Source organism: Flagellimonas pelagia (genome assembly GCF_003584135.1).
Classification (GTDB): Bacteria; Bacteroidota; Bacteroidia; order Flavobacteriales; family Flavobacteriaceae; genus Flagellimonas; species Flagellimonas pelagia.
On record NZ_QXFI01000013.1, the window covers coordinates 56,502 to 114,172 of the forward strand.

General features: G+C 42.2%; 60 protein-coding genes (2 of these 60 cut by a window edge). 42 read left to right on the plus strand and 18 right to left on the minus strand.

Features of this window, described 5'->3' with window-relative positions; all coding sequences use genetic code 11:
• From serC to D2V05_RS04740, 8 genes are all read left to right on the plus strand, one after another.
• Positions 1 to 19 carry the 3' portion of a 3-phosphoserine/phosphohydroxythreonine transaminase gene (gene serC, locus D2V05_RS04705; protein ID WP_119646373.1) on the plus strand. Its footprint begins 1,046 nt before the window's first position, so the window shows 19 of its 1,065 coding nt (coding positions 1,047-1,065); its start codon lies beyond the left edge, outside the window; the stop codon is at positions 17 to 19.
• 31 nt (positions 20 to 50) lie between these two features.
• Positions 51 to 389 carry a four helix bundle protein gene (locus tag D2V05_RS04710; protein ID WP_119646374.1) on the plus strand — a complete coding sequence of 113 codons (339 nt, stop codon included), beginning with the start codon at positions 51 to 53 and terminating at the stop codon, positions 387 to 389.
• A gap of 27 nt (positions 390 to 416) precedes the next feature.
• The gene (locus tag D2V05_RS04715; RefSeq protein ID WP_119646375.1) at positions 417 to 1,370 is read left to right on the plus strand and encodes a D-2-hydroxyacid dehydrogenase; all 954 of its coding nucleotides are present in this window, start codon (positions 417 to 419) and stop codon (positions 1,368 to 1,370) included.
• 77 nt (positions 1,371 to 1,447) lie between these two features.
• Positions 1,448 to 2,089 carry a DUF937 domain-containing protein gene (locus D2V05_RS04720; protein ID WP_119641668.1) on the plus strand — a complete coding sequence of 214 codons (642 nt, stop codon included), beginning with the start codon at positions 1,448 to 1,450 and terminating at the stop codon, positions 2,087 to 2,089.
• 100 nt (positions 2,090 to 2,189) lie between these two features.
• Positions 2,190 to 2,615 (plus strand): DUF6146 family protein, encoded by a 426-nt coding sequence (locus D2V05_RS04725; RefSeq protein ID WP_235855389.1) that lies wholly within the window; start codon positions 2,190 to 2,192, stop codon positions 2,613 to 2,615.
• Positions 2,616 to 2,645: 30 nt separating this feature from the next.
• Positions 2,646 to 3,161 carry a DUF6787 family protein gene (locus D2V05_RS04730; protein WP_119646377.1) on the plus strand — a complete coding sequence of 172 codons (516 nt, stop codon included), beginning with the start codon at positions 2,646 to 2,648 and terminating at the stop codon, positions 3,159 to 3,161.
• 54 nt (positions 3,162 to 3,215) lie between these two features.
• A complete protein-coding gene (locus D2V05_RS04735) occupies positions 3,216 to 3,569 on the plus strand; it encodes a hypothetical protein (RefSeq protein ID WP_119646378.1) in 354 nt (117 codons plus the stop codon).
• A gap of 26 nt (positions 3,570 to 3,595) precedes the next feature.
• The gene (locus D2V05_RS04740; RefSeq protein WP_183114784.1) at positions 3,596 to 5,842 is read left to right on the plus strand and encodes a TonB-dependent receptor; all 2,247 of its coding nucleotides are present in this window, start codon (positions 3,596 to 3,598) and stop codon (positions 5,840 to 5,842) included.
• 43 nt (positions 5,843 to 5,885) lie between these two features.
• Here the strand turns inward: D2V05_RS04740 and D2V05_RS04745 are convergent, their stop codons facing one another.
• The 3 genes from D2V05_RS04745 to msrA are packed head-to-tail and all read right to left on the minus strand — an operon-like array spanning position 5,886 to position 7,339.
• Positions 5,886 to 6,173: a hypothetical protein gene (locus D2V05_RS04745; protein WP_119646379.1), complete on the minus strand. Its 288-nt coding sequence runs from the start codon at positions 6,171 to 6,173 to the stop codon at positions 5,886 to 5,888.
• A 40-nt stretch (positions 6,174 to 6,213) separates the two neighbouring features.
• The gene (folE, locus tag D2V05_RS04750) at positions 6,214 to 6,813 is read right to left on the minus strand and encodes a GTP cyclohydrolase I FolE (RefSeq protein WP_119646380.1); all 600 of its coding nucleotides are present in this window, start codon (positions 6,811 to 6,813) and stop codon (positions 6,214 to 6,216) included.
• A complete protein-coding gene (msrA, locus tag D2V05_RS04755) occupies positions 6,800 to 7,339 on the minus strand; it encodes a peptide-methionine (S)-S-oxide reductase MsrA (RefSeq protein ID WP_235855390.1) in 540 nt (179 codons plus the stop codon). The genes folE and msrA overlap by 14 nt, the downstream gene beginning before the upstream one ends.
• Positions 7,340 to 7,520: 181 nt before the next feature.
• Here msrA and D2V05_RS04760 point away from each other — a divergent pair, with 181 nt between their 5' ends.
• The 4 genes from D2V05_RS04760 to D2V05_RS04775 all read left to right on the plus strand — a co-directional run bounded on the left by D2V05_RS04760 (position 7,521) and on the right by D2V05_RS04775 (position 9,875).
• Complete coding sequence (locus D2V05_RS04760) at positions 7,521 to 8,189, plus strand: ABC transporter ATP-binding protein (RefSeq protein WP_119646382.1); 669 nt, start codon at positions 7,521 to 7,523, stop codon at positions 8,187 to 8,189.
• A gap of 1 nt (position 8,190) precedes the next feature.
• Positions 8,191 to 8,955 (plus strand): TIGR02757 family protein, encoded by a 765-nt coding sequence (locus D2V05_RS04765; RefSeq protein WP_119646383.1) that lies wholly within the window; start codon positions 8,191 to 8,193, stop codon positions 8,953 to 8,955.
• 108 nt (positions 8,956 to 9,063) lie between these two features.
• The gene (locus D2V05_RS04770) at positions 9,064 to 9,384 is read left to right on the plus strand and encodes an ArsR/SmtB family transcription factor (RefSeq protein ID WP_119646384.1); all 321 of its coding nucleotides are present in this window, start codon (positions 9,064 to 9,066) and stop codon (positions 9,382 to 9,384) included.
• Positions 9,381 to 9,875, plus strand: coding sequence for an SRPBCC family protein (locus tag D2V05_RS04775; RefSeq protein WP_119646385.1), 495 nt, complete (start codon positions 9,381 to 9,383; stop codon positions 9,873 to 9,875). Before D2V05_RS04770 ends, D2V05_RS04775 begins: the two co-directional genes overlap by 4 nt.
• 20 nt (positions 9,876 to 9,895) lie before the next feature.
• On the opposite strand, the gene D2V05_RS04780 is transcribed toward D2V05_RS04775, so the two are convergent.
• Complete coding sequence (locus D2V05_RS04780; protein WP_119646386.1) at positions 9,896 to 11,038, minus strand: Gfo/Idh/MocA family protein; 1,143 nt, start codon at positions 11,036 to 11,038, stop codon at positions 9,896 to 9,898.
• A gap of 142 nt (positions 11,039 to 11,180) precedes the next feature.
• Here D2V05_RS04780 and D2V05_RS04785 point away from each other — a divergent pair, with 142 nt between their 5' ends.
• From D2V05_RS04785 to D2V05_RS04830, 10 genes are all read left to right on the plus strand, one after another.
• Positions 11,181 to 12,671 (plus strand): S10 family peptidase, encoded by a 1,491-nt coding sequence (locus D2V05_RS04785; RefSeq protein WP_119646387.1) that lies wholly within the window; start codon positions 11,181 to 11,183, stop codon positions 12,669 to 12,671.
• Between the two features lie 138 nt (positions 12,672 to 12,809).
• Positions 12,810 to 13,499: an SGNH/GDSL hydrolase family protein gene (locus tag D2V05_RS04790; protein WP_235855391.1), complete on the plus strand. Its 690-nt coding sequence runs from the start codon at positions 12,810 to 12,812 to the stop codon at positions 13,497 to 13,499.
• A gap of 144 nt (positions 13,500 to 13,643) precedes the next feature.
• Positions 13,644 to 15,428 carry a tetratricopeptide repeat protein gene (locus D2V05_RS04795; RefSeq protein ID WP_119646389.1) on the plus strand — a complete coding sequence of 595 codons (1,785 nt, stop codon included), beginning with the start codon at positions 13,644 to 13,646 and terminating at the stop codon, positions 15,426 to 15,428.
• 77 nt (positions 15,429 to 15,505) lie between these two features.
• Entirely contained in the window at positions 15,506 to 16,276 is a 771-nt protein-coding gene (locus D2V05_RS04800; protein WP_235855392.1) for a sterol desaturase family protein, read from the plus strand.
• A gap of 30 nt (positions 16,277 to 16,306) precedes the next feature.
• A complete protein-coding gene (locus D2V05_RS04805; RefSeq protein WP_119646651.1) occupies positions 16,307 to 16,729 on the plus strand; it encodes a hypothetical protein in 423 nt (140 codons plus the stop codon).
• Between the two features lie 33 nt (positions 16,730 to 16,762).
• Positions 16,763 to 17,770 carry a glycosyltransferase gene (locus tag D2V05_RS04810; RefSeq protein WP_119646390.1) on the plus strand — a complete coding sequence of 336 codons (1,008 nt, stop codon included), beginning with the start codon at positions 16,763 to 16,765 and terminating at the stop codon, positions 17,768 to 17,770.
• A 117-nt stretch (positions 17,771 to 17,887) separates the two neighbouring features.
• Positions 17,888 to 19,810, plus strand: a complete 1,923-nt coding sequence (locus D2V05_RS04815; protein ID WP_235855393.1) for a BatA domain-containing protein — start codon at positions 17,888 to 17,890, stop codon at positions 19,808 to 19,810.
• Positions 19,807 to 21,063, plus strand: a complete 1,257-nt coding sequence (locus tag D2V05_RS04820) for a dihydroorotase (RefSeq protein WP_119646392.1) — start codon at positions 19,807 to 19,809, stop codon at positions 21,061 to 21,063. The genes D2V05_RS04815 and D2V05_RS04820 overlap by 4 nt, the downstream gene beginning before the upstream one ends.
• On the plus strand, positions 21,060 to 21,383 hold the full coding sequence (locus D2V05_RS04825) for a hypothetical protein (RefSeq protein WP_119646393.1): 324 nt from the start codon (positions 21,060 to 21,062) through the stop codon (positions 21,381 to 21,383). Before D2V05_RS04820 ends, D2V05_RS04825 begins: the two co-directional genes overlap by 4 nt.
• Positions 21,384 to 21,392: 9 nt before the next feature.
• The gene (locus tag D2V05_RS04830) at positions 21,393 to 22,052 is read left to right on the plus strand and encodes an alpha/beta hydrolase (RefSeq protein WP_119646394.1); all 660 of its coding nucleotides are present in this window, start codon (positions 21,393 to 21,395) and stop codon (positions 22,050 to 22,052) included.
• 274 nt (positions 22,053 to 22,326) lie between these two features.
• Here the strand turns inward: D2V05_RS04830 and D2V05_RS04835 are convergent, their stop codons facing one another.
• Together D2V05_RS04835 and D2V05_RS04840 are read right to left on the minus strand one after the other, a co-directional pair.
• Positions 22,327 to 22,821 (minus strand): hydrolase, encoded by a 495-nt coding sequence (locus D2V05_RS04835; protein WP_119646395.1) that lies wholly within the window; start codon positions 22,819 to 22,821, stop codon positions 22,327 to 22,329.
• Between the two features lie 4 nt (positions 22,822 to 22,825).
• Positions 22,826 to 23,602: an MBL fold metallo-hydrolase gene (locus tag D2V05_RS04840; RefSeq protein WP_235855394.1), complete on the minus strand. Its 777-nt coding sequence runs from the start codon at positions 23,600 to 23,602 to the stop codon at positions 22,826 to 22,828.
• A 77-nt stretch (positions 23,603 to 23,679) separates the two neighbouring features.
• On the opposite strand from D2V05_RS04840, the gene D2V05_RS04845 reads away from it, so the two are divergent.
• On the plus strand, positions 23,680 to 25,131 hold the full coding sequence (locus D2V05_RS04845) for a TonB-dependent receptor (RefSeq protein WP_119646656.1): 1,452 nt from the start codon (positions 23,680 to 23,682) through the stop codon (positions 25,129 to 25,131).
• Between the two features lie 30 nt (positions 25,132 to 25,161).
• On the opposite strand, the gene bcp is transcribed toward D2V05_RS04845, so the two are convergent.
• Complete coding sequence (gene bcp / locus D2V05_RS04850) at positions 25,162 to 25,617, minus strand: thioredoxin-dependent thiol peroxidase (protein ID WP_119646396.1); 456 nt, start codon at positions 25,615 to 25,617, stop codon at positions 25,162 to 25,164.
• Positions 25,618 to 25,670: 53 nt separating this feature from the next.
• Between bcp and D2V05_RS04855 the strand changes: the two genes are divergently transcribed.
• Entirely contained in the window at positions 25,671 to 26,333 is a 663-nt protein-coding gene (locus tag D2V05_RS04855) for an endonuclease III domain-containing protein (protein WP_119646397.1), read from the plus strand.
• A 248-nt stretch (positions 26,334 to 26,581) separates the two neighbouring features.
• Here the strand turns inward: D2V05_RS04855 and D2V05_RS04860 are convergent, their stop codons facing one another.
• Complete coding sequence (locus D2V05_RS04860; RefSeq protein WP_119641691.1) at positions 26,582 to 27,163, minus strand: RNA polymerase sigma factor; 582 nt, start codon at positions 27,161 to 27,163, stop codon at positions 26,582 to 26,584.
• A 250-nt stretch (positions 27,164 to 27,413) separates the two neighbouring features.
• Between D2V05_RS04860 and uvrA the strand changes: the two genes are divergently transcribed.
• Together uvrA and D2V05_RS04870 are read left to right on the plus strand one after the other, a co-directional pair.
• Entirely contained in the window at positions 27,414 to 30,191 is a 2,778-nt protein-coding gene (gene uvrA, locus D2V05_RS04865) for an excinuclease ABC subunit UvrA (RefSeq protein WP_119646398.1), read from the plus strand.
• Between the two features lie 104 nt (positions 30,192 to 30,295).
• On the plus strand, positions 30,296 to 31,465 hold the full coding sequence (locus tag D2V05_RS04870; RefSeq protein ID WP_119646399.1) for a hypothetical protein: 1,170 nt from the start codon (positions 30,296 to 30,298) through the stop codon (positions 31,463 to 31,465).
• Positions 31,466 to 31,516: 51 nt separating this feature from the next.
• Here D2V05_RS04870 and D2V05_RS04875 read toward each other — a convergent pair whose 3' ends face one another.
• From D2V05_RS04875 to D2V05_RS04890, 4 genes are read right to left on the minus strand one after another with little or no spacing between them, the layout of a single operon-like run.
• Positions 31,517 to 32,977, minus strand: coding sequence for a lipopolysaccharide biosynthesis protein (locus D2V05_RS04875; protein ID WP_119646400.1), 1,461 nt, complete (start codon positions 32,975 to 32,977; stop codon positions 31,517 to 31,519).
• On the minus strand, positions 32,977 to 34,245 hold the full coding sequence (locus tag D2V05_RS04880; RefSeq protein WP_119646401.1) for a glycosyltransferase: 1,269 nt from the start codon (positions 34,243 to 34,245) through the stop codon (positions 32,977 to 32,979). Before D2V05_RS04880 ends, D2V05_RS04875 begins: the two co-directional genes overlap by 1 nt.
• Positions 34,245 to 36,677, minus strand: coding sequence for a glycosyltransferase family protein (locus D2V05_RS04885; protein WP_119646402.1), 2,433 nt, complete (start codon positions 36,675 to 36,677; stop codon positions 34,245 to 34,247). The genes D2V05_RS04880 and D2V05_RS04885 overlap by 1 nt, the downstream gene beginning before the upstream one ends.
• 24 nt (positions 36,678 to 36,701) lie before the next feature.
• A complete protein-coding gene (locus tag D2V05_RS04890) occupies positions 36,702 to 36,962 on the minus strand; it encodes a DUF4834 family protein (protein ID WP_119646403.1) in 261 nt (86 codons plus the stop codon).
• A gap of 86 nt (positions 36,963 to 37,048) precedes the next feature.
• Between D2V05_RS04890 and D2V05_RS04895 the strand changes: the two genes are divergently transcribed.
• The 8 genes from D2V05_RS04895 (at position 37,049) to D2V05_RS04930 (ending at position 42,460) form a co-directional block, all read left to right on the plus strand.
• Positions 37,049 to 38,032 (plus strand): transporter, encoded by a 984-nt coding sequence (locus D2V05_RS04895; protein ID WP_119646404.1) that lies wholly within the window; start codon positions 37,049 to 37,051, stop codon positions 38,030 to 38,032.
• Between the two features lie 65 nt (positions 38,033 to 38,097).
• On the plus strand, positions 38,098 to 39,216 hold the full coding sequence (locus tag D2V05_RS04900) for a GTP cyclohydrolase (RefSeq protein WP_119646405.1): 1,119 nt from the start codon (positions 38,098 to 38,100) through the stop codon (positions 39,214 to 39,216).
• Between the two features lie 61 nt (positions 39,217 to 39,277).
• The gene (locus D2V05_RS04905; RefSeq protein WP_119646406.1) at positions 39,278 to 40,093 is read left to right on the plus strand and encodes a DUF2490 domain-containing protein; all 816 of its coding nucleotides are present in this window, start codon (positions 39,278 to 39,280) and stop codon (positions 40,091 to 40,093) included.
• A gap of 31 nt (positions 40,094 to 40,124) precedes the next feature.
• Entirely contained in the window at positions 40,125 to 40,556 is a 432-nt protein-coding gene (locus D2V05_RS04910; protein ID WP_119646407.1) for a DoxX family membrane protein, read from the plus strand.
• Positions 40,557 to 40,699: 143 nt separating this feature from the next.
• The gene (locus D2V05_RS04915) at positions 40,700 to 41,269 is read left to right on the plus strand and encodes a hypothetical protein (RefSeq protein ID WP_119646408.1); all 570 of its coding nucleotides are present in this window, start codon (positions 40,700 to 40,702) and stop codon (positions 41,267 to 41,269) included.
• Between the two features lie 4 nt (positions 41,270 to 41,273).
• Complete coding sequence (locus D2V05_RS04920; protein WP_119646409.1) at positions 41,274 to 41,666, plus strand: VOC family protein; 393 nt, start codon at positions 41,274 to 41,276, stop codon at positions 41,664 to 41,666.
• A 15-nt stretch (positions 41,667 to 41,681) separates the two neighbouring features.
• Entirely contained in the window at positions 41,682 to 42,065 is a 384-nt protein-coding gene (locus tag D2V05_RS04925; protein ID WP_119646410.1) for a DUF1801 domain-containing protein, read from the plus strand.
• A 53-nt stretch (positions 42,066 to 42,118) separates the two neighbouring features.
• Positions 42,119 to 42,460, plus strand: coding sequence for an MmcQ/YjbR family DNA-binding protein (locus D2V05_RS04930; protein WP_119646411.1), 342 nt, complete (start codon positions 42,119 to 42,121; stop codon positions 42,458 to 42,460).
• A 62-nt stretch (positions 42,461 to 42,522) separates the two neighbouring features.
• Here the strand turns inward: D2V05_RS04930 and D2V05_RS04935 are convergent, their stop codons facing one another.
• From D2V05_RS04935 to D2V05_RS04945, 3 genes are all read right to left on the minus strand, one after another.
• Positions 42,523 to 43,782 (minus strand): cysteate-C-fatty acyltransferase, encoded by a 1,260-nt coding sequence (locus D2V05_RS04935; protein ID WP_119646412.1) that lies wholly within the window; start codon positions 43,780 to 43,782, stop codon positions 42,523 to 42,525.
• A 124-nt stretch (positions 43,783 to 43,906) separates the two neighbouring features.
• Positions 43,907 to 44,947: a cysteate synthase gene (locus tag D2V05_RS04940; protein ID WP_119641707.1), complete on the minus strand. Its 1,041-nt coding sequence runs from the start codon at positions 44,945 to 44,947 to the stop codon at positions 43,907 to 43,909.
• 71 nt (positions 44,948 to 45,018) lie between these two features.
• A complete protein-coding gene (locus tag D2V05_RS04945) occupies positions 45,019 to 47,157 on the minus strand; it encodes a S9 family peptidase (RefSeq protein WP_119646413.1) in 2,139 nt (712 codons plus the stop codon).
• Between the two features lie 60 nt (positions 47,158 to 47,217).
• Between D2V05_RS04945 and D2V05_RS04950 the strand changes: the two genes are divergently transcribed.
• Positions 47,218 to 47,544 (plus strand): YbaB/EbfC family nucleoid-associated protein, encoded by a 327-nt coding sequence (locus D2V05_RS04950; RefSeq protein WP_119646414.1) that lies wholly within the window; start codon positions 47,218 to 47,220, stop codon positions 47,542 to 47,544.
• 218 nt (positions 47,545 to 47,762) lie between these two features.
• Here D2V05_RS04950 and D2V05_RS04955 read toward each other — a convergent pair whose 3' ends face one another.
• From D2V05_RS04955 to D2V05_RS04965, 3 genes are read right to left on the minus strand one after another with little or no spacing between them, the layout of a single operon-like run.
• On the minus strand, positions 47,763 to 48,788 hold the full coding sequence (locus tag D2V05_RS04955) for a threonine aldolase family protein (protein ID WP_119646415.1): 1,026 nt from the start codon (positions 48,786 to 48,788) through the stop codon (positions 47,763 to 47,765).
• 6 nt (positions 48,789 to 48,794) lie between these two features.
• Positions 48,795 to 49,121 (minus strand): EF-Tu C-terminal domain-related protein, encoded by a 327-nt coding sequence (locus tag D2V05_RS04960; protein WP_119646416.1) that lies wholly within the window; start codon positions 49,119 to 49,121, stop codon positions 48,795 to 48,797.
• 29 nt (positions 49,122 to 49,150) lie between these two features.
• Positions 49,151 to 51,550 (minus strand): zinc-dependent metalloprotease, encoded by a 2,400-nt coding sequence (locus D2V05_RS04965; protein ID WP_119646417.1) that lies wholly within the window; start codon positions 51,548 to 51,550, stop codon positions 49,151 to 49,153.
• A 194-nt stretch (positions 51,551 to 51,744) separates the two neighbouring features.
• Between D2V05_RS04965 and D2V05_RS04970 the strand changes: the two genes are divergently transcribed.
• The 7 genes from D2V05_RS04970 to D2V05_RS05000 all read left to right on the plus strand — a co-directional run.
• Complete coding sequence (locus D2V05_RS04970; protein ID WP_119646418.1) at positions 51,745 to 53,211, plus strand: circularly permuted type 2 ATP-grasp protein; 1,467 nt, start codon at positions 51,745 to 51,747, stop codon at positions 53,209 to 53,211.
• 7 nt (positions 53,212 to 53,218) lie between these two features.
• Complete coding sequence (locus D2V05_RS04975; RefSeq protein ID WP_119646419.1) at positions 53,219 to 54,166, plus strand: alpha-E domain-containing protein; 948 nt, start codon at positions 53,219 to 53,221, stop codon at positions 54,164 to 54,166.
• 29 nt (positions 54,167 to 54,195) lie between these two features.
• Positions 54,196 to 55,062: a transglutaminase-like domain-containing protein gene (locus D2V05_RS04980; RefSeq protein WP_119646420.1), complete on the plus strand. Its 867-nt coding sequence runs from the start codon at positions 54,196 to 54,198 to the stop codon at positions 55,060 to 55,062.
• A gap of 49 nt (positions 55,063 to 55,111) precedes the next feature.
• A protein-coding gene (gene prfB / locus D2V05_RS04985) for a peptide chain release factor 2 (protein ID WP_119646421.1) occupies positions 55,112 to 56,210 on the plus strand; the annotation gives its coding sequence in 2 pieces (ribosomal slippage) (positions 55,112 to 55,174 and positions 55,176 to 56,210; 1,098 coding nt in all).
• Positions 56,211 to 56,250: 40 nt separating this feature from the next.
• Positions 56,251 to 56,592 (plus strand): arsenate reductase (glutaredoxin), encoded by a 342-nt coding sequence (arsC, locus tag D2V05_RS04990; protein WP_119646422.1) that lies wholly within the window; start codon positions 56,251 to 56,253, stop codon positions 56,590 to 56,592.
• Positions 56,593 to 56,660: 68 nt separating this feature from the next.
• Positions 56,661 to 57,146, plus strand: a complete 486-nt coding sequence (locus D2V05_RS04995; protein ID WP_119646423.1) for a hypothetical protein — start codon at positions 56,661 to 56,663, stop codon at positions 57,144 to 57,146.
• A gap of 101 nt (positions 57,147 to 57,247) precedes the next feature.
• Positions 57,248 to 57,671 carry the start of a TonB-dependent receptor gene (locus tag D2V05_RS05000; protein WP_119646424.1) on the plus strand. Its footprint extends 2,060 nt past the window's final position, so the window shows 424 of its 2,484 coding nt (coding positions 1-424); it begins with the start codon at positions 57,248 to 57,250; its stop codon lies beyond the right edge, outside the window.

Genomic DNA, 57,671 nt, shown 5'->3' on the forward strand with positions numbered 1-57,671 from the left:
ATTGGAAAAGAAAGGATAAGTTTTTTTAAATGTTCAATTCTAAGTTTTAAGTGTTGATTGAGGACAAGACCTTTAAATTTTCTCTTAGTATCATCAAATTGGTCAAAGATTTGAAGGCAAATAAAGAATTTGTCTTTGCTGATCAACTGCTTCGTTCATCAACCAGCATTGGAGCCAATGTTGTTGAAGCTGGTGCAGGTCAATCCAAAAGGGATTTTATCACAAAAATGGCGATTGCTTCCAAAGAGGCAAGGGAAACGCGTTATTGGCTCAGATTGATCAAAGAAAGTAAATTGACAAAGATTGGGACAGAATCTTATTTGGATGAAATCGACCAGATCATTAAAATATTGACCAAAATAGTGAAGACCAGTCAAGAAACGATTTAGCATTCAAAATTTAAAATTTATTACTTAATGAAGGTTATATTAGCCAACGAGGGGTTGGCAAATGAAGGAATCGCTTTGCTTGAAAAAGCTGGATTTGAGGTCAACCTCACGCATGTTGCCCAAGAACAGTTGGCAAACTTTATCAACAAAAATGAAATCAACGGACTTTTGGTGCGCAGTGCCACCAAGGTCAACAAGGAAATCATTGATGCTTGCCCCTCCCTTAAATTAATCGGTCGCGGTGGCGTGGGTATGGACAATATCGATGTGAAACATGCCGAGTCCAAAGGAATCCATGTCATCAACACCCCGGAGGCATCCTCCGAATCTGTTGCAGAATTGGTCTTTGCCCATTTGTTTGGCGCGGTACGTTTCCTCCCAGACTCCAATAGGAATATGCCATTGGAAGGCGAGAGTCATTTCAAATCACTGAAGAAAAGTTATGCCGGCGGGGTGGAACTACGTGGAAAAACATTGGGTATTGTCGGTTTTGGAAGAATTGGACAGGCAACTGCCAAGATGGCCTTGGCACTGGGCATGAGAGTAATCTACACGGATCATCATGTCACTAAAGCAAGTTTGGACATTTCTTTTTTTGATGGTCAATCCGTGAATTTTACTTTGGAGGCCCAGGAATTGGAAAGTGTGTTGAAACAATCCGATTTCGTTAGCCTGCATGTTCCGGCACAAGAGGATTATGTCATCGGCAAAAAAGAATTGGAAATGATGAAGCCGGGTTCTGGAATCATCAATACCTCCCGTGGCGGCATCTTGGACGAAGTGGCTTTGGTGGAAGCCTTGGACAATGACCACCTCGCCTTTGCAGGATTGGATGTGTACGAATCGGAACCGCACCCAGAAATCCAAATTTTGATGAACCCCAAAATATCCCTTACGCCACACATCGGGGCATCTACTATTGAGGCACAGCAACGTATTGGAATGGAATTGGCCCAACAGGTTATCAATTTGCTAAATTGATTTATTTTTGTAGGGCAAAACAGCATAGCAAAGACTACTTTTTTGTACATTGTCCTTCTAACCTTAACAATAAACACATGTCAGGATTATTGGATTTACTGAATAGCCCCATGGGCAAACAATTGGTCAGCGGGGTAGCAGGACAGACGGGCCAATCTGAAAGCAAAACTGCCGATGTTTTGAGCATGGCCATGCCACTTTTGATGGGAGCTATGAAAAAGAATACTTCTACACCGGGTGGTGCCCAAGGATTGATGAACGCGCTCAGTTCCAAACATGATGGTAGCATTTTGGATAATCTAGGAGGTTTCTTTGGTGGTGGTGTAGACCAAAGCGCCATGGATGACGGAGCCGGAATTTTAGGCCACATTTTAGGATCAAAACAGCCACAGGTCGAGAATGCCCTAAGTAGTAAATCGGGGATGGATGCAGGTACCATTGCCCAGATTTTACAGATAGCCGCCCCTATCCTATTGGGATATCTCGGCAAGCAGACACGACAACAAAATGTGAGCAGCCCTGATGGACTCAACGGACTTTTAGGTGGATTGATGGGCGGTAACAAAACTGCGGCCAAACAGCAATCCCTCATTGAAACCTTTTTGGATTCCGATGGTGATGGCAGTATCATGGACGATCTTGCCGGAATGGTATTGAACGGAGGTGGTCAAAAGAAAAGTGGCTTGGGAGGAATCCTCGGCGGATTGTTTGGCAAATAGAAACACCGACTTAACGTTATTTAACAAGGCCGTTTGAAATTTCAAATGGCTTTTTTTGTACCTTAAGATTATGAAAAAGAAAAAGATACACCATTCAATAATGACAATAGCTTTGCTATTGTTTGTCTCCTGCACTACCCAAAAACAAGCGTTGGATATTTCCAGCGAGGAACAGGCCGTTTTTGATTCCAAAGAAGAAGAACCCGTAGAAATCAAGGATGAAAAAACAGAGTATGAGATCGTCATTATTGAACCGGGGTTCAACACATGGTTGTTGAGCATTGCCAGGCCTGAAGGTTATTATTCTCAAAGTTTTCTTGAAAACCGCAACGCCATTTTGGTCATGAATTGGAACCAACGGGTGATGCAACCCAACTTATATAATCCAAACCTATATGAAATGCAGATCAACTACGATCCCAACATAGATTATGGGTACGAGGTCAACTACAAGCTCTACAATTATTTCATTTACTTCCAAAGAAAGTATCACCAACGCCTGGGCCCCTTTATTCCAAGGATTTAATGTCGTATTTTTGCATGACAACCATAGGCAATGCAAAGAATAAGACAGCGTTGGGAAATCCAGAAGAATTGGCAATTAATTTTTCCTGTTCTTGGCGTAACGCTTACCATGCTTGCCGCCTATATGATCGCTAGAAGGTTGTTACACCTTTTTGGACTCAATAACACCTATTTTGAATGGATTTTCACCATTGGCGTTACGCTGTTGCTTTATTTTCTATTGATTCGGTTCTTTTTGTGGTGTTTTAAAAAGTTGGAAAATAAATGGAAGGTGACCTTCAAATGGGAAATGATCACCATTTTTATTGTTTTTGCCATAACAGGTAGTTTGGCCGGTAAAATGGCAGGCCCCTTGGTGGAATGGATCGGGCTGGGCAAGGGCGCCGTACATCATGTTCTTTATTGGATCATCAGGATTCTTATCATTTTCCCCTTATATCAAGTCTTATTGATTTCCATAGGATGGCTTTTTGGGCAGTTCCAATTCTTCTGGAATTTTGAAAAAAAAATGCTCAAACGCATGGGATTGGGCTTTCTTGCTCCATAGTTTAAGGTTTTATTAACACAGAAAGAGCAAAGGTCTTCTTTAAATTTGTTGGAAATGGCCTTCAAACTCCACAAACGCGCGATTTCATATCTGTCCCTTGTTCTTGCATTGGGGATTCTTACGCCGTCTGTTGTCAAGTTAGCACATGCCATATATGGGCATTCCCAAGAGCAAAAATGCCTCGCACAGGGAACCAATCATATCCACAGTGCAAACTTTCATTGTGACTTTCATGATTTTACCCTGGCCTCCAAGGTGTTTTTCAATTCTTCTTTTACCTATTTGCCGGTAGAGGTACCGGAAATTGTGCACAATGAAACGGCCTATCATTTTGTCTTTAAACCCTTCAAGGCACAATACCATGCCTTACGAGGTCCTCCGAGGGTTGTAACATCTACTGCCGTTTAGATTTTACAAACCTTTTAATTTTTACAATGAAACAACTTTATATTGCAATGCTCCTGGCATTGTCCCCTCTTTATATATTTTCTCAAAATACCCTAACTGGAACCATTACAGATTCTGAAAACGGAGCTCCACTGGAACAAGTATCCATATACTTTCCACAATTGCAGAATGGTACCATTACGGATGAGAATGGAAATTACACCCTAAAAAACCTTCCGGAAGGCAATTACAAATTGGTGGTTTCTTACTTGGGATATGAAACCTATTCCATTTCTTTTGAAATCGGGACAGGAAATAATGTGTTCGATTATCAAATGGTTCCCTCGGCCATAGAAATGGATGAAGTAGTCCTCTCCACACCCTTCCATAAACTGGAAAGGGAAAACGTAATGAAAGTGGAGCAAAAGTCAATCGCCGAGCTAAAAAGTGAAGGAGCCATGACGTTGGCAGATGGTATCACCCGTATACCCGGAGTCTCATCAGTGTCCACAGGTGTGGGTATCGGCAAACCTGTGATTCGTGGATTAAGTTTCAACAGAGTTTTGGTATACACACAAGGTGTCCGCTTGGAAAACCAGCAATTTGGTGGCGAACATGGTCTTGGATTGAATGATGCCGGGATTTCCAGTATCGAGGTCATCAAGGGTCCCGCGTCATTGCTATATGGCTCCGATGCCTTAGGAGGTGTACTCTATTTGAATCCGGAAAATTTTGAACTGGCAGGTAAGACTTCCGGGGATATAAACCTGAACTATTTTACCAATACGTTGGGTTATGGAACCAACGCTGGTTTCAAGACGTCAGGCGAGAAATTCAAGTTTTTGGTAAGGGGAGCCATTGCTTCCAATGCGGATTACGAAACCGGGGACGGCACCAGTGTCACCAATTCAAGGTTCAAGGAATCGGATATCAAGACAGGGTTTGCCTATCAAGCCGCCAAATTCAAAACGGAGCTACGATATAATTACAATCTCTCCAAGCTTGGTATTCCAGAAGAGATCGGGGTACAAAACAATGATCGTGATCCCTTACTGCCCTATCAGGAAATTTTTACCCATATCCTGAGTTCCAAGAACAATTTCTTTTTCAAGAAATCAAGCCTTGAAGCTACTTTTGGCTACATTTTTAACGACAGAAAAGAGTTCGAGGAAGAGCATGATCATGAAGAAGAAGGTGAGGAAGAGGAACATGGAGAGGGACCTTCCTTGCATATGGAGTTGAGTACTTTTAATTACAACATTCACTACAACCCGCAATGGGGCAAGACAACCACTATTTTCGGGATTCAGGGGATGAGCCAAAAGAATGAAAACTTTGGGGAAGAAGTGTTGATTCCAAACGCTACCACCAATGATTTTGGGATTTTGGCCACATCTCACATCCATTTCACTAAAAGTGATTTTCAATGGGGACTCCGGTATGATGTCCGTGCCATAAAGGGTGATGAAAGCGGTACAGTAGGTGAGGAAACCTATATCGCTGCCATTGACCGTAATTTCAACAGCTTTAATGCTGCTGTGGGGTACCGTGTAGATGTTACCGATAACATTTTGGCCCGTTTGAACCTCGCATCTGGGTTTAGAGCACCCAATTTGGCGGAATTGACCTCCAATGGACTACATAGCGGGGCCAACCGCGTAGAAATAGGAAATCCCGATCTTAAGAGTGAGCGGAATTTTCAGATAGACCTCGCCCTTGAATACGGGAACAAACATGTGGAGGCCTACATCAATGGGTTCTACAATGGCGTGAGCGATTACATCTATCTTCAGCCTACGGGCGAGTTCAGGGATACGGACCCCATCTATATCTTTCAGCAACAGAATGCTACTTTGTATGGTGGTGAATTTGGGTTCCACATCCATCCACACCCCATAGATTGGTTGCATTTGGAAAGTAGTTATGATATTGTGTATGGCCAATTGGAAGACGATACCAACCTACCCTTGATGCCGGCTAATAAATGGACCAATACCTTCAGGGTAGAATGGAACAAAAAGGACACCCAATATCGATGCTATGCATTCGTGACGCTTCAAACCTTTTTTGACCAGAATAAAGTGGCCGTATTCGAGACCAAGACCCCTCGTTACAATCTGTTCAATGTGGGTGTTGGGGGAGATATCAAGATCTTTGACCACAAAATCGGGTATAAAATCAGTGGCAACAACCTGTTCGACAAAAACTATATCTCGCACCTATCTCGGTTGAAAACGGATGGAATTGCCAACATTGGGCGCAACGTAGCTTTCAATTTGAGCATTCCGCTTTAAAAGAGAATTAAGAATTTAGAAGAAGGGCAACGATTGATAAATATCAATCGTTGTTCTTTTTTTTGGTCAAAAGATAGGTGTAGATCCACGTCAAGGTAAACGTAGGGATAATATCAAGACCAGGAATCAACTCTTCGGTGAAGGTGATCAAACCAGCGGCCTGCCCTACCCTGCCCTTGTACATACGGGTCATGAGCCAACCGGCAATGGGAGCCCAGATTACGTCGGAAAACTCGCCCACACCAGGAATGATAAAGGATAACATCCCAATGCCATCAAACACCAATCCCAAAATGAGATTGCGGTACTTCTTGTCTTTTTCTTCTCCCATAAAGGAAAAATAGGAATTCCCCCCGAATTGTGGAAATCGACTATGACAAATCTGAACTAATAAGCTTCAGGAACTCGTTACGGGTCTCTATTTTTTCAAATTGTCCCCTAAAACCTGATGTGGTGGTCACAGAGTTTTGTTTCTGTACCCCGCGCATCATCATGCACATATGGGCTGCTTCGATCACCACAGCAACCCCTTTCGGTTTCAAGGTATTATTGATGCATTCCAAAATATCGTGCGTCAACCGTTCCTGCACCTGCAACCTGCGGGCAAAAACATCCACAATGCGTGGAATCTTGCTCAACCCCACAATATGTCCGTTGGGAATGTAGGCGATGTGGGCCTTGCCAAAAAAAGGTAACATATGATGCTCGCAAAGCGAATACATTTCTATATCCTTGATGATGACCATATCATCGTAGCTCTCGGCGAACATTGCGCTCCTCAAAATCTCTTCGGCGTCCTGTTGATAACCTTGGGTAAGGAACAACATGGCTTTGGCGGCACGCTCTGGTGTCTTGACCAATCCTTCACGGGTTACATCTTCCCCAATATCGCCCACGATCTTGGTAAAATGATCCTTGACCTCGTTAGTGATTTCGATATTGTATTCCTCAAGGTTTCTATAAGGTGCCATACTGTAGTTTTTTTGAAAAATAGGTGTTAAGCTTTTTGATTTTTGGATTGATGATGACCTGACAATACGGTTGTTGCTGATGGTCGTTGTAATAATTGTGATGCTCCTCCTCTGCTAAATAAAAGGGCTTTTCTTCGGAAATAGCCGTAACAATAGGGGATGCAAAGATGCCTTGTTTTTCCAACAGGGCAATGAACTGTTCTGCTAATTCCTTTTGTTTGTCATTAGTATAGAAAATCTCACTGCGGTATTGAGTCCCCACATCGTTCCCCTGTCGGTTGAGGGTCGTAGGGTCATGCGTGGCAAAAAATACTTCAAGCAATTCGGTATAAGAGACTTGGGAAGGATCAAAAGTGATCTTGATGGCTTCCGCATGCCCGGTCCTACCCGTACAGATTTCACGATAAGCAGGATTTTTTATGGTGCCGCCCGTATACCCAGGAACCGCTGATTCCACACCTTTCAAACGTTGAAAAACCGCTTCGGTACACCAAAAACAACCGCCAGCAAATATGGCGGTTTCCATTGCAATGTTATTTTGTTTATCCATTATTGTTCAAAGTTAAACAAAGTTTGGGATTTCACATTCTAAATCCCAAACTTATTCCATTCGGTATTAGTCGTACAAATGACCGAAACTTAATTTAAAAACCCGCATCTTTGTGGCTTCGACAGTAATCATTACTTTCATTCCAGGAAGACATTTTATGATAAAGGCCACGAACATTCAAAAAAGTTACGGAGACCTTAAGGTCTTGAAAGGGGTTGATCTCGAAATTCAAAAAGGGGAAGTTGTTTCCATTGTAGGTGCTTCCGGCGCAGGGAAAACCACCTTGTTGCAGATTCTTGGGACCCTCGATACCCCATCCAATAAAGGGGAAAGTACCTTGTTCATCAATGATACGGATATTAACCAATTGAATGATAAAAACTTGGCCCGATTCCGAAATGAACATATAGGGTTCATCTTCCAATTCCATCAATTGCTGCCTGAGTTTACGGCGCTGGAAAATGTCTGTATCCCTGCATTCATCAAGGGTACGGGCAAATCCGAGGCAGAAAAAAGGGCGAAGGAACTCTTGGATTTTTTAGGACTTGCCGATAGGTATGACCATAAGCCCAATGCGCTTTCAGGTGGGGAACAGCAACGGGTAGCCGTGGCACGATCCCTGATGAACAGCCCATCGGTAGTTTTTGCGGACGAACCCAGTGGTAACCTCGATTCCGAAAGTGCGGATAACCTGCACAAACTATTTTTCAAGCTTCGGGACGAATTCGGCCAGACCTTTGTTTTGGTGACCCACAACCTGGAACTGGCCAATATGGCTGACCGTAAATTGACCATGGTAGATGGTATGATCGTAGCCAAGAATTAGCATGACCAAAGCGGAGTTAAAGGATTTTCTGGATGCCAAGGTGGAGGAATACAACCATCCCCGATTTTTAGAGGATGACCCCCTGCAGATTCCCCATCGCTTTACTAAAAAAGAGGATGTCGAAATCAGTGCTTTTTTGGCTTCTACCATTGCATGGGGCAACCGAAAAAGCATCATCAACAATGCCTCTAAATTGATGGACCTCATGGACCATGCTCCCCATGATTTTGTCATGGGCCATCAACCTGAAGATCTTGAAAAACTGTCACGCTTTGTACATCGTACTTTTAATGGGACCGATTTGGGTTATTTTGTAACCAGCCTGAAAAATATATATACCAACCATGGTGGTCTAGAAGGCATATTTACTACCTATCAGCAACCAGACTCCATGCAACCGGCCATTTCAAAATTCAAGGAAATTTTCTTTGAACTGCCCCATGAGACCCGTACTACCAAACATGTCTCCGATCCGTTAAAAGGTTCAGCGGCCAAGCGTATCAATATGTTTTTGCGGTGGATGGTACGTGACAATTCCACTGGTGTTGATTTTGGCTTATGGAAAGACATTTCACCCAGTAAACTTTCTTGTCCATTAGATGTGCACACGGGAAATGTGGGCAGAAAGTTAAAACTATTGAAGCGCAAACAGAGTGATGCCAAAGCCTTGTCCGAGTTGGACCGGAACCTACGAAAACTGGACCCTACCGACCCAGTAAAGTACGACTTTGCCCTTTTTGGTTTGGGTGTGTTTGAAAAATTCTAACTCATTTATTTAATATTTAGAGCGATAAAAAATGCTAAAATATTTTGCGCAACCAAAAAGTTGCATATATATTTGCAACCAAACAGTTTCATAAATCGTATTGAAAAGATGAGAAGAGATGTTTTTCAAGCTATTGCCGATCCCACACGAAGGGCCATCATAGCACTGATTGCGTTGCAATCCTTAACGCCCAATACCATTGCGGAAAACTTTAATACTTCCCGTCAATCTATTTCAAAACACTTGCGCATTCTCACCGAATGTGAATTGGTGCATCAAGAACAACAGGGCCGGGAAATTTACTATTCGCTTAAAATAGAAAAGATGAAAGAAATAGATGCGTGGCTTGAACAATACCGGAAAATTTGGGAAACCCGATTCAACCAACTCGAAAACGTATTATCCACCATAAAAAAACAAGCAAAATGAAAGATCACCTATTATTCAACTTTACTGTAGACAAATCAATTCAAACCGTTTTTATTGACAAGGAATTTGCAGCAGAATTGCCCTTGGTTTGGGATGCCTTTACAAAACAAGAAATTCTGGATCAATGGTGGGCTCCTCTACCTTGGAAATCGGTAACTAAACATATGGATTTTAAAGTAGGTGGTAGACGGTTTTATGCCATGGTAAGTCCGGAGGGCCAAGAACATTGGTCACTTCAACAATACACTTCCATCAGTCCCAAAACCAATTTTAAAATGTTCAATGCATTTGCTGACGCGGATGAAAACCCACAATTACCAGGCTCCAACTGGGATTTGAGTTTCAGTGAAGAAAATGGGGTCACCAAAGTCAGTATTTCCATTCACAATGATTCCCTCACCCGAATGGAACAGATGATCGAAATGGGCTTTAAAGAAGGATTTACCGCAACATTAACGTATTTGGAAAAGGTGTTGAAATCACTATCGTAAACCCGGACGGTCAAAAAATTTCAATCACCCCCAAAACCAAAGCCGGGGGCAAGATCCAAGTTGATTTTCTGCCCTCCTTTGGCAATGGACGCATAGATGGCCTCAACAATCATCATATCCCGTTTGCCCATTTCTCCTGGTGCCTTATTGGGTTCTCCCATGAGCACATGCTTTGCAAAATCATCCATTTGTAATTTTTGTTGGCTTTCATGTGGAAACTTGATAATGTCACCATTGGAAGTTTTGCCACTCAACGGTCCATAATTGTTGGCCGGTTGCAACTGGAACCAACCATTGGTGCCTGAAACATACATACTGTTTGCGTTAAAATTGTGCGAAGTGGAGATATTGGCCACTGCCCCACTTGGAAATTCAAATTGAGCTAAGATGGTCTCATCCGTATCCTTAAAATATTCTGGTCGGGTGCTGAATTCTTGTGCAGAAACCGAAATAGGGTTCTCCCCTGTCCCATAAATAGTACTTTGCACGGCATAAACCCCCATATTCATAAGAGCTCCGCCGCCTGAAAGCTTCCGGTTCAACCGCCATTGGTCAGGATTTCCCGTGGATCGATAAGCAGCCTCAGCAGACACAAATTTGATGTCTCCAAAAGTCTTTTCCTTCACAAATTGCTTTACTTGTTGGGTATAGGGTTCTGAATGTAACCGATACCCCATGCCTAATTTCACTCCAGCAGCCTTACAGGCATTTATGATAGCATCACACTCTTCCACACTAACGGCCATGGGTTTTTCACAGATGACATGCTTTCCCGCTTTGGCAGCACGAATACAAAATTCGGCATGCATGCTGTTGGGCAACACCACATATACCACATCGATGGCATCGTTCTTGGCGATTTCATCAAAATTTTGATAGTTGTAGATGTTTGCTTTGGGAATCCCGTACTTGTCGGCCCAGATCTTTTCCTTTTCTGGGGTTCCTGTCACGATTCCTGCCAAATAACAATGCTGGGTATCTTGAAGTGCAGGGGCCAATTGGTAGGTGCTATAACTGCCCAATCCTACCAGGGCAATGCCCAGTTTCTTTTTATCCTGATCGGCCCCCATGGCACAGGCAAAGGAAGTAACGGACATAAGGGCGGCGCTCCCAGCTCCCTTGATCATTAAACCATTGAAATCCCTTCGGGTTAAATTTTTCATAGATGTCATGTTTAGTGTGCTGTACTAAAAATACATATAATGATTGAACCTTTATAATTTTATGTTTTTACGATTCCTTTAACAGCAATAGACCTTTCAAAATCCTTACTTTTATTGACTAGACTAATTCAACCAAAAAATTATGAGATCTCTTTACCTTTTCAGCATTGCTTTATGCTCTGCTATTACCTTGACTTTTGCCCAAGAAAGGAAGTTGCCGATTGATACAACGGTGACTACCCAACATTCCGTGACCATCAACGGCACTCGAATGGATTACACCGCCGTAACGGGAACCCAGCCGGTTTGGGACGAACTTGGAAAACCCATTGCTTCCTTGCACTACACCTATTATACCAGAAATGATGTAAAAGACCGAGCAGCCCGTCCTTTGCTGATCTCTTTCAACGGTGGACCTGGTTCAGGTTCCGTTTGGATGCACTTGGCCTATACCGGCCCTCGCGTGCTTAAAATTGATGATGAAGGCTATCCGGTTCAACCTTATGGAGTAAAAGAAAACCCTTATTCGGTTTTGGACGTGACCGATATTGTATATGTGAATCCAGCCAACACTGGCTATTCCCGTACCATTCCTGAATCAGGAAAGGAAGTGGACCATAAAAAATTCTTCGGGATCAATGCCGATACCAAATATTTGGCCGAATGGTTGAATACTTTCGTGACCCGCAACAACCGTTGGAGATCCCCGAAATACATCGTTGGGGAAAGCTATGGAGGTACCCGTGTGATGGGACTTTCATTGGCTTTGCAAAACCAACAGTGGATGTACTTGAACGGAGTGATCATGGTATCTCCTGCGGATTACAGGAATTTCCGTGACGACGACCCTGTTTCCAGTGCCTTGAATCTACCTTATTTTGCCGCTACCGCATGGCATCATAAGGCCTTGCCCGCTGCTTTGCAGAACCAAGATCTTTTGGATGTATTGCCCGAAGTGGAGGATTTCACCATCAACAAATTGTTGCCTGCCATTGCCAAGGGCGGCTTTATCCAGGATTCGGAACGTAAGGCCATCGCCGAAAAAATGGCCTATTATTCTGGGATAGATGTGCAGGACATCATTGACCAAAATCTGGTGGTTCCCACGCAATTTTTCTGGAAAGCTCTGTTGAGGGAAAAGGGAGGTTATACCATCGGACGTTTGGATAGCCGTTATTTGGGAATCGACAAGGTCCTAACCGGTACCAGACCCGATTATTCACCTGAGTTGACGTCTTGGTTGCACAGTTTTACTCCTGCCATCAATTATTATTTACAGGAAGAGCTGAACTTTAAGACCGATATCAAATACAATATGTTCGGTCCCGTGCATCCTTGGGATGACAGTAATGACCATGTACGTGATGATCTTCGTCAAGCCATGGCACAAAACCCTTATTTGAATGTGTTGGTACAATCCGGTTATTATGATGGAGCCTGTACCTATTTCGCCGCCAAATATACCATGTCACAAGTGGATCCAAGCGGGCGTATGAAAGATCGTTTCGAATTTAAAGGGTATCGTTCCGGTCACATGATGTACCTACGTCACGAAGATTTGAAAACGGCTAATGAAGATATCCGGAATTTCATTCTAAAAACCCAAGCAAACGGTAAGAGTGCTAAATATTAATGGTGATTAAAACTATATAAAAAGGCAGGTCCACAAAGACCTGTCTTTTTTTTGACATGGGTTTTCATTCGATTCTGTCCTTTATCTGAATACTTTTTATGTAAATTAGAACTTTGTACAGTAACTAAAACAAACATTTTGAAAACACAAACCACCATTTGGGCCATGGCATTTTTATTTGGATTGTTGAACTCGTTCAAAAGTACCGCACAGGATTGGCCCAACCTTGAAAAGTATAAGAAAGCCAATTCGGAATTGTCTGCTCCTGCCCCAGATGAGAACCGAGTGGTTTTTATGGGCAACTCCATTACCGAAGGCTGGATCGGGGCGCATCCTGAATTTTTTAAAGACCATCCTTTTGTTGATCGCGGTATCGGGGGACAGACCACGCCACAAATGTTGTTGCGTTTTAGGCAGGATGTCATCAACCTAAAACCAAAAGTTGTGGTGATATTGGCAGGAACCAATGATATCGCAGGAAATACAGGACCCATGACGCTTGAGGAAATTAGGGATAACATCTTGGGAATGGTGGAACTGGCCAAAGCTAATGGCATCCATCCCATAGTCTGTTCCGTGTTGCCAGCCTATGATTACCCTTGGAGACCCGGATTGCAACCCAATATCAAAATTCCAAAGCTGAATACTATGCTAAAGACCATGGCAAAGGAGCAAGAGGTCATGTATCTGGATTATTTTGCAGCCATGGCCGATAAACGAAACGGTCTGCCCAAAGCTTTGACTACGGATGAAGTACATTTGACCAAAGCTGGATATTCCGTTATGGAGAAACTGGTTTTGAAAGCCATTGATGAAGTGTTGGAGTAAGAGACACCGATGTGATATCGCTTTACAGCATCAATAATTTTCTGCCCGTAATTATTTGAAGTCCATAAATTTAGTAGGAGACCAAGTGATTAATGGTCATCCGAAGCTAACTTTTGTATCTTAGCGATATCAATCAATCTCATTGTGGAACTAATTGGCAATAAGGAAACTACTATTGCGGTTTTACCTTTTCAGATTCTTGGGGATTCTGAATCCATCTCCCCGATCATCAAAGGGTTTACCGAGGACCTTATCATCAATTTTTCCAAGTACATTGGGTTGTCCGTCATTTCCCAATACTCCACACAGCACATTTCAGATACTTCCGATACCGAGTCCATGACCAGATTGGGTGCCGATTACCTGATCACTGGAAGCTTCCGACCCACGGATAAAGGATTCCGCATTGGGGTGCAACTCATCAGGACCCGAGACCACAAGATTGTTTTTGCCGGTAATCATGATGAAACCCTAGAAACCGTTCTAAAAATGCAGGACACCATTACCCAACAAATGGTAAATGTGCTGCAACAACAAATAGACCACGACCTGCTCTCCTACTCCTATAAAAAGGAATCCGTGGACCTTGCGGTATATGAAAATTGGCTTTTGGGAATGAACGAGGTCAAAAAAGGAACCTTGGAAAGCGATCTTAAGGCACGGGAACATTTTGAGGCCGCCCTAAAGATTGATCCCATGTTCGCCAGGGCTTATACAGGACTCTCATTATCATACTTCAATGAATGGAGTTGTCAGTTATGGGATCGTTGGGATGTAAGTCAAAAAGGAGCCCATGACTATGCCCTCAAAGCTATAGAATTGGATGAAAACGATTATGTTTCCTTGGCAGTCCTCGGTCGCACTTTTCTTTATTTGGGGGATTACGAAAAATCCGAACATCTGCTACGCAAATCCCTTAGGATGAATCCAAACGATGCCGATAACCTTGTATTGATTTCCAATTGTATGGTTTGGCTTGGTTATATGGAAGAAGCGGAACAATTATATGATAAGGCCAGAAGCTTGAACCCTTTGAATCCGGAAGCCTATCTACCCGCAGGCATGTTGGTTTATTTTGAAAAAGGTGAGTTTGAAAAAGCTATAGAGGTAGGTGAAAAGGTTTCCAATCTTTCCATTTGGACAGATTTCACGGCATTTTTATCCGCGGCCTATTACCATATTTCCCGTTACGACCAAATGAAGAGTTATTGGGAACAATATCTAAAGATATTTAGAAAAAACATCAAGCAGGGTAAAGATGCCACCAACCAAGAAGCAGTTGCATGGCAAAAGGAGGTTAACCCCTATAAAGATAAAAGCAATCTGGAGCCCTTTTGGGAGTTTATGCTGGGCAATGGTTCAAAAAATAATTCTTCCACCACCCCAATAAAAGCAAGTAAAATTGCCGGAGGAAGTTTCATTCATCATGGCGAACTGTGGGAACTCAATTATTCAGGTCTATCGGTAACTGTAAAAGATTCCAAAGGGCTACATGACATCGTGCAGTTGTTGGAACACCCCGAGGAAGAATTTCATTGTTTGCAGCTTATGGGAAGTTCCGTAAACAATGAAGGTGAAGCACTTATTGATGAAAAAGCATTAATGGAATATAAGTCCAAAATAAAATCCTTAAAAATGCAAATCGGCGATGCAGAAGAGATAGGGCTTATTGAAAAAGCAGAAGGACTAAAAGAGGAATATGAACAATTAATGGGGCATATCGGTAAGGTTATGGGGTTGTCCAACAAAGCTCGTAAAACGGGTTCTTCTTTGGAGAAAGCAAGGGCAGCGGTGACTTGGCGCATCAGGAATTCTATCAAAAAATTGGAACAAATACATCCTTTATTGGCCAAACACCTAGCAAACTCTATCAAAACAGGAACGTGTTGCAGCTACAAACCGGAAATACCCCACGAATGGACATTTTAAAGAAACTTACCTGCTCCCTTACATTGTAAGGTTAAAACTTATGCCTATGGGGTAAACAACCTAAAAAATCGTAAAGTATGTTAGAGATTTTAAAAAGTTTGCCTAATCCATGGGATGTATTGATAGACCCAGTCTCCCTAATTTTACTGGGCATGTATGGCGTATTGATGATCTGGGAAGGACTTTTTCCTGCCAGGGAGTTGCCTAAAATCAAGAATTGGAAATTACGCGGACTTACCTCCTTTGCTGTTTTCTTTTATCTGTCCACCTATTTTCCCTTGATATGGGACAATTATCTGGTGGATTATCAAATCTTTGATTTGACAGCACTTGGAACGGGATGGGGTGCCTTCATCGCCGTGATGATCTATGAGTTTGCCCTTTACCTTTGGCATTATGCCATGCACAAGAATGACACCCTCTGGAAAATTTTTCATCAAATGCACCACAGTGCCGAACGTATGGATAGTTATGGGGCCTTTTATTTCAGCCCGATGGACATGATCGGTTTTACCTTGTTGGGAAGTCTGTGTTTGGTTGTCGTTGCCGGTTTTACTCCTCAGGCCGCAACCATCTTCATACTTGTAACCACATTTTTGAGCATATTTCAACATGCCAATATCAAAACTCCGGTTTGGGTGGGGTATTTCATCCAAAGACCGGAGGCCCATACCGTACATCATGCCAAAGGCATACATGCATACAACTATTCTGATATTTCATTGTTCGATATCTTATTTGGCACCTTCAATAACCCCAAAGGGTATGAACACGAGGCAGGATTTTATCTTGGAGCCTCTAAACGGGTTTGGGATATGTTACGGTTTAAGGATATCAATAAAGAGTAGAATATGTCCTGCACAAGACCTAATATGGGCATGAACCCACCTAAACACCATTGGGATTTGGACGATTCCCGTTTCATTGAAGCCTTTGAAACGGGAAGCCTATCCCCTTCCCTGTTCAACCACGAAGCCCATTTACGTTTAGCCTATATCTACTTGAAGAATTTTGGGGAGGAATTGGCCATAGAGAAATGTTGTAATGGCATCTGTGAGTTCGACCAATTGCATGGGGATGGCACCAAGTTCCATAAAACCTTGACAGTGGCTTCGGTTAAAGCAGTCCACCACTTTATGAGAAAATCAAAATCTGCCACTTTTGATGATTTTATTGTGGAGTTCCCAAGACTCAAAATATCCTTTAAACAATTGTTGGACCAACATTATGCCTTCGATTTGCTCAACAATGCAAAGGCCAAATCAGAATATGTAGCCCCGGACCTCATTCCCTTTGATTAAATAGGTTGTGGCGGGATTTAGTTACTTTGCAATATGCAACAGGGCAAAGTAAGCATCGTCATCCCGTTTAAGAACACTGCTCATTATTTACCGGAATGTTTGGATTCCATTTTGGGTCAAAGCTATTCCAATTGGGAAGTTTTGGCGGTTGATGATCATTCCAATGACCAGAGTTTTGAAGTCTTGAGTCAATATGCAAGCAAAGATTCTCGCATTGAAGTCATTAAAAATAAAGGGGGTGGAATCATTCCTGCCTTGCAGACAGCATATACCAAAAGCAGCGGAACTTTTATTACCCGGATGGATTCTGATGATATCATGAAACCGCAAAGGTTGCAACGAATGGTCGATAATTTGATAGCAACCGGCAAAGGACACATCGCTGTGGGACTGGTGAAATACTTCTCTGACCATGGGATCAGCAATGGCTACGAGCGATATGAAAAATGGTTGAACGGGTTGACATCCAAAGGGACCAATTTCGATGAAATCTATAAGGAATGTGTGATTCCTTCCCCATGCTGGATGGTGCACCGGGAAGATTTTGAACGTTGTGGAGGATTCGGGCCCTTGCGCTATCCTGAGGATTATGATCTCACCTTTCGTTTTTATGAAGGGGGATTAAAAATCATTCCATGCGATGAAATATTGCATCTTTGGAGGGATTACGATACTCGGACTTCACGAACCCATGAGCATTATGCCCAAAACTATTTTTTGGATATCAAACTCCATTACTTTTTGCAATTGAATTATGACATAAACCGCCCCTTGGTGGTTTGGGGAGCTGGATTCAAAGGAAAAGCCATTGCCAAAGGATTACAAAGACGAGGGATTAATTTTACTTGGCTTTGTGATAATCCCAATAAAATTGGCAAAAAGATCTACAATAAAGAACTGATGCATTTTGATGTTTTGAAAACATTGAAAAACCCACAAAGCATCATCACTGTTGCCAACAGCAAAGAACAAAGAGAAATAAAGAAATACTTGAAGGGTCTCGGTCAAAAGCCAATGGAGGATTATTTTTTCTTTTGTTGACAACCCCTTCACCTTTAACCCTTCCACCATAAACCTTTTATTTTATTACCCCCTTAACAGCATTATTTGAAATGATCAAATATTTTAATGCCTATATTTGTTCAATCTAAGTCGGGAATGCAGTTTAAACATCCAGAAATTCTTTGGGCCCTTTTTCTTCTGATCATCCCCCTATTCATTCATCTTTTTCAATTACGAAGATTCCAAAAGACACCCTTTACCAATGTGGCCATGCTACAAAAAGTGGTTTCGGAGTCGCGCAAAAGCAATTCCTTGAAGAAATGGCTGCTGCTTTTTACGAGGTTGTTATTGTTGGCCGCGTTGATCTTAGCCTTTGCACAACCGTTCGTGTCCTCAGGAACGGCCTTGCAACAAAAGGAAACCGTGATCTATTTGGATGATTCCTTCAGCATGCAGGCCAAGGAAAATGGATTGTCCCTATTCGAAAAAGCCATCCAAGACCTTATCAAAAATGTAGACCCAGAATCGGTTTTCAGTCTTTTCACCAATACACAGACGTTTACCAACATTCAGATAAAGGATATCCAAAACAACCTTTTATCCTTGCCCTATACCTATAAACAATTGAACCTTGAAGAAATTGAGTTGAAGGCAAATACCTTGTTTTCAAAATCGGGAAACTCCATTAAAAACTTGATGGTCATTTCTGATTTTCAAGATAGGATGGCTACTGGAACCCAACCATTGGATAGTGCACTACGCCCCTATTTTGTTTCCTTAAGACCTAGGGAAGTGCGAAATGTATCCATGGATTCCGTTTTTCTTTCGGATAGATTTTCGGACCAAGCAAAGCTTACGGTGCTTTTATCGGGAGGTAACCCAGAGGAAGCCCTTCCCCTTTCCTTGTACAACGATGAAAATCTGATTGCCAAAACGGCTGCAAAATTTGGTGAAAATGCAAAGGCCAAGGTAGAATTTTCCATACCGGGGAATGAAAAAATCAATGGTCGGTTAACCCTTGTTGACAATGGATTGGCCTATGATAATACCTTTTATTTCAACATCAATGAAACTGAAAAAATCAAGGTGTTGGCTATCAGTGAATCCGATAACGATTACTTGAGTCGACTTTTTACGGAGGACGAATTTGCCCTTCAAAGTTTCAGGCTTAATCAATTGGATTATAGTAAGCTTGATGATCAAAATGTCGTAATCCTGGATGATTTGAAAGCCATTCCCAATAGCCTTCAAAATGTTCTGCGCACCTTTAGAGATAATGGTGGGACTTTAATCGTAATTCCTTCCATCAGTAGTGATTTGGCTTCTTACAATTCCTTTTTATCCAGCCTTTCCAACATTCGTTTTACTGAAAAAGTATCAACAAATACTAAATTGACCACCATTGCTTTTGACCATCCGCTTTACAGGAATGTTTTCGAAAAGCAAGTAACTAATTTTCAATATCCTTCGGTAAAGGAATATTTTAAAGTCCAGACCAATTTGCCTAACATACTGGCTTTGGAAGGGGGTGATGCATTTTTATCGGGGACGGATGGACTTTACATTTTTTCAACGCCTCTAGAACTGGAAAATTCCAATTTTAAGAATTCCCCATTGATCGTGCCCACCTTTTACAATATGGCAATTTCGAGCTTGAAGGCCTCTGAACTTTATCACACCTTAGGAGTTCCGAGTACCATTGATGTGGCGACCCGTTTGGGAAGTGATGATATTTTATCGGTTGCGAAGGAAGGGTATGAATTTATTCCGCTTCAGCAAACGTTTCCCAACCGGGTAAGGCTTTCTTTTGACCAAAATCCAACTGAAGACGGCATTTATACCATTTCAGAAAATGGGAATGCCCTGCAAAATATCAGTTTCAATTATCCAAGGGCTGAAAGCCAACTCAGCTATATGGATTTGGAAAGTTTTTCCCAAACCAATATACAAGACTCCGTGATGTCCGTGTTCCGGCAATTGGAACAGGACAATAACATTACGGCTTATTGGAAATGGTTTGTTATTTTAGCGTTGCTTTTGGCACTCACCGAGGTTATCATTCAAAAATTCGTTACATGAACATTCTGCTGAAGTCTGCAAAAATTGTATGCCCTGATAACAAGGAACTTCACCTGAAAAAGCGGGACATCCTGATTAAAAACGGGATCATTGAAAAAATTGGAACCTCTGTGGAAGGCCCAGCCAATGCCAAGGTGATGGACCATAAGAACCTTCATGTTTCCCTGGGTTGGTTTGATTCAGGTGTGAGTTTTGGGGAGCCTGGTTATGAAGAGCGTGAAACCATTTCAAACGGATTGATAGTCGCAGGAAAAAGCGGTTTTACGGATATTCTTTTGTACCCCAGTACCCATCCAGTGCCTGATACAAGCTCCGATGTGGTGTTCCTAAAGGAAAGGGGACTGAACAAGGCGACGATAATTCATCCCATGGGAACCTTGACCAAAAATTCGGATGGGACGGACCTTGCGGAACTTTTCGACATGAAAAATGCAGGGGCCGTGGCCTTTTACGACTTCAAGAAGCAAGTGGCCAATCCTAACCTTTTAAAAATAGCCCTACTATATGCTCAAAATTTTGGTGGATTGATTTTTTCCTTTCCCCAAGACGGCAACATTAAAGGGACCGGTGTGGCCCACGAAGGAAAAATTTCGACCATCCTGGGGATGAAAGGAATTCCTGCTTTGGCGGAAGAACTGCAAGTAGCCCGGGATTTATTCGTTTTGGAATACACTGGGGGTAAATTGCACATCCCCACGATTTCCACAGCAGGATCGGTAAAACTGATTGCCAATGCCAAAAAGAAGGGGTTGGATGTAAGCTGCAGTGTGGCCGTCCATAATCTTTTTCTTTCGGATGAATCCCTGCAAGGATTTGATACGCATTACAAAGTGTCACCTCCCCTTCGGGAAAAATCGGATTGCAAGTCCTTGATCAAAGGAGTAAGTGATGGGACCATCGATTTTGTGACCTCTGACCATATTCCTGTAGATATTGAGCATAAGCGTGTGGAGTTTGACAATGCCATGGACGGTTCCATTGGATTGGAATCTACATTTGGCTGTTTGAATACCATTTTCGGTCTGGACGAAACCGTTGACATCCTGACTAAGGGACGTTCCCGTTTTGGATTGGAAGAACCTGTTTTAAAAGAAGGAGCCAAGGCCTGCCTTACCCTTTTTAATCCTGATGAGGATTATACTTTTGGATTGGAAGATGTACTTTCTACCTCCAAGAACAGTATGTTTTTGGGTTCTTCCCTAAAGGGAAAAGCCATAGGTGTCATCAATAACGACCAAATCACCATAAAATGAGCGAAACCAATCCCGGAAAAACCACGGCCATAGTAGCGTACATTACCATTGTGGGCTGTTTGATCGCTATCACTATGAATATGGAACCCAAGAATGCTTTTGCTAGGTTCCACACTAGACAGGCATTTGGCATACACGTGCTGTTTCATGCTTTGGCCATTCTGTTGACCTATTCAGGAATAGTTTATCTGGCATTGCCCATCTATATTTTCTATTTTGTACTTTGGATTTTTGGATTTTTGCAGGTGCTGAACGATCAGATGAAGCCCTTGCCAGTTTTGGGTGAATATTTTCAAAAATGGTTTACCTTCATCCCCTAAAAATCTACCATGTCCCCCATCCCACTATCTTTGGAATATCTCCTACGTCCCTCATCATCAACATCTGAAAAGAAACCGGCCATTTTTTTATTCCATGGTTATGGTAGCAATGAGGAGGATTTATTTTCCTTCGCTCCCGAGCTACCAGGCGAATTGATGGTCTTGTCCGTTAAGGCACCCTACGATCTAGAACCTTTTGGCCATGCTTGGTATGCCATTAATTTTGATGCGGAATACGGAAAATGGAGCGATGATGAACAAGCCAAAGAGTCCCGTGAAAAGATTGTGGCTTTCATCGATGAGGCCATTAAAGCCTACAATCTTGATGAAAAAAACATCACGCTTTTGGGATTTAGCCAAGGGACCATTTTAAGTTACGCCGTGGCCCTTTCCTATCCGGAAAAGATTAAAAATGTAGTGGCCCTTAGTGGATACATCAACGAAAGAATTTTGGCAAATGGTTACACTGAAAAGGACCATAGCAACCTCCATATCTATGCCTCGCACGGACAGGTAGATCAGGTAATCCCATTGGAATGGGCACAGCGGGCACCAGAATTGTTGAAGCAATTGGGAATTGACTACACTTTTGAAGAATTTCCAATCGGGCACGGGGTTTCCCAACAAAATTTTTATTCTTTCAAAAAGTGGTTGGAAAACCACATTTGAAAATTGTTGCAACCTACCGTCATTCTGAACGGAGTGAAGAATCACATGCGTAAATGATTTAGATTTTTCGCTATGCTCAGAATGACATGTAAAATGGTTCTGAGTCTACCTTATGCGTCCTTGTAACAACCTGGTTCCAATTGTCATTCTGAAAGGTCAAAGGTCCTTGAAGAATCTCAACTAGCCATAATACTAAAAGATTCTTCGCTTTGCTCAGAATGACATGTAGGATGGTTCGAGATTCTTCGCTTTGCTCAGAATGACAAGTACGGGATTAGTTACTCCTAGTATAAAGTAGGTGGTCCAACATGGTGAAATCCACGCTCAGGTCATCTTTAAGCTCATATTTTATGAGTAGTTCACCCCAGTATTTTCCATCGGAAAAGTCGGCCAAGATCCATTTGTGGTTCAGCACCTTGATCTTGTTGATTTTAAAATCACTTTCCATACCCTCATACGGAATCAAGGGATTATCTCCTTTCCTTTCATTGGTTTCCAACAATTTATCCTCAATGTAACGGGAAGGATTGTCCAAATTGAGATGGTCATAGTACGCCAAGGCATCATCGTTGTTCTCCAAGGTGAAATATTGCATGTCCAACACTTTTAGGTTGAGTGTTTTAATGGAATCCTCCATTTTTTCCGTTTGTTCCTGCAATCTGGAAACATCGGAATTGAGTGCTTTTTGCATGTTGTTGGCCGTCACGTATTGGAACAGTACCAAAAGGGCTGTAAAAACAAATAGGTACAGAAAAATTCTACTTTTCATGGAATTAAATTTTCAATTGTAGGTTATCGTATGCTAAGTGAACGTTGGGTGGTAGTCGTTTTTCCACTTCTTCATGGAATCCCAATAAATGACTGATGTGTGTGAAGTAAGTTTCATCTGCACCTGCTATCTCGGCAAATTCTAGGGCTTCTTCCAAATTAAAGTGGGAATGATGGGGTTCTTCACGCAATGCGTTCACCACTAGCACTTTGGCTCCTTTTATTTTTTTGATTTCTTCTTCCTCCACTTTCTTTATATCGGTGAGATAGACAAATTCCCCAAAGCGATATCCGAAAACCTGTAACCGGTTGTGATAGGCTTCAATGGGGATTATGTTCAGTCCTCCTAAAGGAATCGGTTTATCCTTGGTTACTTCAAAAACCTCTACGGCCGGGGCACCAGGATATCGATTTTCATCGGCAAATATATAATCGAAACGTCTTTTTAGGGAATTGATGACCCGTTGGTGCGCATAAATCGGAATATCGCCCTGCCGAAAGAAAAAGGGGCGAATGTCATCGATACCAGCAGTATGATCGGCATGTTCATGAGTGAACAGGATACCGTCCAGTTTTTCAATAGGATGCAACAACATTTGCTGCCTAAAATCGGGGCCACAATCCACTACAAAATTGTAGTCGTCCCAAGAGACCAAAACGGAGACACGAAGCCTTTTATCCTTGGGGTCCTTACTGAGACATACCGGATGATTGCTTCCAATTACAGGTATTCCCTGTGAGGTTCCCGTTCCTAAAAAAGTAATGGTCATCCTGTCATCCATTAAATCCAAAATTATAACTTATTTATTTAATAGATTGAATGAAGAGTGTAACTTTGTTCTTCAATAAAAATCCGGATATGCCTTCTGTACCTAGCAAAGAAAATGCCTTTGAAAATATCCCGTCCATAAAGGCCAAAACCTTAAGGATCAACTTGAACCCTGATATTTACGGAACTTTTGCCGAAATTGGGGCAGGACAGGAAACAGCCAGACATTTTTTTAGGGCCGGTGGAGCTTCGGGAACCATTGCGAAAGCCATGAGTGCCTATGATAAATCCTTCAGTGATGCCATTTATGGTGTTGAGGAGGATGGTAGATATGTGACCCAATCCCGATTGAAAAAAATGCTGGACCACGAAATGCGTTTGGTGGAAGAGCGCATCGGTAGGGAAAGCAATCCAGACTATTTGTTCTTTACCTATGCCAATACGGTGGCCACTATCGATTTTTCCAAAAGATACAAAGGCCATGGTTGGGTAGGTATCCGTTTTCAGTTGGATCCGGAACAAAAGGAATATGACGAAATCGTACTCCATATCCGATTTAAACAGAACGAGGCCCGATTGCAACAAGAGACCTTGGGTATCTTAGGGGTGAACCTGATCTATGGGGCATTCTTCAAATTCGATAGGCCTAAAAAATTGCTGAAATATCTATACGATCATATTGATAAGGACACTTTGGAAATTGATATGGTGAACTTCACCGGGCCCAATTTTGCCGAGGTGGACAACCGATTGATGAGCCTTCAGTTGATCAAGAACGACATGACGGATGCCGTAATGTTTGGTCCTGACGGGAACAACCTGCTCCCTGCTGCCGTACTTTATAAAAAGAGCATCTTGGCGCTTCGAGGTAGTTTTAGGCCTGTGACCAAGGTGAATATGGATATGTTCAAAAAATCGTACGACATATTCATTCGGGAACAAACGGTAGAATATGAAAATACCATTGTGGTGTTCGAAATTACCCTTTCTAACTTAAAAGCGGCCGGGGAAATTGATGAGCAGGATTTTATGGACCGTGCGGAACTTTTATGTGCCTTGGGACATACCGTATTGATTTCCAAATTTCAGGAATACTACAAATTGGTGGAATATTTCAATAACTACACCAAGGCCAAGATCGGACTTACCATGGGTGTGAACAACTTGGTGGATGTATTCGATGAAAAATACTATCGTCATCTAAGCGGCGGCATCTTGGAAGCCTTTGGAAAATTGTTCTTCAAGGATCTGAAGGTATACCTCTACCCCATGAAAGATCCCGATACCGGACAAATCCTGACCAGCAACAATGTTAAGGTACATCCTAGGATGAAGGAACTTTATAAATTCTTCAAGTACAATGGAAAAGTGATGGACATCATCGATTACGACCCAGAAGTACTCCATATTTTCTCCCGTGATGTGTTGAAAAAGATCATTAATAATGAAGAAGGCTGGGAGGCCGAACTACCAGAAGGTATTGCCGAAATTATCAAACAAAAACATCTCTTCACCAGAAAGGTTCTGGAAGAAAAGGAATAAAAAAAGCGCCGTAATGGCGCTTTTTATTTTTTAGTCTTCCAATAATTGAGCGGCGTGGTCCTTGGTTTTCACCTTGTCAATGACTTTTTCCACTACACCATCTCCATTGATGACAAAAGTGGTGCGGTGAATGCCGTCATACTCCCGACCCATAAATTTTTTAGGTCCCCATACTCCAAAAGTATTGATGACCGTGTGGTCTTCATCGGCCAATAAAGGGAACGGAAAATTGTATTTTTTCTTGAAATTGGTCTGTTTTTTCTCAGAATCGGCACTTACGCCAAGCAATTCAAACCCTTTGTCTTTCAATTCTTTATAGTTATCCCGAAGGTTACATGCCTCAGCTGTGCAGCCAGGGGTATCTGCCTTTGGATAAAAGAAAACCACTAGGGATTTACCCCTGTAATCCTTCAGATTAATTGTGTTGCCATCTTGGTCGTTTGCTGAAAAATCAGGTACTTTATCCCCTACTTTTAACATGTTCATAGCTTCTGGATTGAAATTATTGTTTAATGTTATAAGTGTAAAATTAAACAAAAATGACCAAACAAGAAAAAGTTGACTTCACCATTTCTACTTTGGAGAAGATTTATCCAACGATTCCCATACCACTAGACCATAAAGACCCCTATACCCTATTGATCGCTGTGTTGATGTCGGCCCAAAGCACCGATATTCGAGTGAACCAGATTACCCCTCTTTTATTTGAACGTGCTGACAATCCCTATGACATGGTAAAACTTACAGTTGAGGAAATTAGGGAAATCATCAAACCGGTGGGGTTATCCCCCATGAAGTCAAAAGGGATTCATGGACTATCTCAAATTTTGATTGAAAAATACAATGGCCAAGTCCCCCAGGAAATCGAATTGTTGGAAGAATTGCCTGGAGTGGGCCATAAAACAGCAAGTGTAGTGGTGTCTCAGGCTTTTGGAATTCCTGCTTTTCCTGTGGATACCCATATTCACCGACTGATGTACCGTTGGGGTTTTAGCAATGGCAAAAATGTGGTGCAAACGGAGCGCGATGCCAAACGACTGTTTCCCAAAGAACTTTGGAACAAACTTCATTTACAGATTATTTGGTACGGGCGGGAATATTCACCGGCTCGGGGCTGGAACTTGGAAAAGGACATCATCACGAAGACCATTGGCCGAAAAACGGTATTGAACGAATATGATAAAAACAAAAAGAGCCGCTAATTGCGGCTCTTTTCGTCAGTTTGAACATTGATTAATTTAAAGTTACTTCAAACTGGTGTTTTTTGTAGTCAACTACATGAATCGATTTTGAATAGCTAAGCAAGAAATCAATAGTCTTCTGGCTAGCCTTTACCGTTTTTACGGATTTTTGTTCTTCAGAGTAAATGTTTTCCATATTCTAGCATAAATGTTTCAATTAGATAACGCAGCTAGATTGGAAATATTGCAGTCTTCGACGTACTGTATTATTAATTCGTTAAAACGATGTTCTTACGGTCAACAATTTTTCTGAGGTTGATAAGGGCATATCGCATTCTTCCCAAGGCAGTATTGATGCTAACGCCAGTGTTTTCAGAGATTTCCTTGAAGCTCATGTCCTTGTAGATACGCATGATTAGAACTTCTCTTTGATCTTCGGGCAATTCATCTATCAAAAGCGTAAGATCGCTTTCAATCTGATCTTTAATGATTTGTTTTTCTACGTTCAACTTCTCATCCTTGATTACGGAGAAGATGTTGAAGTCATCACTTCCCTCAAACTTGGGCATCCTTTTGTTTTTCCTAAAGTGGTCAATGATCAGGTTATGTGCGATCCGCATGACCCAGGGCAAAAATTTGCCTTCTTCACTATAGTTACCTCTTTTTAAGGTTTTGATTACTTTAATAAAGGTATCTTGGAAGATGTCCTCTGCCACATCCCTGTCCAAAACTTTGGAATAAATAAAACTGGAAATCCTTTGGTTGTGTCGGTTGATGAGAATCTCAAGAGCTTTTTCGTCTCCGGAGATATAGTTTTTTACTAAAATCGAGTCATTAATCTGTAGTTCCATACAAATTACTTTTTTGGTTAAAATCATGGTCCTTCCTTTCCAAGAAAGACTTCAGGTATTTAGTTTTTAATCTTAAAAAAGTAATTATTTCTGTATAGGCCTATCAGTATTTTAATTACACTTCAAATATAGAGAAATAGGTAGGCGACCTAAAAAACTATGTTGTGAGATGCTAAATTTTAGATGTTAACTCATGCAATATACGTATTAACAGTGGGGTGTCGTATCTTTGAAACCCTAATTTTAACAAATGACGGCCATTACAAACGTTGATCCCAAGCAAAATATCATCATAAAAGGTGCCAAGCTGCACAACCTTAAAGATATAGACGTCGTGATACCCCGAAACAAGTTGGTGGTCATCACGGGATTGTCCGGTTCGGGCAAATCAAGCTTGGCGTTCGATACCCTTTATGCCGAAGGCCAAAGACGCTATGTGGAAAGCCTTTCTTCCTACGCCCGACAGTTTTTGGGAAAACTTGACAAGCCGAAGGTGGATTATATTAAAGGTATAGCGCCAGCCATTGCCATTGAGCAAAAAGTGAACTCTACCAACCCTAGGTCCACTGTAGGGACCACTACAGAGATATACGATTACCTTAAACTATTATATGCGCGTATCGGGAAAACCATTTCCCCTATTTCAGGGAACGAGGTAAAAAAACATTCCGTAAGTGATGTGATGGATTATATTAAAGGTATAAAGGTGGATACCAAACTCCTTTTATTGGCTCCCATCACCATTAAGGAAGAACGTGATCCCATCAAATCGCTCGAGTTGTTTTCCAAACAAGGGTACGCCCGAATCAAATATAATGGAGAGGTCATCCGAATAGATCAGGCCCCAAAAGATATTGGTAGGGAATTCGACCTTGTGGTAGATCGTATCATAGTAAAGGAGGATGAAGATTTTCTCAACCGTCTGGCCAATGCTGTGGACAATGCCTTTTTTGAAGGAAAGGGACTGTGCACCATCGAGAATCTGGAAAGTGGGGAAATACGTTCTTTCAGCAACCAGTTTGAATTGGACGGCATTAAATTCCTGGAACCCAATGTGCACCTGTTCAGTTTTAACAATCCATATGGTGCCTGTCCCAAATGTGAAGGCTACGGGGATGTCATCGGTATTGATGAGGATTTGGTGATTCCCAACACCGCCCTATCCGTTTACGAAAATGCCGTATTCCCATGGCGTGGTGAAAGTATGGGTTGGTACCGTGACCAATTGGTCAATGCTGCTTACAAATTCGATTTTCCCATTCATAAACCTTGGTTTGAACTTTCCGAAGAACAAAAACAATTGGTTTGGGAGGGCAATGAGCATTTTATCGGAATCCATAAGTTCTTTGAACAGTTGGAAGAAAAAAGCTATAAAATTCAGAACCGGGTGATGTTGTCCCGATACCGTGGAAAAACCAAATGTACCGTTTGTAAGGGCAAGAGACTTCGGGTGGAGGCCAATTATGTAAAAGTAGGGGGTAAATCCATATCTGAATTAATAGAGCTGCCCATCCGTAGATTGATACCCTTCTTTGAGGAATTACAACTTTCCGAACATGATTCGGCTATTGCCAACAGACTTTTGAAGGAAATCACCACGCGTCTGGACTTTTTGGACAAAGTAGGACTCAGCTATCTCACCCTAAATAGAAAATCCAACACGCTATCTGGTGGGGAAAGTCAGCGCATCAATCTGGCCACAAGCTTGGGAAGTAGCCTGGTAGGTTCCATGTATATTTTGGATGAACCCAGTATTGGTCTGCATCCTAAGGATACGGAGAATTTGATTGAAGTATTAAAATCGCTCCGCAATCTTGGCAATACCGTTATTGTGGTGGAACATGACGAGGACATCATGAAAGCGGCCGATGAAATCATCGACATTGGTCCCGAAGCCGGTACCCTGGGCGGTCGTGTAGTGGCTACCGGTAATATGGAAGCCATCTTAAAGTCTGATTCCCTGACTGCATCCTATCTCAACGGTACCATGGAAATCAGTATACCAAAAGAGCGTAGAAATTCCAAACACTACATCCAAATAAAGGGAGCAAGGGAGAACAATCTCAAGAATATAGATGTCACTTTTCCATTGAACATGCTCACCGTGGTCACGGGGGTTTCGGGAAGCGGCAAGAGTACCTTGGTCAAAAAAATATTGTATCCCTCCATTTTAAAGGAAATTGGTGGATATGGGGAAAAGGCGGGTCAGTTCACCAGTATGGAAGGGAAATATGCCCATATCAAACACGTTGAATTTGTGGACCAGAATCCTATTGGTCGTTCATCCCGTTCCAATCCGGTTACCTATATCAAAGCCTATGACGACATCCGAAGCTTGTTTGCATCCCAAAAATTGAGCAAACTGCGTGGATATCAGGCCAAACATTTTTCATTTAATGTCGATGGTGGTCGATGTGAAAAATGTAAGGGCGAAGGTGAAATTACTGTGGAAATGCAATTTATGGCCGATGTGCATTTGGAATGTGATGTCTGCAACGGCAAACGGTTTAAGAAGGATATCCTTGAAGTCCAGTTTGAAGGCAAGAACATTGACGACATCCTGAACCTGACCATTGATGATGCCATAGAGCACTTCAAAATACACAAACAGGGTAAGATTGTGGCCAAACTACAGCCCCTACAAGATGTGGGACTGGGATATGTTACGTTGGGACAATCCTCCTCTACCCTGTCCGGTGGTGAGGCACAGCGAATAAAGCTTGCTTCGTTCCTGGTAAAAGGCCATACCAAAGAAAAGGCTTTGTTCATCTTTGATGAACCCACTACGGGATTGCATTTTCACGATATTAAAAAACTGCTCAAATCGTTCGATGAACTTATTGACAAAGGGCATTCCATCATCGTGATCGAACATAATATTGAACTCATCAAATGTGCGGATTACATCATCGACCTTGGTCCAGAGGGTGGCGAATTAGGAGGTCAATTGATGGCAGAAGGCACCCCGGAAGAGTTACTTCAGCATAAGGAATCGTTTACGGCCAAATATCTTAAGGACAAAATATAAAGAGTCAATTAATTGGTTATCAATAGTTTATAATTTTTGGCACGCTGATTGATACTATAAGGGTGGATGCAAATAGTTGCATCTAGAACATAAAACCTTGTAGTATGAAAAAGTTAGTACTCTTAATAGCCGCAGTTGCTCTTGGGTTACCGAACATCCAGGCCGCAACCATAGAAAATACAGTTAGCACCAGTACCATCCGTGGATATGGAAACTCCTTCATCTTTGTGGAAGACGGGGTTACTTTTTCAGTGTATCCTGATGGTGAGTTCGACTTCTATATGGATAGTCGCGTGAATGTTGGCATAGGTGCCCAGATAGGGAATGTTGGGATTACCTTCAACTCCGGTTACGATTATAATCCTTATGTACAGTATGACGATTACGGTGCCGTGATCCAAGTAGAAAACATTCCTGTCTTCTACGATTATTACGGACGTGTTTCTCAAATCGGTAGTGTGGACATCTGGTACAATAATGGTAGAGTCCGTAGAATCGGCGGTCTTCATGTGTACTACAATGGCGGTGTATTCAGCCACTATACCGGATATATCAACGTATACAACAGATACTATGTGTACAGACCCTTCCACAGGTATTTTGCAAGACCTGCCATCGGATTCTGTAACGTATATACCTCTCCTTACAGAAGGTACTATAGCCCAGTAAGATACACCTACTATGCCCCTTACAGATACAACACCAGAAGAGCCTATGCTCATGTAGGTAAAGTGTATCGCAATGACAATCACTATAGAAGGGACAACATCTATAGAAATGATAAAAGGGTAACCGTACGTGATAATAAAAGTATTCGAAGAAGTGGAGATTATGGTAGAAGCAACAAATATGTGGAGCAGAATTCCTATAGAAAAGGCAATGCTGTGACCCGTTCCAACAATACGGTGAAAAGACAGGCCTCAACTTCTAGAACTGTAAAGAATAGCGATTACAGAAGAGCTGACAATAATGCTAGAAGCAGCAGGGAAATTTCACAGAAAAGTGTTACCCGTACGCCTAACAGTAGGAGTGTTACCCAAAGGACGGTAAAAACAACTCCAGATAGTAGAACAGTGACCCACACCACTAAAAGTACCTACAAAAAGCCTGAAACCAGAGGCAATAATAGTAGGGCCACAGTGAGCAGGGGCAACGAATCCAAAAGAACGGTTGCAAGGAGTTCCAATGGTAACGGAAACCGTAGCTCCAATACCGTGGCAAAGAAAAGTAGCTCTAGAGCTTCTACAACAAGAAGTTCCAGACACAACGAATAAAAGAGAGTTTTTAGGTTGGTTAGTTGTTTGCCCCGTAGTTGGATTTATCCGCTACGGGGTATTTTTTTTCAACCATTTGGATAGAATGCCCGTTACATCTTCCGAAATGTCAAAGCGGTATAGGATGCCCACGTACATCACCATGATCAAAGAAGATTTCAACAATATGTTGATGATGGGGTGGAACGGAAACTGGAACAGATTGAACAGTACGGAAAGCAATACCAATGTGGCCAACACCTTAAGTGTAGCTTGGGTAAATGGCAATATGTCGAATTTCATTTTCACAAAAACCAATTTGACCATATTAAATATTAAAATGGAAACAAAACTGGCCAATGCCGCACCTTCCATCCCCATTTTAGGAATGAGCCAATAGTTGAGCACAATGGTAAGAATGGCCAACCCTACCCCAAATACCAATACCGATTTATAGTATTGGGAGTTGAAAAGGATGGAATTGTTGTTGCCCAAAATAGAGTCCAGCACCTTGGCCAATCCGATCAAGAAAACAATGGTAAAACCACTTCGATAGTTTTCAGGGATTAATAAGTATAGGTCATTCAAGTTCAATATGATCAACACGAACAAAATCCCGGAAGCAATAAAAAGGGTCAGTGAGCTTCTTTGGTACAATTTCTTCAACCCTTCAGAATCCCCCAGATTCAACAGCTCAGCCGTCAAGGGGTAGGTAATTTGGTGCATGGCCCTGGAAGGCACAATGATCACTGTGGCAATGTAAACGGCAACCCCGTAATAGGCTACATTTTCTATGTTGACGAACTGGTTGAGCATCACTTTGTCTATTTCCAATAGGATGAGAGCGGCCGAGCCTCCTAAAATGATCAAAAACGAATAGGAAAGAATTTCCCTGGTCCCTGCTGGGAAATGAAAGTTCAACTTAGGAAATCGAAGGTAAAATGCATAAATCTTGATAATGATGGTCCGCAACAAATAAAGACCAACCAAGCACTTGAAAAACAAATCAAGGGAAATCACCTCAAAATAATAAAGGAGTAACAGTATGGAAACCCCCACCCTGGCAAACACCTCTTTCATGAAATTGCCAAAGACCGATTTCATATGCACCTTGCACCAAGCATTGAACACTTCAAAATAGGCCGTGGCGAACCCGACAAAAAATACATACCACAAATAGTGTTTTACTATGGGATTGACCTGGGAAACCCAATCTCCTAGAGGATTATACCAAAAAAGCCCAATCAATGCCACGGGGATGATTCCAAGCAGCGGAACAAGTACCATTAGGGTAAGGAACCCATCCTTTTCATCATCCGAATAAAAACTATAATATTTCACCAAGGTGTTTTGTACCCCAAAGGCCATCAAAGGCATGAGAATGGCGCCGGACGCCAAAATAAAGGTCACAAGACCATAGTATTCAGCCGGTAAGATTTTGGTGTAAAGGAAAAGTGTGTTCACGGCCCCAAAAATGAAGCCCATGTACGTCACCACCACATTTTGTATTGATTGTTTGAGAACAACGCCCATTAGATGAATTTTGCCAAGGATTCTGTAAGTGCCCTCCTGTGATATTGTTCAATTCCCACGGAGTGACACTCCAATTTTCCTTCTTGGTATTGGTTGAACCAATCCAAAAGTACATTTTTTAGCGATGACACATCGGAATGTTGAAGGAACTTGCCAGCCTCTAATTCTTTGACCATGCTCCCTGCCTCCCAATCCTTTGGACCAATGGCTAAAATGGGCCGTTTTGCATTCAGGTATTCGAACAATTTACCAGGAATGATGCCCTTGGTCTCTTCGGAATCAATTTCCAATAACAGCAAAACTTGGGAAGATTGCATAATTTCAGTCACTTGGTCATGAGGTAAATATCCCAATTGTTGCACAAAAGTATCCAAACCGAAAGATTGTAAACTTTTCTGGACTTCCTCGCTGATGACACCAGCCAATTTGATCTTCAATGCTTTTTGGAAAGTTTCATTTTCAGCAATAAGCTCCTTTATAGCCTGCCAAAGTCCCAAGGGATTCCTACCTGTCAATAACGAGCCTAAGTGTGAAATGGTAAAATCCTGATCCAATTCCTTTGGGGCAAGATGCTCATCAAACCCGTTGGTGATCACCTTTATGGGTTTTGGGGTGATGGCTTCAAACTCCCTCCGTGTGGTCTGGCTAGTTACAATTATTTTATCGGCAGAAACCAATACTTCCTTTTCAAGGGATTCGTGTTTTTTTGCCGCCCATGACATTAAACGTAATTTTTTGTGATACCCGATAGAAGTCCAAGGATCTCTAAAATCAGCAATCCAATGGATATCATATTTTCTTTTCAGACCCAGTCCGATCAAATGTAAACTGTGTGGAGGACCAGTGGTAACAATGGTCTGAATGCCCTCATCAGCAATGACCTTGGCCAAAAAATGGATTGAGGGTTTTACCCAACCTTTTCGGGCATCCGGAATAAAAAAATTTCCGCGTATCCACAAAAGTATCCTTTCGGCTAAAGAAGGATTTTTATCTTGAATGATTCCCGAACTAATGGTCTTGGTTTTCTTTTTGGATAACAAAGCTGCCCAGCCATAGGGCTCTTTAATCGGTTGTTTCAGGATTTGAACAGTTGTGGGAATCTCCTTTTCCAAATTACGGTCCGTGATGGGATAACTTGGATTTTCAGGAACATAAATCAGGGGCTCGTATCCAAATTCAGGCAAGTATTTTACAAACTTCAGCCATCGCTGTACCCCTGGTCCCCCGGCAGGAGGCCAATAGTATGCTATGACCAAAATCCTTTGCATTACGAATCCTCGGATTTTCTACCAAATAACGAATACCCTGCTCCTCCAACAACGATCAATCCCAATAAGATGTTGGCTGCAAGGGCAATTTGGCCACCTTTTTCAATGACTTGGGGCTCAAATTTGAATTCGATTTCGTGAGTGCCTGCAGGGACCTTCAAACCACGAAGGGCATAATCCACTTTAAAATGAGGTTCTAGTTTACCATCGATATAGGCATCCCAACCAGATGGGTAGTACATCTCGGAAAAGACCGCGAATCCATCGTTGGCATTTGAGGATTTGTATTTAAGATAGTCAGGACGGTACTCCACCAAACCGATAGTTGCCAATGAATCCACCTCAAATCGGAGCTTGGTTTGGGTCGGATAGGTTTTGGTATTGATGACGGCCTGTTTTTTGGAATTGAAATCCTTTAGTTTCATAATCTCCTCATCAGCAGAGGAAACGGGCAACAATTGATCAACAAACCATGCATTGCCATTGGCATCTGGATTGATGGCCGGGAAACTGCTGCCATCATCATCTTTTTGGATGATGTACTTTACGTTAAGCATGTTCAACACCTGCAGGTTGTTCTGGTACAAGTGATACTCGAACAGATCTTGCAGGGCACGGGGTTTAGCGGCATGGTACCCCCCTATCGACTTATGGAAATAGGATGTTCTGGAACCATTGACTCCTTCTTCCGGGTCAAAAACCCTAAAAATGGAATCGTCCTGTTGAATCAACTGGTCAATTTTACTCGCCTGAAAGGGCTCGTTCACTTCTCTTTGTCGCACAAAATCGTCCTCGTTCACATAACGAAGATCCACGCCTACCAAATCGAACAGAATCAAAGCACCCAATGCCAAGACCAATAGATTCTTTCCCATTTTTTCTTTGATGAAAAACCATAGGGCTGCAGCGGCCAAAACCACATAAATCAAAGAACGTATGGTATCGTTTACGTAAACAGCTTCGCGATCACGCTTGATCATGGTCATGACATCATCCCCGAAATACCCACGGTACATTTCGTCTCGCAAGCCTTCAAAACTGAAAAAACCTTTGATCAGAAATATAAAAACTCCCAATCCCAAGGTGATGAAAAAGCTCCATTTTAAGGCATTGAGTTTTTCCTTTTTATCCACGGAAGCTTTGAAAAGCTCCCACAAACCTAATATTCCCAATACAGGGAGACAAAGTTCCAATACCACTTGAATGGAAGAAACTGCCCTGAATTTGTTGTATAATGGAAAGTAATCGATCATAAAATCAGTGAGCACTGAAAAGTTCCTACCCCAGGATAAAACCAGGGACAAGATGGCCCCTATCAACAACCACCATTTCTTCTTCCCTTTCACCAAAATAACACCCAGTACGAACAAAAAGAAAATAATGGCCCCAACATAGGCCGGACCCGCCACAATGGGTTGATCACCCCAGTACAAAGGCAAACTACTGGAAAATTCCAACGCTTTACTAGGTGGTAGTCCTTGATTGGTCAGGTATTCGTATGCCTTGGAATCCTTGCCCAAATCCTCTCCTCCCGATCCTCCAAAAAGCCTGGGTGAAAACAAATCCAACGATTCGGCAATGCCATAGCTGTATTGAGTAATATACTCCTTGTCCAGTCCATTGGTTACTTCTTTAGGGCTTCCATCTGGGTTTATGGTGAGCTCCGATTTCCCTCGGGTACTCCAATCGGCATACTCCTTGGTGGCCATCAAACTGGTGGCGTTCGTCGCAATGGAGAGCACCACGGCCAATACCAAGATTCCCACCGAGACAAAAAAGTGTTTCAGTTCCTTTTCCTTAATTGCGTAAACCAAATACACCAATCCCATCACCAAGACCAACAACATAAAATAATAGGTCATTTGGTAATGGTTGGCACTGATTTCCAACGCCATGGCCAAAGCCGTCAAAATAAAGCCGAGGATATATTTCTTTCTAAAAACCAAAACAATCCCACCAAAAACCATGGGGATATATCCCAAAGCATGGGCCTTCGCATTATGCCCAACGCCCAAGATGATAATCAAATAGGTAGAAAATCCAAAGGCAAGAGCCCCCAGGGCCGCCAGCCTAAAATCTACTTTTAAGCAGAGTAATAAAATGTAAAAACTCAGTAAGTATAGAAAAAGATAATCTGCTGGCCTGGGTAAAAATCGAATCAGATGGTCCAATTTCTTGACATAATCATTGGGGTAATTGGCCCCCAACTGATACGTGGGCATCCCACCAAAAGCGCTATTGGTCCAATACGACTCTTCTCCGGTGGCCGCTTTGTAATCGTCTCTTTCCTTGGACATGCCCTTGTACCAGGCAATATCCGATTGAAAAATGGCCTTGCCCTGTAGCACTGGATAAAAATAGACCAATGACACAAGAATCAGCAGTCCGATTACACAAAAATGGGTGATTAGGGCCTTTGGAGAAAGATTCATGGATAGGTTTTGAAAAGACAAATATTAGTCAATTTCTTCAAAATCTATGTATTCTCCAACTTTTTTTGAAGGATTGGACTTTCTAGGAGGCTTTTGAAATATGGAAGTCTCCCCTTCTCTTTCCTGTGTTCTCCCGTATCCTTGATTATCGCCAAATTGTTGGCCAAACCGCTCACTGGTCTTCTTCACCGCATAATTGAGCAATCTAGGGGCCAACCACGTCCAGAGCAATTTCAGGGCGTAGTATACTAATATGACAATTAAAATCGTTTGTAGTAAAACCATATAACCTCAGTTATTGTATCAAAATTACACTGTTAGTAACGGAAAACGGTCAAACGTATCTTAAAATAGTATTAAAAACCAGTTATATGGATCTCTCCATGCTTAAAAAGTGCCTTTTTGCATTGGTTCTGTTCCCTGCCCTGTTGTGTGCGCAGTATACAGACGTCATCAATTCCAACAGACCCGGAAGGGCCGTAAGTGCCTACGCCGTAGGAAAAAACGTGGCCCAAGTGGAGGTTGGATTGCTGTACGAGCAGCAGGACAATGCAGACTTGAATTCCGATTCGAACATTTTCGGAACCGATTTTGCGCTACGCTACGGATTGCTTTTTGAGGAACTGGAAATCAATCTCGAAGGATCCTTCATCAAACAAAACATCACCTATCCCGATTACAACATTGAAGGCAAACTGACCAATTTCTCCAGAAACCGCTTAGGCTTGAAATATCTGGTCTATGACCCCTACAAAAATCCTGAGCGTAACAAACCCAATTTGTATAGCTGGCGGGCCAATAATGTTTTTCAGTGGAAGAATTTGATTCCGGCCGTATCGGTGTATGCCGGGGCAAACTTTTTATTCAACGATAACCCATTTTATCCAGGTGACCCAAGCCTTTCCTACAGAGGGGCCATTAATACGCAAAGTAGATTGTCCCCAAGGTTTGTGTTGATTTCCAATATTGCCTATGACCGAATCGGGACCGATTTCCCGGAATGGCGTGTGGCCTTATCGCTTAGCCACGCTTTTCGGGATCCCCGCTGGAGCGTTTTCTTTGAAGGACAGGGGATTTCCAGCGACCGCTACTCCGATGTTATTCTGCGTACCGGTGTGGCCCGTTTGATCAGCTCCAATTTTCAGGCAGACATTCACATGGGTTCTGGGTTTAATGACTCCCCTTCTCGTGTATTTGTGGTTTTGGGCTTTTCTTACCGTTTGGATTTCCATAAAGACCAACTCATTCCCATAGATGATCAAAAAGCTGGTCAAAATGGCACAATAAAGAAGAACGCGAATAAGAAAAACTCAAAAAAGAAGAAGAAAAAGAACAAAGATGACATAGATTTCTAAGTTTTGTGTCCATCATTTTTCTGCTGAAGGTAATATTCCTAATATTGAGGTTCTAAATAGGATCTATGGTTACCGTAAAGCAGGTTCAATCCAAATCAGATTTAAAAACCTTCGTAAAATTCCCCTTTTCCCTTTACAAAGGTTCACCTTATTGGGTGCCTCCCATCATCAATGACGAGATGGAGTCCTTTGACCCTGAGAAAAATCCCGTTTTCCAAAATGCGGAAGCAACCTTCTTTTTGGCTTACAAAGAGAACAAAGTAGTCGGAAGGATTGCCGCCATCATCAATTGGTTGGAGGTGGAGGACCAAGGTCTGAAAAAAATGAGGTTTGGCTGGTTCGATTTTGAGGATGACCTTGAAGTTTCCAAAGCTCTTTTGGACAAGGTCAGGGAAATTGGATTGCAGCATCAACTGGAGTACATGGAAGGTCCCGTTGGCTTTTCGAACCTGGACAAAGTAGGCGTACTCATTGAAGGATTTGACCATATCGGCACCATGATTACCTGGTACAATCATCCGTATTACCAATCGCATTACGAACACCACGGTTTTGTAAAGGAAAAGGAATATTTGGAGAACAAGTTTTTGGCGGCCAATGCGGACCCCAAGCTTTTTGAGAAAGCCAATGTGTTGATCAAGCAGCGCTATGGCCTCAAGGAAATGAACTTTCAGAAAAGTTCTGAAATCATGCCGTGGGTGGATAAAATGTTCGACCTGTTCAACGAATCCTATGCCAAGCTTTCATCGTTTGTTCGGATAACGGACATCCAAAAAGAATATTTCAAAAAGAAGTATATCAGTTTCATCAATCCGGAATACATCAAATTTGTGGTGGATTCCGAAGATAATTTGGTGGCTTTCGCGATAGTTATGCCATCTTTTTCCAAGGCCTTGCAAAAAGCCAATGGAAAATTGTTCCCAACAGGAATCTTTCATCTGTTGAGTGCAAAAAAGAACAGTAAGGATGTTATTTTTTATTTGATCGGTATTCATCCATCCTATCAAAACAAGGGGGTCACTTCCATCATTTTCAACGAGTTTCATCATACCTTCAAGAAAAAAGGAGTGGTCAATTGCATTCGTACGCCTGAGTTGGAGGAGAATGTGGCCATTAGACAAATGTGGAAGCATTTTGATCCCATAACCCACAAAAGGCGTCGTACCTATCGAAAAGACTTATAACCATAAATAACCAACCAAATGCCAACCTCACAACCTCCGACAAACCAAAATACTAGTTTCCATGAAGATTAAGTGGCCCATTATAGGGCTACTCCTGTTGACACTCTTGTGGCCTAACCAAGATAATGCCCAAGAAAAAGAAATCATCCACCGAGGGGAACAATGGCTCCAATACAATCTGAATATCATCACGAGTGAAAAATGGAATCTTTTTGGTAATACGGGAACCAGATGGCGGGATAGTTTTGAAAAATATACTCTATTTTTTGGCAGGATTGGTGCCGGTTATAATTTAAATAGTACGATTCGGTTAAGTTCCGGTTTTACCTATGCGGAACTAAAACGTGAGGGTGCCACCTATCTTGCGGAATTCAGGCCCTATGAAGAATTGTTGGTCAGGGCGAATCCGGCCAAAAAATTTGGAGTGAGCCATCGGTTCCGATTTGAACAACGCTTTCACAATCCTGTTATAGATGGAGAAATCCAATCGGAAAACACCTTTGCGGTTCGATTTCGGTATGCACTCTCGACGCGTATCCCCATTACAGCACTTTCCAAGGAAAACCCCGATTTTAAATTGAGTTTGGGCATCAGTGATGAGATCATGATCAATGCCGGAAAGGAAATTGTGTATAATGTTTTCGACAAGAATCGGTTTGTGGTCTCCCCCACCGTGCAGTTCAACAAATGGATGTCCGTGGCCTTGGCATGGAACAATCAATTTTTTAACACCTCCACTGCCGGGCAATACATCCATACCAATGCTTTTTGGTTGCAATTGACACATACACTCAACGTATCGCATAAAAAGGACGAAGACCTTGGTCCCATTTATCAAAATCCAGTCATTCCAAATCCCAAGGATGCTGCGGAATAAGTTGAATACAAGATTATAACAGCAAACGAACATGAAGAATAAGTATGTAAAACTCTTTTTGCGCCTGGCTTTGGCTGGCAGTTTTCTATCAGCCGTCGCAGATCGCTTTGGAATTTGGAGCCCGGAAATATCCGTTTGGGGCAATTGGGAAAATTTCCTTGCCTATACCGGATTGATCAATCCATGGATGCCACAATCGTTCAAACCGACCCTAGGAATTTTGGCTACAGCGGCCGAGATAGTTTTTGCAATTTTCTTATTGATTGGATTTAAAACGGAATTGTTTGCTAAATTGAGTGGTATTTTGCTGCTATTGTTCGCAATATCCATGACCTTTTCAACAGGAATCAAGGGTGCTTTTGATTATTCCGTGTTCAGTGCCGCTGGCTGCGCCTTTGCCCTAAGCTTGATGAAGGAAAAATATTGGGAATTGGATAGTTTGATTTTTAAGATGGAAAATTAAAAACCTTCCCTCCAAAAACATCAGCCTTTCTGAAATAGAGCATTCTGAAAGCACCTTCATTTGATTTGACCTGTTTATTATTGGTTTTATGGCAGTTTTTTCTGAATTTTAGTAAGTCCATAAACTTAGAAGCGATGCGTTATATGAGAACCCAAATAGGCAAAATAGTAATCGGGTTTCTTTTATTGGCACCCTACATCTGCTCTGGGCAAAAACTAAATTCCGAAAAATGGAGTGAAAGTGAAAAGGCCCAATATACAAAGCTTACCGAGTTGGTCCATTATGTCCATAAAAAGAAGGAAACCGAAATTTCCAAAGACACGCTGTTCCAGAAATATATCTATTTTGACAATGTCCTGAGCGATACGGTCCAACAAAGAAAGATAAAGCGATTAGCAGCCTTTGATGACCTCTTCCAGTATTTCAGAAAAACCTTGGACAGCATTGGATTGGAAAATTTGGATGCAAAACCCATTAGATTTTATAAAGATCATAAAATCTATGAGCCATTTGAAGAAAAAGTGGCCAAAAAAAGTATCGATGGTAAAAAAATGTATACGAAAGATTCCAACGTTTTTGCTTATTACAGAAAGGATGAACCCGAAAACCCTTTAGGTACATTATTATTTGAGCCTGAGACGGATAAATTAGCTGCCTGGATTATGATCAACCAAGGCGGATACAAGTACTTTTTAACCTTCAATCTTTTCTAAATTTATGCTGAATGAAAGATTGACCCACTTCGCTCCCGAACTGCATATTCCCAATGGGACATTCGAAATCGATTTTTATACCAGATGGGGAGCGGTTGAACATTTTTGTTTCCGAAATGATGATGGCAGTATCCACGTAGCCGAATTGGATTTTGACGGGGCTATTTTCCATATACATGAAACCATGCGAGGCATAGATTCCCTTGAACCTAAAAGTGCGAAGGGTGTCACCACGATAATCGGTTTATTCGTTCCCGATGTGCGGCATGTGATGGAAAAGGCTATTTCGGCAGGTGCTACCTTAATTAATCCCACTACCGATCATGACTATGGATATCGACAAGGCATGTTCAGGGACCCCTTTGGTCATTATTGGCAAATCCAGAAGAAAATTTAAACAAACGCCACCCATATGAACCAAGAAGTTACAGAATTTCTGGATGGACTCAACCATCCGTTACGCGCCGAAATCGAACAGTTAAGAAAATTGATTTTGAACGCCGAACCAACGCTTACTGAAAATGTGAAATGGAACGGCCCGAATTACTGCATAGGAGATGCCGATCGAATCACCATGAAAATCCAACCCCCAAAACAAATCCAATTGATTTTTCATCGTGGGGTGAAAAAATTGGAGCAACCCAAAGAAAGATTATTGGCAACAAATTCAAAACTGCTTGTTTGGAAGGAAAATGACAGGGCCGTGGCATCTTTCAAAAACCAAACGGAAATTGAAAACAGTGCCTCTGAATTAAGGAATATCATTAAGGATTGGATCAAAGTAACAATGGAATAAAGGGAAAATAGATACTCTATAAAAGGCAATACTCCATTTGACTATCTTGTAACATGACTTTTGAAGAATTCAAATCGATTGTTTTTTCCTTTCCTGAAGTTCAGGAGGCACCACATTTTGAAAAGACTTCCTTTCGGATCAAGAATAAAATTTTTGCTACGTATGATTCCAGTAAACATATTGCCACACTGAAGATATCAGAAGTGAATCAAGATGTTTTCACCAAAATGAGTCCAGGAAAAATTTATCCCGTACCAAATAAATGGGGAAAACAAGGATGGACGATTGTGGAATTGGGAACCTTGGAAAAAGATATATTAAAAGATGCTTTGACCTGCGCGTACTGCGAAGTGGCCCCTAAGAAATTGGCTGTTTTGGTTCGACGAGATTTGTGACAATAAAAAACCGTACAGTTGATGAACTTGTACGGTTTTCTTTTGTATGCTTTTTTGGATAATTATTCTCCCATCGCTGCAGAAACCGCTGCGGACAATCGCTTATAAGTCCCATTTTCCAAACGCTCACGGATGGATGAAAAGGCATCCAATGTTTCGGCGATATCTTCCATGGTATGGGTGGCCGTCGGAATCAAACGCAAAAGGATCAATCCTTTGGGGATTACCGGATACACCACTATCGAGCAGAAGATTCCATGATTTTCACGAAGGTCTTTCACCAAGGCCATCGCTTCGGGAATACTTCCATTCAAATAAACAGGGGTTACACAACTGGTGGTGGTTCCTATATCAAAACCACGTTCCTTAAGACCATTTTGAAGGGCATTCACGTTTTCCCATAATTTTGCTTTCAATTCTGGCATGGTACGGAGCATGTCCAAACGTTTTAGGGCTCCTTTTACGTATACCATGGGAAGGGATTTTGCGAACATCTGAGACCTTAGGTTGTATTTCAAATACTCCACAATCTCTTTATCAGCAGCTACAAATGCACCAATTCCTGCCATGGATTTGGCAAATGTGGCCAAATACACATCGATATCGTCCTGAACGCCCTGCTCCTCTCCTGCTCCGGCACCGGTTTTACCCAAGGTTCCAAATCCGTGGGCATCATCCACCAACAACCTGAACTTATATTTTTTCTTGAGAGCAACAATCTCTTTTAGAATACCTTGCTCACCGCGCATACCAAACACCCCTTCAGAAATCACTAGGATACCCCCACCGGTCTCATTCGCCATTTTAGTCGCACGCTCCAAGTTTTTCTCCAAACTTTCAGGATCGTTGTGCTTAAAAGTGAAACGCTTGCCCATGTGCAAACGGACACCATCAATAATACAGGCATGGCAATCCACATCGTATACAATAATATCATCTTTGGAAACCAAAGCATCGATTACGGACATAAAGCCTTGATAGCCAAAGTTCAATAGATAGGCTGCTTGTTTATGTGCAAATGCGGCCAATTCTTTCTCCAACTGCTCATGGTAATCGGTATGCCCGCTCATCATACGAGCGCCCATGGGGTATGCGGCACCATGCTCCATAGCGGCCTCACCGTCCACTTTTTTGATTTCCGGTCGATTTGCGAGCCCCAGATAGTCATTGATACTCCACGTTATGACATCCTTTCCTTGGAACTTCATGCGGTTGGAAATGGGTCCTTCCAATTTCGGGAATACAAAATATCCTTCGGCCTGTGAAGCCCATTTTCCCAGCGGTCCCTTGTTTTCAATGATTCTATCAAATAAATCTCTCATCTACCTAAAATTTGATTCAATTGCAAAAGTATATATTTTTACGTTGCTCGCACAACGAATTTTTAGCATAAAAAAACGGCAATGTTTTGCATTGCCGTTCCTTAATATTATCGCGAAGTATTCATTACTTGATGTATTCTATTTTTTCTGGTACTTCCGCATCTTGGATATCAAAAAAGCCTTGATTGTCCATCCATTCATTGCTGTAGACCTTGCTCATATAACGTGAACCGTGATCGGGGAATACCACTACTACATTACTGTTGGCAGTGAATTCGCCTTCGGTATCCAATTGGTACAAGGCCTGCATGGCAGCACCACTGGTGTACCCTGCAAAAATACCTTCGGTGTGGGCCAATTTACGGGCCATATGGGCACTCTCGCCATCGGTCACCTTTATATAACGGTCAATACTATTAAAATCGGTAGCGGATGGAATCAGGTTTTTCCCCAATCCTTCTATACGGTAGGGATATACCTCATTGTGATCGAACTCACCTGTTTCGTGGTATTTTTTCAATACGGAACCATAGGCATCAACACCTAAAACCTTCACGTTCGGATTCTGCTCCTTTAAATAGCGGGCAATACCAGAAATAGTACCACCAGTTCCACTACACGCTACCAAATGTGTAATCTGTCCATTGGTCTGTTCCCAAATTTCAGGACCTGTGGTCTTGTAGTGGGCATCAATGTTCAGTTCGTTAAAATATTGGTTGATGTAGATGGAATTATCTGTTTCGCTATGCAAACGCTTGGCCACTTCATAGTACGATCGTGGATCGTCCGCGCTTACGTGCGCAGGGCAAACATATACCTTGGCTCCCATGGAGCGAAGCATATCAATCTTGTCCGGTGAGGATTTGGAGCTAACGGCCAAAATACATTTGTAACCTTTAACAATGCTCACCATGGCCAGACTAAAACCTGTATTCCCAGAAGTAGTTTCTATAATGGTACTACCGGGTTGCAGGATACCTTTTCTTTCGGCTTCCTCAATAATGTGGATCGCAATTCTGTCCTTTGAGGAATGCCCAGGATTGAAGGCTTCCAGTTTGGCGTAGAAGTTTCCGGTAAGTGGGGCTGTAATCTTGTTAAGCTTGACTAAGGGGGTACTTCCAATTAGGTCTAGGATACTGCTATAAGCATTTATCTGTTTCTTCATAACTGGTATTAGGTAGGGAACATTTTTCTAAAGATAAGAAAATTGTTCCCTGCAAAAGTAATATTTTATTTTTAAAGGGCTTTTCCTTCAAGGTCTAAAATAAAGGCATACTCTTTGGCGGTCTCCTTCAAAGCCTCAAAACGCCCAGAGGCACCACCGTGTCCGGCATCCATATTGGTATCCAAAAACAGTTGGTTATTGTCGGTTTTATACTCCCTCAACTTGGCCACCCATTTTGCTGGCTCCCAATATTGTACTTGGGAATCGTGCAAACCTGTGGACACATATAAGTTCGGGTAGGCCTTGGCCTCTACATTGTCATAAGGGGAATACGTTTTGATATAATCATAGTATTCCTTGTCATTTGGATTGCCCCATTCGTCATATTCACCGGTGGTCAACGGAATGGTATCATCCAACATAGTGGTAACCACATCCACAAAAGGTACAGCGGCGATTACACCGTGATACAGTTCCGGTGCCATGTTGATTACGGCTCCCATTAAAAGTCCACCTGCAGAACCGCCCATGGCATACAAATGTTCCGGGCTGGTATATTTTTTCTCGATCAGGAATTTGGAAACATCGATGAAATCGGTAAACGTATTCTTTTTGGTCAACAGTTTTCCGTCTTCATACCAAGGTCTGCCCAAATACTCACCGCCCCTAATGTGGGCAATGGCATAAACAAAGCCTCGATCTAACAAACTCAACCGTACCGAAGAAAAATAAGGATCAATGGTAGCTCCATAAGATCCATATCCATATTGCAACAATGGACTAGTGCCATCTAGCGGAGTGTCTTTTCTATACACCAAAGAAATAGGCACTTTTTTGCCATCCCTGGCCGTGGCCCAAAGGCGCTCGGTCTTGTAATTGTTCTTATCGAACTTACCTCCCAACACTTCTTGCTCCTTCAAAACGGTTTTGGCCTTGGTCTCCATGTTGAAATCGATCATCGCATATGGAGCACCCATTTCATTATAGTAGTAACGCAATTCCTTGGTGTCGAAATCCAAATTAGTGGAAGGTCCGGCCACATAGGTTTCACTTTCAAAAGGAAGGTAATAACTATCGGAACCGTCCCATTTGGAGATTTTCATCTGGTTGAGACCGTTTTCCCTTTCGGAGAGCACATAATAATCCTTAAAGATTTCAATATCCTCCAACAAAACTTCTTCCCGATGGGGAATAAATTCCTTCCAATGATCGGAAGCGGTGTGCTCCTCATCAGTCTTCATCAACTTAAAGTTGGTGGCCCCATCCTTGTTGGTCAACACATAAAAATTGCCATCATAATGGGATATGGAATATTCCACACCTTTTTCACGTGGAGAAAATATCTTGAACTCCCCATTCGGGTCATTGGCATTCAAAATTCGGTATTCGGTGGTCAGGGTACTGCCAGAACCGATTACGATATACTTTCGGGATTTGGTCTTGTACACAAAGGTGTTGTAGGTATCGTCTAGTTCCTCAAAGACCAACACATCATCTTCCGAAGGGGTTCCCAAAACATGCTTGAAAATACGGTCTGAACGCAGGGTCACAGGGTCCTTTTTGGTGTAGAACAAGGTTTTGCCGTCACTGGCCCAAACGGAACTTCCTGTGGTGTTGTTGATGATGTCAGGATAAATTTCACCCGTCTTCAAATTCTTGATCTGGATATTATACTGTCGCCTAGAAATGGTATCCGTAGCAAAAGCTGCCAACGTATTATCAGGGGTCACGGAAATTCCCCTTAAGTTGAAAAACTCATGACCTTCGGCCATTTGGTTGCAATCGAACATCAACTCTTCAGCAGCATCCAAGCTTTCCTTTTTTCTGGAATGGATAGGGTACTCCTTCCCTTCCTCATAACGGGTAATATACCAATATCCATCCAATTTGTAGGGTACCGAGGAATCATCTTCCTTGATCCTTCTCTTCATTTCCTTATAAAGTTCTTCCTGGAAGGGAACGGTATGGGCTGTCATTTTTTGGTAGTACTCGTTCTCGGCGTTCAAATAGTCCAGAACCTGTTGGTCCTCCCTATTGTTCATCCAATAATAATCATCGATCCGTACATCGCCGTGCTTTTCCAACTTAGTTGGATGTTTTGGGGCCACTGGTGGGGCTATGTTCATTGATTCTTCTTTACTGTTCTTGCAAGAGCTTGCAAAAATAAGGCATAAAACCAGAATATGAATTCTAGAAATAGTCAGTTTCATCGGTTTTAGGTTTTAGCCAATTTACTACTTTTGACCTTACTCACCTTTAAAATTGAAATTATGTTTGGAGATATCATGGGAATGATGGGTAAATTGAAGGAAACCCAGAAAAAAGTAGAGGAAACCAAAGCACGTATGAACACGGTTCTGGTTGATGAGCAGTCAGCAGATGGATTGTTGAAAGTGACCTTGACCGCCAATCGCGAAATAAAATCCATATCCATTGACGATTCCCTTCTGGAAGACAAAGAGCAATTGGAAGACTACTTGATCCTTACCTTGAACAAGGCCATTGCTAAAGCAACCAACATCCATGAGGCTGAACTTGCTGCCGTTGCCAAGGAAGGAATGCCCAACATTCCTGGCTTGGATTCCTTTATGAAGTAGCTAGCTGTTAGTATTCAGTAGTTAGGAATCAGTGGAGGGTCATCAGTTCGAGTGTTTTCAGAGTGGGCAGCACGGAGAAAATGTATCGAGAACTAGGTCGGATTGCTGGATTTTTGGATGTTTTGAACTTGAGCTTGATACTTGAACTTTAAATGTCAGGTAGAGCGCAGTCGAGACCAATTACAATATCTTTCTCGACTATGCTCGAAGTGACAAATTCAACCTATGGTTGTCAGGATGTTCAAGAAACGTTGGTGCATCTCCTCCGTATAATCTAGATGGGTGACGATACGCAATTTCCCCTGACCCATTCCGATAATGGATACTTGGTTTTGGCTCAATTGTTCCAAAAAGGCTGCTGAAGACATTTTGGTTTCATCAATCTCAAAAATGATGATGTTCGTTTCGATGGGCTCCACTTTTTTGATGAAATCCAAGGTAACAAGCACCTCCCCTATTTCTTCTGCTTTTTGATGGTCTTTGGCCAGTCGGTCAATATGGTGGTCCATGGCGTAGATACCCGCTGCGGCTAAATACCCTGACTGTCGCATGCCTCCACCAAATACCTTGCGAATGCGTAGGGCTTTATCGATATGTTCCTTGTTGCCCACCAATACCGAACCTACGGGACAACCCATACCCTTGCTCAAACAAACACTGATGGTATCGAACAACTTGCCATAGGCTTTTGGGTCTTCCCCTTTCTTGACCAAGGCATTCCATAATCGGGCACCATCCAAGTGGTATTTTAGATTATGGTCTTCGCAGACTTTTCCAATTTTTTGCAGCTCCGTAAAATCCCAGCAAGCCCCACCACCTTTGTTCGTTGTGTTTTCAATACAGACCAAAGTGGTCAACGGGCTATGGTAAAAATCGGGCGGATTGATGGATGCTTCCACTTGTTCCGAAGTCATCATGCCACGATTTCCATCCACAAGTTTACAGGAAACCCCGCTATTGAAGCTGACACCACCGCCTTCATAATTATAGACATGGGCATACTTGTCACAAATCAATTGGTCCCCAGGTTGGGTGTGTATTTTGATTGCCGTTTGATTGGTCATGGTCCCACTTGGAAAAAATAGGGCCGCTTCCATACCAAAATACTCGGCTACTTTGGCCTCCAATGTATTGACCGTGGGATCGTTCTTGAAAACATCATCACCCACCTTGGCTTGCATCATGGCCTCCAACATGCCCGGTGTGGGCTTGGTGACCGTATCACTGATTAAGTTAATCTCCACAATTGTTTATACTTTTTTTATTAGATCGGGATTAATAATTTCTTCAATCTGTCCATACCCGACTATGTATATGCCCTCATTAAGTGTGAAACCAGTGCCTATTGCGAGTTTATTTGCTAACAAATGTGGCGATGCTAAAGTTACTCTAGCATGAATTTCATCTCCTGGGTAGACAATGTCTTTTTCTATCCAGCTTTGATGTGCCATAAACATAGACTCAGAAAATTCAAACTTTAAATCAGGTCGATAACCTTCCACTGCTGGTGACTTTCTCCCCCCTTCTTTGGCTGTCCTAAATTTAACTTTGGCTATAAAATCAATACGGATACTCATACATGTGTCCAAAAAATTTTGGACAAATATTAATTACAATCCATTCCAATGGGTGAACCATCAGGGATTTGAGGTACCTCAATAAGTTTAAATTTGGAAGGATCTTTCATAAAATCATCAATCCGCTGCACCATTTCTGCTGAGATGGCACTTTTACCATTGCCTAACAGCTGTGTTTTTAAATTCTTGAGGGCTTCCAAAGCAATAGCATTCACCTGTGGATGCACATCGGTATGGGCCGCCAAATTCATGATATGGTAAAGTACTCTAAAATTGACCGTGTTCTGTACCTCTTCCTCATAATCATCCCTATGGGAAAGGTCAAAAGTCCCCTTAATGGTTTCGTCCAATACTTCCTTGAGTCCCATTTGATTTTTGTCCAAACTCTTTTGTTGGATCAATCTGGAAGCACGCTCAGGGTGCAACAGCAAACCAAGCGTCATATCCGCAGCCGTCTCAGCTACTGACAAGGCATCAAAGCTTACTCCCGTTCTTCCTTTAAACGATTCTCTTGTTCTGTTGAACCCAATGGCCCGTGGTGGAAAAAGGTCCAATTTATCTTTTGGAACGGCAATGACCTCGGCATCCAAGGTTTTAAGGATAGACTTCATGGCCTGCTCCTGTACAGCGGCATTGATGGGTTTTACGGCAAATTGGCCACCTCCCTTAACAGCATAGTTGTAATCCAAGCCACCTATGATCTTGGAAACTGCTTCGGCTTGATACCTGTGGAAAAAATACAGGGGAACAAACACATCTTCCAATGTGGAATAGGCTTCTCCACTTCTAATGTTGTCTATGGAAAAGTTATCGATGGCTTTTTTACGGATTTCGAGCATGCTCTCCAATTCTTGACTGGCACTTTTTCCATTGTCCCACAAATGGGCCAATAAATGCGCGCCTCCTGTTGGGCGGGCATCCTGGTCGGAGATGTAACGCAATCCATCATCCTGGGCCTTTTTCAAAATGGCGTTCAACGCTTGCTTTTCATTTGTGCCTGCAGGAAAATCGGAATAGGAATAGGCCACGATTACCTTGTCCCACTCGCCTATACCGGTATCATATGCATTGGCAAAACTGATGTTGTTCCCATCCAGTTCAAATTGTGGATGTGGGTAGTCCATTACCGAAGATCTGTTCACGGTGCTTGCCGCAAAATTGTGCGCAAATCCTAGAGTGTGTCCAATTTCATGGGCGGAAAGCTGCCTGATCCTTGCCAAAGCCAGATCCAGCATGGGTTGGTAATTATCGTCACGTTCCGCAAAAGGTTTGTTCATCAAGGCTTGTGCTATCATAAAATCCTGACGAATCCGTAGACTCCCCAAACTCACGTGACCTTTAATGATTTCTCCCGTACGTGGGTCGGTCACGCTACTACCATAGCTCCATCCCCTAGTGGAACGGTGCACCCATTGCACCACATTGTACCGTACATCAAGAGGGTCGGCATCATCGGGCAATATTTTCATTTGGAAGGCATCTTTATATCCCGCGGCCTCAAAGGCTTGGTTCCACCATTTGCCCCCTTCCATCAATGCGGAACGAATGGGCTCCGGGGTGCCATTATCCAAATAATACACAATAGGCTCCACAGCTTCGCTCACTGCGGCACTTGGATTTTTCTTCTCTAATCGATGTCTTCTGATGAATTGCTTCAAAATGGGCTCCTGAACCGGAGTGGCATAATCATAATAGGAGAAAGGATAGGAACCGCTACGCGGATCAAAATCCCTTTTTTCATATTTGTTATCAGGCAGCTCAACAAGGGAATGGTGTTGGGCCACAGTGACCAGGCTTGGGTCCGGGGTCACGGAACGAATCCAGGCACCTTCCGGGTTACCTTTAAAGGTAAGGGTCACATCAAACTCTACATTTTTCGGGAATGCCTTGGTACGTTCAAAGGCCAAGGCACTTTTGCTTGCGTCCACACTATAAGAACCTTGTTTGGACCTTTTCAGTCTGTTGGCCACTCCATGGGCATCGCGCATCAAAAAATCTGTAAAATCAATAAGGTAGCTTCCTTTGGACTCCTCCTCTATTTTAAATCCGTGCAAAATGGATTTTGCAAAGGCCTGCTCGACGGATTTGCGTTCCAGTTCATTATCGGTAATCGCCCTAAAGGTTAAATTGGGTTGTACCAACAACAGTTTATTTCCTGCCTTTTTGAAGAATACCACCTGCTCGTTCCCCAATTGTCCACGATCTAGGCCAATATCGTTGCTACCTATCCCACTGCTTAAGGAATAGACGTATAAAAAATCCTTTTCAAGATCATCGACCTGCAGGTAAATCTTATCGGTCTTGTCATCATAGAAAAAATTGAAATAACCACTGAATTTTTGAAAATCCTTGGCCTTTTCAAAGGTCTGTGCACCTAAAGCGGAGCAGACAAAATAAAACAATGCAATGAGGGTAGTTGAGTTCTTCATAGTTGGTTTGTAATAGACCTTAAAAATATGGAATTCATTTTAAAAAACACTGCATCTAACAATGGACGGGCACAAAACTTAATTTGTTAAAAATTGAGGCTGATTTTTATCTGTTCTCTTTTTTAAACCCCTCATTTTTATGCAATGTTTATTTCATAAAACATTGGAAATCCATATTTTAATAAAAAAAGAATATGGGGCCAGATACAGATAAAACCATTTTTTCCAGTTATGATAGGAAAGATGGGCTCTTCGATGAAGTTTTTGGAAAGGACGGAAACGTTAAATCAGTGTATCAGAAGCTGTTGGACCTCTATGGGGCTAGGTCGATTGAAGACTATGTTACCTTGAACAATAAGGCAAAATCTTCCTTTTTTAACCAAGGGATCACTTTTCAAGTGTACGGGGATAAGCAAAGCCAGGAGAAAATTTTCCCTTTTGACCTGTTTCCCAGAATCATCGACCCCAAAGAATGGGAAATCATTGAAAAAGGTGCTATACAAAGGAGCTTGGCCCTGAACCACTTTTTATGGGATGTATACCACGATAAAAAAATAGTGAAGGATGGGATTGTACCCATAGAGCTTCTGAGTTCTTCCCCCAACTATCTACACCAGATGATGTATGTGGACCCACCCAGCAAGATTTACAACCATATTTCCGGCACGGATATCATCAAACATTCCGATGGTAATTATTATGTTTTGGAAGATAATATCAGATGCCCATCCGGGGTCAGCTACGTAATCTGTAATCGGACAGCCCTAAAACGTGCCCTTTTTGGTGTTTTTAACCATTATAAGACACACACAGTAACCGATTATGCCGAGAATCTGCTCAATCTATTGGAAAGCGTAAAACCACCAGGTGTGGATTCCCCTGTTTGTGTGGTCATCACTCCGGGCATGTTCAATTCGGCCTATTATGAACATTCCTATTTGGCAAAGGCAATGGGGGTTGAATTGGTGGAAGGACGTGACCTTTTTGTGGAAAACGATTTTGTCTATATGAAAACCACACAGGGTCCTGTTCGGGTGGATGTGGTATATCGCAGGATTGACGATCTGTTCATAGACCCTATGGAGTTTTATCCCGATTCTTCCTTGGGTGTACCTGGATTGTTCGCTGCCTACAGAAAAGGAAACGTAACGCTTGCCAATGCCCCAGGAACCGGGGTAGCGGACGACAAGGCCATTTACACTTATGTTCCGGACATCATTAAATATTATTTGGACGAGGAGCCCATTCTCAAAAATGTACATACCTATCATTGTAGTAGACCCGATGAGCTTCAATATGTACTGGACCACATCAGTGAATTGGTCATAAAACCTGTGGATGAAGCCGGGGGCTATGGCATTTCCATAGGAAACAAACTTACCAAGGAAGAAATCGAGGAAGTAAAGGTCAAATTAAAGGCCAATCCAAGGAAATTTGTGGCACAGCCTATCATGTCATTATCCGTACATCCCACTTATATCGATGCAAAAGAATCATTCGAACAACGGCATATAGACCTTCGAACCTATACCGTACTGGGCCAAGACAAACAGTTTGTATTGAAAGGCGGTTTGACCCGCGTGGCATTGAAAGAAGGAAATCTGATCGTGAATTCGTCACAAGGTGGGGGTTCCAAGGACACTTGGGTATTAAAACAATAAGAACACTATGCTAGCAAGAGTAGCCAACAACCTGTTCTGGATGGGCAGGTATATTGAACGGGCCGAACACGTTGCCCGGTTTATGAACGTGAATTATTTTTCTTCTTTGGATGCGCCCAACCAATTGTCCCAATCCAGGCAATTTGTGCTTCGGTCCATGTTGTTTATGGTAGGGGATCCCGTTTACGATGACACCTTGTTATTGGATGAGGAAAGTGTGCTGTATGATATTGGATTGAATCCCGAAAAAAACTTTTCCATCATAAGTAGTATCAAAACGGCAAGGGAAAATGCCAATAGTTCTCGTGATTTGATTTCCACCGAATTATATGAGAGTCTGAACAAGTTTTATCATTTTGTGATGAATTATTCCAAGGAACTATTCGTAAAGACCAATTTGTATGATTTTACCGTGAACGTAACGGAAATGACTGCCGTACTCCGTGGAAAAATCAGGGGAACACTGCTACACGATGAAGTGTACGCCATCATCATGTTGGGTGTCAACATTGAACGGGCCATTCAGGTAACCCGCATCATCAATACCAAATTCAACGATGCCCTTATGGCCCAAGGGAGTTATGGTGACCCTATTGGCAATAGTTTCGAATGGAGTACCTTGCTTAAATGTGCCGAAAGTTATGACATGATGCGACGTTTGTACAAAAAATCGCCCAATAGCTCTTCTACCCTAGAGTTCTTGATCTTGAATGGGAGATGTCCCCGGTCCTTCATGAACTGCATCAACCAAGTGTACAAACACATCCACGAGCTGGATAAAAAAGTGGAGTACGAGAAAAGCTCTACGGCCTTTATGGTTGGAAAAATAAGGGCGGAATTCGAATTTAAACAAATCGAGGAGATTCAGGACGACATTCAGGGCAACTTGGATACGATCCTTAATAAGATGTTCAAAATTAGTGAGAACATGGAGAAGGAATTCTTCAACTACTGATTAACTTGGCAGGATTGAATTGCGCTCACATGTTCTATGAATATGAAATAGATTATGATACCCAGAACTCCTATGAAAAGGGGCTGAGCGAAGCCTTTTGGCAGTTTTTGGTGATTCCAGAGGACAATGATACCCAAGAGGTTACCTACTGGCATTTTGAGAACGATTTGGGTGAACGGAACAGTGTTTCGGAGAATGGATTGGGCTTTAAAACGGTTCAGGTACGCTCCAAACGGGAAATCGACCATATCAAGTTCAATGCACACTTTAAACTGAAAAAGAAAGAAATCAACCCTTTTGATTTTGAATTACCATTGAATTTGGACGATGAGCTTGAAATTATGAATAGTCTCAATTTCAAGGTAGACTATGAACCCTACTTGAGAAAAACCAAACTGACCACCCTACCCGAACAACACAGGGCCATATTCCTTTTCGATTCCGATAAATCCGTTTTTGAAAATTTGACGGATTTGAATTATTGGGCATTCGGACATCTTTATTTTAAAGTTGGGGTCACCGATGTGGATACCCCTTTGGCGGAAATCATAGAAAAACGCCATGGTGTGTGCCAAGATTTCACCCACCTGTTCTGTGCCATTGCCAAACACAACGGTATTCCCTGTAGGTATGTCTCCGGATACCTGCATCAGGGCATTGGTTTTTTTGGGGATTCCCAAATGCATGCTTGGGCCGAGGCCTTTGTTCCAAATGTAGGCTGGATAGGATTCGACCCCGCCAACAACCTGTTGGCCAACCACAACCATATAAAGGTTTGCCATGGCAAGGATTATAATGATTGTGCACCTTTAAAAGGCGTTGTCTATACCTTGGGAAACAACGAGACCAAGTATTCCGTGCTGGTAAAAACCGCAGAAGAACAGCAGCAGCAATAGATTATTTTATGTGCTGAAAGAACCCTATTTTTGCCCCAAAATACAATTCATGGTAACTACAGATCAACAGAAAGATCTTATTGAGCGCCTTGGTGCGTTAAGGAGGTATCTTTGACATCGATGCCAAACTTATCGAAATAGAAAACGAGGAGGAAAAAACACTCGAACCCGGTTTTTGGGACAATCCACAAGAAGCCCAAATTCAAATGCAGACACTTAAATCCAAAAAGAAATGGGTAGAAGACTTTAATGAGGCCGAGGCCTTGGTCGGAGACCTTGAGGTGCTTATGGAGTTCCAGCAAGCTGGTGAGGTCACTGAGGCCGAAGTGGAACAGCAATACAAAAAAGCTGTCGACCTTATTGAAAACCTTGAGTTCAAAAACATGCTTTCGGATGAAGGGGATGAACTCACTGCCGTACTCCAAATCACAGCAGGTGCCGGTGGCACGGAAAGTTGCGATTGGGCTTCCATGTTGATGCGGATGTATCTGATGTGGGCCGAGAAACATAAATACAAGGTCAAGGAACTCAACTACCAGGAAGGTGATGTGGCCGGAGTAAAGACCGTAACCTTGGAGATAGAAGGTGAATATGCTTTCGGATGGTTAAAAGGCGAAAATGGCGTGCACCGTTTGGTGCGCATCTCCCCTTTTGACAGCAATGCCAAAAGACACACTTCGTTCGCATCTGTTTATGTGTATCCCTTGGTGGATGATACTATCGAAATCGAGATCAGTCCAGCCGATATTGAAATTACCACAGCCCGTTCCAGTGGCGCCGGTGGACAGAACGTAAACAAGGTGGAAACCAAAGTACAGTTGTTCCACAAACCTACGGGCATCCAAATTTCTTGTTCTGATTCCCGTTCCCAACACGACAACCGAGCAACCGCCATGAAGATGTTGAAGTCACAGTTATATGAAATAGAACTGCGTAAAAAACAAGAAGCACGGGCCGAAATAGAATCTTCCAAGATGAAAATCGAGTGGGGATCACAGATTAGAAACTACGTGATGCATCCCTACAAATTGGTAAAGGATGTGCGCACCGGTGAAGAAACAGGTAATGTGGATGCTGTAATGGATGGGGATATCGATGCCTTTTTAAAGGCCTACCTGATGATGATGGGGCAAAAGGAGGAAGAATAGTTTAAATACAGGCACCTGATGCCTGATAAACGTTGAAAAAATGATCAAAATATATCATAACCCACGGTGTGGGAAATCAAGGGAAGGATTGCAGATCCTGGAAAATTCCGGAAAGGATTTTGAAGTCATTAAATATTTGGAGGATGTACCTACTAAAGAAGAACTTAAAACCCTATTAAGGTATTTGAGCATTTCCCCCATAGATTTGGTTCGACAAAACGAAACCATTTGGAAAGAAAAGTTCAAGGGCAAAAAGCTATCCGATGAAGATATTTTGGAAGCCATGGCCAAGAATCCCAAACTCATTGAGCGCCCCATCGTAGTGGTTGGGAAAAAAGCGGTCATTGGCAGGCCTCCTGAAAAAATCAATACCTTGCTATAATATTGATTGCCAGTTGAATTTAACATTGAATTTTCAGAATACTAGCTACTAAATCATATCTTTAAAATATGAAAAGCACAAACACCCTAATCGTTTTATCCTTTGTTTTGGGACTGTTGTCCGTAAATAATGTTGCCGCCCAATATGGATACGGTTATGGTTATCCCTACGGTAGCCGTTATGGTAGAGGGCAAAGTATGATCCCTAATGCTGGACCCACCGAATCCAAGAAAGATGAAACACCGCCGACCGCTGAGGAAATTGTAGATACGCAAATGCCATCCATTAGTGAAGAATTGGGGCTGGATCCTTTTGAGCAAGCTGTCGTGAGAACAGCACTACTACAATCCGTTCAACAGAAAATTGAACTTCACATACTGGAGTTGGAACCTCTTAAGATGAAGGAAGAGTTCGAAAAGATAGACCATAAAACGAAAGAAGAATTAAAGGCAGGCCTTCCAGAGGATAAATACAATGCCTTTGTCTCACTGCAGGAAAACAGCTTCAAGACCAAAAATAAGACTAAGAAAAAGAAGAAAAATAAAAAGGATTAACAATTCTTTAAGGTCATTCGCAGGCCCAATTATGTTGTTGGGAGACAAATATTTCTTCCCTACTTTTTTTCCACACATTTTTGCTCCACTAAATTCAGACTATGCACAGGATTATCGTCCCGTTGCTGCTACTGACCTTATCCACAATCAAAGGACAAGTAAGGCAAAATCAGCAAAACATAACCATATCCGGTAAAGTTATAGATGCCGAATCAGGTCAACCTCTGGAGTATGCGACTTTTGTCCTTCAGGATGCCGACAATCCTGATAAAGTCACTGGAGGAATCACTGATACATCCGGTGAATTTTCCATAGAGACCGTTCCGGGCAAATATAATATTAGGGTAGAGTTTCTTTCATTCAAGACCTATTCCTTAAATGGACAAACCTATACCTCTTCTACAAATCTGGGCTCTATTCGTCTTGAGGCAGACGTAGCACAATTGGAAGCCGTAGAGGTCGTGGGGGAACGGACCACTGTGGAAGTCCGACTCGATAAAAAAATCTACAATATTGGTAAAGATA

Bases quoted from the DNA above. Each gene is read 5' to 3' on its own strand.
- D2V05_RS04715 (WP_119646375.1), top strand. From the start codon at position 417: ATGAAGGTTATATTAGCCAACGAGGGGTTGGCAAATGAAGGAATCGCT.
- D2V05_RS04720 (WP_119641668.1), top strand. From the start codon at position 1,448: ATGTCAGGATTATTGGATTTACTGAATAGCCCCATGGGCAAACAATTG.
- D2V05_RS04725 (WP_235855389.1), top strand. From the start codon at position 2,190: ATGACAATAGCTTTGCTATTGTTTGTCTCCTGCACTACCCAAAAACAA.
- D2V05_RS04730 (WP_119646377.1), top strand. From the start codon at position 2,646: ATGCAAAGAATAAGACAGCGTTGGGAAATCCAGAAGAATTGGCAATTA.
- D2V05_RS04735 (WP_119646378.1), top strand. From the start codon at position 3,216: ATGGCCTTCAAACTCCACAAACGCGCGATTTCATATCTGTCCCTTGTT.
- D2V05_RS04740 (WP_183114784.1), top strand. From the start codon at position 3,596: ATGAAACAACTTTATATTGCAATGCTCCTGGCATTGTCCCCTCTTTAT.
- D2V05_RS04745 (WP_119646379.1), bottom strand. From the start codon at position 6,173: ATGGGAGAAGAAAAAGACAAGAAGTACCGCAATCTCATTTTGGGATTG.
- folE (WP_119646380.1), bottom strand. From the start codon at position 6,813: ATGGCACCTTATAGAAACCTTGAGGAATACAATATCGAAATCACTAAC.
- msrA (WP_235855390.1), bottom strand. From the start codon at position 7,339: ATGGAAACCGCCATATTTGCTGGCGGTTGTTTTTGGTGTACCGAAGCG.
- D2V05_RS04760 (WP_119646382.1), top strand. From the start codon at position 7,521: ATGATAAAGGCCACGAACATTCAAAAAAGTTACGGAGACCTTAAGGTC.
- D2V05_RS04765 (WP_119646383.1), top strand. From the start codon at position 8,191: ATGACCAAAGCGGAGTTAAAGGATTTTCTGGATGCCAAGGTGGAGGAA.
- D2V05_RS04770 (WP_119646384.1), top strand. From the start codon at position 9,064: ATGAGAAGAGATGTTTTTCAAGCTATTGCCGATCCCACACGAAGGGCC.
- D2V05_RS04775 (WP_119646385.1), top strand. From the start codon at position 9,381: ATGAAAGATCACCTATTATTCAACTTTACTGTAGACAAATCAATTCAA.
- D2V05_RS04780 (WP_119646386.1), bottom strand. From the start codon at position 11,038: ATGAAAAATTTAACCCGAAGGGATTTCAATGGTTTAATGATCAAGGGA.
- D2V05_RS04785 (WP_119646387.1), top strand. From the start codon at position 11,181: ATGAGATCTCTTTACCTTTTCAGCATTGCTTTATGCTCTGCTATTACC.
- D2V05_RS04800 (WP_235855392.1), top strand. From the start codon at position 15,506: ATGTTAGAGATTTTAAAAAGTTTGCCTAATCCATGGGATGTATTGATA.
- D2V05_RS04805 (WP_119646651.1), top strand. From the start codon at position 16,307: ATGAACCCACCTAAACACCATTGGGATTTGGACGATTCCCGTTTCATT.
- D2V05_RS04810 (WP_119646390.1), top strand. From the start codon at position 16,763: ATGCAACAGGGCAAAGTAAGCATCGTCATCCCGTTTAAGAACACTGCT.
- D2V05_RS04815 (WP_235855393.1), top strand. From the start codon at position 17,888: ATGCAGTTTAAACATCCAGAAATTCTTTGGGCCCTTTTTCTTCTGATC.
- D2V05_RS04820 (WP_119646392.1), top strand. From the start codon at position 19,807: ATGAACATTCTGCTGAAGTCTGCAAAAATTGTATGCCCTGATAACAAG.
- D2V05_RS04825 (WP_119646393.1), top strand. From the start codon at position 21,060: ATGAGCGAAACCAATCCCGGAAAAACCACGGCCATAGTAGCGTACATT.
- D2V05_RS04830 (WP_119646394.1), top strand. From the start codon at position 21,393: ATGTCCCCCATCCCACTATCTTTGGAATATCTCCTACGTCCCTCATCA.
- D2V05_RS04835 (WP_119646395.1), bottom strand. From the start codon at position 22,821: ATGAAAAGTAGAATTTTTCTGTACCTATTTGTTTTTACAGCCCTTTTG.
- D2V05_RS04840 (WP_235855394.1), bottom strand. From the start codon at position 23,602: ATGGATGACAGGATGACCATTACTTTTTTAGGAACGGGAACCTCACAG.
- D2V05_RS04845 (WP_119646656.1), top strand. From the start codon at position 23,680: ATGCCTTCTGTACCTAGCAAAGAAAATGCCTTTGAAAATATCCCGTCC.
- bcp (WP_119646396.1), bottom strand. From the start codon at position 25,617: ATGAACATGTTAAAAGTAGGGGATAAAGTACCTGATTTTTCAGCAAAC.
- D2V05_RS04855 (WP_119646397.1), top strand. From the start codon at position 25,671: ATGACCAAACAAGAAAAAGTTGACTTCACCATTTCTACTTTGGAGAAG.
- D2V05_RS04860 (WP_119641691.1), bottom strand. From the start codon at position 27,163: ATGGAACTACAGATTAATGACTCGATTTTAGTAAAAAACTATATCTCC.
- uvrA (WP_119646398.1), top strand. From the start codon at position 27,414: ATGACGGCCATTACAAACGTTGATCCCAAGCAAAATATCATCATAAAA.
- D2V05_RS04870 (WP_119646399.1), top strand. From the start codon at position 30,296: ATGAAAAAGTTAGTACTCTTAATAGCCGCAGTTGCTCTTGGGTTACCG.
- D2V05_RS04875 (WP_119646400.1), bottom strand. From the start codon at position 32,977: ATGGGCGTTGTTCTCAAACAATCAATACAAAATGTGGTGGTGACGTAC.
- D2V05_RS04880 (WP_119646401.1), bottom strand. From the start codon at position 34,245: ATGCAAAGGATTTTGGTCATAGCATACTATTGGCCTCCTGCCGGGGGA.
- D2V05_RS04885 (WP_119646402.1), bottom strand. From the start codon at position 36,677: ATGAATCTTTCTCCAAAGGCCCTAATCACCCATTTTTGTGTAATCGGA.
- D2V05_RS04890 (WP_119646403.1), bottom strand. From the start codon at position 36,962: ATGGTTTTACTACAAACGATTTTAATTGTCATATTAGTATACTACGCC.
- D2V05_RS04895 (WP_119646404.1), top strand. From the start codon at position 37,049: ATGGATCTCTCCATGCTTAAAAAGTGCCTTTTTGCATTGGTTCTGTTC.
- D2V05_RS04900 (WP_119646405.1), top strand. From the start codon at position 38,098: ATGGTTACCGTAAAGCAGGTTCAATCCAAATCAGATTTAAAAACCTTC.
- D2V05_RS04905 (WP_119646406.1), top strand. From the start codon at position 39,278: ATGAAGATTAAGTGGCCCATTATAGGGCTACTCCTGTTGACACTCTTG.
- D2V05_RS04910 (WP_119646407.1), top strand. From the start codon at position 40,125: ATGAAGAATAAGTATGTAAAACTCTTTTTGCGCCTGGCTTTGGCTGGC.
- D2V05_RS04915 (WP_119646408.1), top strand. From the start codon at position 40,700: ATGAGAACCCAAATAGGCAAAATAGTAATCGGGTTTCTTTTATTGGCA.
- D2V05_RS04920 (WP_119646409.1), top strand. From the start codon at position 41,274: ATGCTGAATGAAAGATTGACCCACTTCGCTCCCGAACTGCATATTCCC.
- D2V05_RS04925 (WP_119646410.1), top strand. From the start codon at position 41,682: ATGAACCAAGAAGTTACAGAATTTCTGGATGGACTCAACCATCCGTTA.
- D2V05_RS04930 (WP_119646411.1), top strand. From the start codon at position 42,119: ATGACTTTTGAAGAATTCAAATCGATTGTTTTTTCCTTTCCTGAAGTT.
- D2V05_RS04935 (WP_119646412.1), bottom strand. From the start codon at position 43,782: ATGAGAGATTTATTTGATAGAATCATTGAAAACAAGGGACCGCTGGGA.
- D2V05_RS04940 (WP_119641707.1), bottom strand. From the start codon at position 44,947: ATGAAGAAACAGATAAATGCTTATAGCAGTATCCTAGACCTAATTGGA.
- D2V05_RS04945 (WP_119646413.1), bottom strand. From the start codon at position 47,157: ATGAAACTGACTATTTCTAGAATTCATATTCTGGTTTTATGCCTTATT.
- D2V05_RS04950 (WP_119646414.1), top strand. From the start codon at position 47,218: ATGTTTGGAGATATCATGGGAATGATGGGTAAATTGAAGGAAACCCAG.
- D2V05_RS04960 (WP_119646416.1), bottom strand. From the start codon at position 49,121: ATGAGTATCCGTATTGATTTTATAGCCAAAGTTAAATTTAGGACAGCC.
- D2V05_RS04965 (WP_119646417.1), bottom strand. From the start codon at position 51,550: ATGAAGAACTCAACTACCCTCATTGCATTGTTTTATTTTGTCTGCTCC.
- D2V05_RS04970 (WP_119646418.1), top strand. From the start codon at position 51,745: ATGGGGCCAGATACAGATAAAACCATTTTTTCCAGTTATGATAGGAAA.
- D2V05_RS04975 (WP_119646419.1), top strand. From the start codon at position 53,219: ATGCTAGCAAGAGTAGCCAACAACCTGTTCTGGATGGGCAGGTATATT.
- D2V05_RS04980 (WP_119646420.1), top strand. From the start codon at position 54,196: ATGTTCTATGAATATGAAATAGATTATGATACCCAGAACTCCTATGAA.
- arsC (WP_119646422.1), top strand. From the start codon at position 56,251: ATGATCAAAATATATCATAACCCACGGTGTGGGAAATCAAGGGAAGGA.
- D2V05_RS04995 (WP_119646423.1), top strand. From the start codon at position 56,661: ATGAAAAGCACAAACACCCTAATCGTTTTATCCTTTGTTTTGGGACTG.